Here is a 54,321-nt window from a genome sequence, read left to right on the forward strand (position 1 = left end):
TCAAAGGATAGGACGCTTGGTTGGGGATGCCAATGGATGGCTGGCTAGAATTGTCCGGCCCATTGTAAATATTAATTGCCGTATATGTACCACTTTCGGAATATGATAGATATCCCTTAATTGCACATCTCCATGCCGCCCCTGGAGGCTATCCTCTTGCAGAAGGTGGAAATGCTCCTGCATTTGTAAAAGATAACCTTGCACCTAGAGACAATTACCTTGAAATTTTTGCGAATATCGCAAGTGTTACAAATACAGCCCAATATTCTACAGCATTTTGACCTACTGCGAAATCTTTACAAACGTTGTACTGCAAAGGTACTCATTCCTGCATGTATGCAACGCTGACAAAAAGAGTGGCGGAACGTGTGAGCCGATAATCGAACATCTTTGAAATCCATTATTCTTGATAATCGTTTAAAAATGTTCTTCACTGCGTCAGGTGTTAAAGGTTCACTATTACGATTAGTAAAGATATTTTCATTAAGGTTCTCTTTACCGAAGTATTGTTCACAAAAAGTTTTGTATGCAGATAATTCCTTGACTACTTTTTCAGTTACTGGCATAGTTTCACGTTTTCGATTTTTCCAAAAACTGAGAGATTATGATTCAGAAAATCCACATCTGACCATTCTAGTGCTGTCATTTCGGACAATCTGATTCCAGTGCCAATTAAAATGACGATAATCGAATGATGCCGATAGGCATAAAATGCTTTCTCACGTTGTTTTATTCTTCTGTAATAGTTGAGCATTTGCTTAATGTGATAATCAGTGAAAACGTCAATTTTAATATCCTCTTTTGCCTTTTGAATCTTCTTAGCAGGATTATTAGTTATGACCTCACATTCAAGCATGTAATTAAAAAATGCTCTAATCCGTTGGAGTTTGGAATTAGTAGTTGTAGCGTTATTTCCTTTTTTCTGATAATGAAGGATAAATTTTTTAATGTGGTTAGGAGTTACATCTTCAACATTTACAACTTCATTTTCTGTTAGGAAGTCATGAAGTTGACCAATCATTAATCTGTAACTCTCTAAGGTGTTGGGGGTAACATTTTTAAACTCACGGTCATCTAAAAAATCTTGAACAGCAAACTTTAACAACACAAAAAGCCACCTCACATTTTTTTGTGAAGTGGCTTCAAGGTGTCGTAACAGATTTAGCAACGACCATAACATTTTCATGTTAGTATAAAGTTGGATAAACCCTTGATACGACTTAAAGGATGATTCCGACTGGGTTCGAACCAGCGACCTCTACCCTGTCAAGGTAGCGCTCTCCCAGCTGAGCTACGGAATCGAAAGGATGTTTGTCCTTTTCTGTGAGGACATTTATAAATATATAATGAAATGAATGCAATGTCAATATAATTTTTCACTCAATGATTCAAGCTGGCAAGAAACTTGGTTCAGCCCTACCCAGAAAAGTGCTAAAAACCTTATTTTTTTAATGTTCTTCGTTTCAACTTGATTCCTATGAACAGCACAAACGCAAGTCCTGAACCTGCTGCAATGATTTTATTCATGGTGGACATTTTTTTCTCATCTTCTATTTGATAAACAGGCTCCTTTGCTGCTGAATTGAGGAACTTTTGGTAAAAGGCTTTATCGGCGCCGTTCGCCACTCCCTCTCTTACCTGGATCATTCCGTTGGGGCCGCCAACTGGAACAAGGAAATCTGTTTCCGGGCTCCTTTGCAGGAACAACAGGAATTTTCCGTCTTCTTCCTGGGATTCAACTGCCCAGCTTACGTCAAAACGATCAATCCCTGCGATGATTGTTTCGTTTGCAGACCCCCTGAATACTTTTTCAACCTTGAACTCGTATCCGGCGAAAATCTCTTTGCTCTCCTCCAGCTTGCTTTTAAAATCATATTTGCCCAATACGATGATTTCTGCACGATTGCTGACTTCCTGTGGGTCCAGTTGAACCCAACTCGTTGCCAAAGCAGAACATGCAAAAAAACTGAGTGCGTAACTGAAGGCCGCCATCATGAAAAGGGATTTGTTCACTTGAATTCCTCCTTTTCAGATTTGACGGTACTTTCCTCGAATTGTTACGGAAGAGTGCAAATCGTTTTCCTTAAATTTTTTCCTCGAGATCCTGTTCCATTGCTTTTATTACCTTTTTGATATAAGCATCTTCATGTGGAACAAAATTGCCTTTGGACACGCTCATTGACCGATGTTCTTTTCTTCCGGCAGGACCTGTTTGGAATCCTTCCACGGTTATTTCCTCCCGTTCCCCAGTCCAAAGCTCGCCAAATTCCCCGATCTTTGCCCTGACTATACCTGAAACTTCTTCTTCCTGGAGATTGTATCTGTTTAGGGGGACATGCTGTTTATATAAATAAACATGGCATAGTTCACGATCTATGAAGTTTGGACTCACGAGCGTATCCTTGATTATCCCAAGGCGAGACAGGCTTTCGATTGGAAGATCGATCCCCAGCTCTTCCTGAACTTCACGCAATCCATCCAGAGCGCTTTCATCCGCCAGGAGATGGCCGGCTGCCGTGATGTCCAGCAAGGAAGGATAATCCTGCTTTTCTGCACTGCGAATTTGGAACAGGACGTAATTTTCGTGAGAATCCCTTTCAATGAACCAGCAATGAAAAGTCTCATGCCAATGGCCAGCCTGATGTACTTCAGAGCGGAATGCAGTTCCCATTTCTATTCCTTGATCATCAAAAATCTTCAGTAATTCACTCTCCATCTAACAGCCTCCTGACGTTCATGATTTAATGGCCTAACACTTTTGGAACATTCGTTCTTATTATATTGAATAAAGAACGAATGTTCGGGTATAATGAAAATATAAGAACAGGGGGTGAAGATCAGTGACAAATCTTCTTAAAAAGTCTCTTAACGAAAACATGCCTGTCGAAATGATCTACCTTGCAAATGACAGCCATATAACCCATCGAAGAATCGTGGTAAAAGAAATGCATGGCCGGTATTTTAAAGCCTTTTGCTTCCTGAGGAATGGCACGCGCCTCTTCAAGCTGGAAAACGTCCTTTCTGTCATGCCTGACAGACGTAAATACCTAAGGACAAGTTAAAAAGGAGCCTCCGGGAACCGAAGACTCCTTATCATTTAGCTGGCTGTATTTGAAATGGGCTTATCCTCCCGTTTGATCATAAGCTGCAAGGCGACGAGCAATACGAAAGATCCAAGTCCGATGATGTCTGTCATTTTTTCAGGATAAATCAGCAGCAAACCGCTGACAACCCCAATGATTCTCTCATACCAGAAAAGCCTTCTCAGCCAGTAGCCAATGATGCCGGCTCCAATCAGCAGCATGCCAGCAAGTGCGGTAAAGACAATCCAAATCAAGTAATACCATGTTGTATCAATCATCAGCAATTCCGGCGACAGGACGAACATGTATGGGATGATGAACGCCGCAATCGCCAATTTGGCTGAATTGACCCCGGTCCTGACAGGCTCGCCTCCGGATACACCGGCCGCCGCGAACGCTGCAAGCGCGACCGGAGGAGTGATATCCGCAATGATTCCAAAGTAGAAGACGAATAAATGTGCGGATAGGTCTGGCACTCCAAGCAAGATGATCGCTGGAGCAGCAATTGTCGATGTAATGACATAGTTGGCAGTCGTTGGGGATCCCATTCCAAGGATCAGCGCAGCGACCATCGTGAGCATCAATGTTGGAAGCAGCAACCCCCCGGATAAATCAAGCAGGCCATTTGCAAGCTTAAGGCCGAGGCCGGTCTTTGTGACTACACCGACAATGATACCCGCAGCTGCCGTAGCAGCAGCCACACCAAGCGCAGTCCGGGCTCCGTCCACGAGGGCGTTGATCATATCCTTGAAACCGATTCTCGTTTCCTTGCTGATCGCGCTTACGACAATGGTTGAAAGAATCGACCACAGGGCAGCCCTCATGATGCTCATCCCGCTTACCATCAGGATGATGACGATCAAGATTGGCAGCAACAAGTAAATCTTCTTAAGAACCTCTTTCCTGTCAGGCATCTCCTCATCAGTCAGTCCGCGCAGCCCTACACGCTTCGCCTCGAAGTGGGTCATGATCCAGATTCCTGTAAAATAAAGCAAAGCAGGGATTGCCGCGGATTTGGCGATATCCCAATAGGTGATGCCTCCGCCGATGAATTCAACCATCAAGAAAGCAGCAGCCCCCATGATCGGTGGCATCAGCTGTCCGCCTGTCGACGCGGCAGCCTCGACCGCGCCAGCGAATTCCTTGCGGTAACCAAGCTTTTTCATCATCGGAATGGTAAAAGATCCCGATGTCACCACGTTCGCAACCGAGCTTCCGCTGATCGTCCCTTGCAGGGCACTGGAAAAAATCGCCACTTTCGCTGGGCCGCCTGTCCTTTTCCCAGCTATTGACACAGCGAGATCGTTGAAATATTGCCCTACTCCCGTCTTGACCAGGAAGGCCCCGAAAAGCAGGAACAGGAAGATGAACGTTGAAGAAACCCCGAGCGGAGTACCAAGAATCCCTTCTGTTGTGAAGAACATGGTCTGGACAAGGCTTTCCAGATTGAGTCCGCGGTGTGCCAGGAAGCCAGGCATATACGGACCGTACAAAGCATATGCCATGAACAATGCAGCAATGATCGTGATTGGCAATCCAACCGTCCTTCTTGTTGCTTCAAGGACCAGGAGGATGGCCGCCAAGCCTACATAAAAATCCTGAGGTGTCAACCGGCCAACGCGGTTAACAAGCTCATCGATCATCACCGGCCAATATGCCCCGATGACTACGGCTGCAATGGCAAGAAGCAAATCATACCAGGCAACCGTCCTTTTCCTCAAATTCTTTTTTGCTGCCGGGAATAGCAGGAAGATTAGCGCGAGCGCGAATCCCAGGTGAATGGAACGCTGAAGCTGCGCTGTCAGAATGCCAAAGATTGATGTATACAGCTGGAAAACTGAAAAGGCCAGAAGCCCAAAGAAAACAATCCAGCCCATCACTCCATCCAGTTTTCTTGTTGCCGCTTCCGGATCATACTTTTCCAGAAGCTCTTGCTGTTTTTCCTGCGATAGTGTCTCCTCACTTTTCGTCAAGGATATTCACTCCTTCCATTTGTTGTAGAAGATTCATTTTTTTTATCAAGACCCTTACCCTTGTGCCTGGCTCAATCGCATTTGCCAAGGGATAGGATGAATTATCCAAAACAAGGGTGTGATTCGCCCTGACCTTGCCAACCCGAAGGTCAAATTGCTCAAACTCCCTGTTCATATTCTCTAAATAATACTTTCCATCCCTGGTTTCAAACTTCTCTCCCTCAGCTGGTTCGGAAGGCATGCCGATCGCAAAATCCTCGTACTCCAGTTCATATTGGCGGATATGGCCCTGCCCGGTCACTTCATAGCTTTCAAGGACATCCGAGAGGTGGATGGAATGCTTGTATTTTATTTTGAATCGTTCACCTGCTGCAATCGGAGCATAACAAAGTATCTTATTCTGTTCCGGCTGCAGAAATACAAGTGCTTGCTTATATGGAATGAGTAACGAAAGGATGATTGCCAAGAGAAGAATAGAAGGCAGCAGAATGGAAATCATGATCTTTTTCCTTATTTTTTTCATTTTTCCAGCCTCGCCTGTCCAAATTATACAGTAAAAAAAGACCGGCTGTCCCTTCGGTCTACTCCGCCCCGAGAATCGGGCGGTTGAAAGAATTGATTCAAAATATGAATTGACCGGGCACAATCCTTCTTCGGGACTGTGTCCGGTCATGGTCTATCGTTTACTCGGCTGCTTTGATCCCTTTTTCATCAAAGTATTTCTGTGCGCCAGGGTGTACATCGATGCCGACACCGTTCAGGGCATTTTCAGGTTTGATTTGCTTCGCTTTCGCATGCTGTACTTTGTCGAGGTTCTCAAAAATAGACTTTGTGATATCATAAACAACCTCGTCACTTAAATCTGATTTTACAACAAGCATCGCCTGGACGGCAACAGTTGGAACTGTTGAACCAAGCTTATATGTTCCGGATGGGACTTCATCCTTCGTGTAATAAGGGTATTTTTCAATCAACGCATCCGCTTTGTCTGCCTCTACAGGGACAATGAAAACCTTTTCGGTAGCAGAAAGCTCCTCAACTGCAGCAGTAGGCGCTCCAGCTGTTACGAAAGCAGCATCGATTGTTCCGTCTTTGATTCCGGTTACAGACTCATCGAAGCTTAGATCCTGCTTCTTGATGTCCTTAAGTTTCATGCCATGTACTTCAAGAATCTGCTCCGCATTTGCGGCTGTACCAGATCCTGGAGCCCCGATTGAGACTTTCTTGCCTTTCAGGTCTTCAACGGACTTAATGCCGGATTTTTCAGTTGTGACGATTTGGATTGTTTCCGGATACAGGGTGCCGATCGCCTTAATGTTGTCGATCGCATTGCCTTCAAACATCAATTTTCCTTCAGTGGCATAGGAAGCAATATCTGTTTGGGTGAAGGCGATTTCTCCTTTTTCATCTTTGATGCTCTGCATATTTTCAGCTGACGCTCCAGTTGTTTCGGCGTTGGTTTCGATTCCTGTAGCATCGGAGACGATTTTTGCGAAAGATCCGCCCAATGGGAAATAAGTACCGCCTGTCCCACCAGTGAGAATACTCATGAACTTTGGCTTTTCTCCGCCCTTCCCGCCATCACCTTTTCCGTCCTCTTCCTTTCCGCCGCATGCGGCAAGGACCATGGAAAGCGCTAACATAAGAATGGTCACGAGAAGAAAACTTTTTCTTTTCATTTAATTTCCCCCTTTAAATTCATAAAATGTTCTTTTCAATATTATCATAATTCTTCACACAATTGTCAAACATGTTACTAAATTCTTATTATCACTATTTTCCTCTTGTTTTTCAGGATAGGTGGGAAAAGCTTTTTCGATCTACATATGCTAAAATCATCTTGAAATTGCAACAAGACTGATGATTTGGAGGTTTTTACAATGGAATTCCCTATGGGCAAGATTCAGGAAATTACACTGCAGAGCAAGGCGCTTGGGGAAGAAGTCACCATGCTAGTCTATCTGCCGGCAACATTTTCTCCTCTATATAAGTATTCGCTGCTGATCGCGCAGGATGGGCGCGACTATTTCCAGCTCGGACGGATTGGGCGGGTGGCAGATGAACTATTAGGCAAAAAAGAAATTGAAAATCTCATCATTGTTGGCATTCCTTACGATTCTGTTGAAGACAGATGGAAAAAATACCACCCAAAAGGTGAGAAGCACCAAGCCTATATCCGCTTCCTGGCACATGAATTGGCACCGTACCTTGATGCCGAATTCCCTACTTATCAGATGGGGATGGGAAGGGCTTTGATCGGGGATTCCCTCGCAGCGACTGTTTCCCTGCTTGCCGCATTGCAGTATCCCCATACCTTTGGAAAAGTCCTGCTTCAATCACCTTACGTGAATGAGCAGGTCATTGAAGCTGTTGAGAGCTTCGGCCAGCCAGGATTATTGAATATTTACCATACTGTCGGAAAAAAAGAGACCAACGTGAAGACCTCATCCTCCAAGCAAAAGGACTTCCTTGCACCTAACAGGGAGCTTTCAAGCCTTCTCAAGAGCAAGGATTATCCCTACTTTTATGATGAATTTGACGGAGACCATACATGGACCCACTGGCAGCCGGACTTAAAGCGGGCGATCAGGATGATGTTTTCCTGAGGATGGGGGATATACTAAAAAAGCCTTAGGCCATTCGAACTTCACAGAAATTTCGAAATATACCCATATGCTTCTTTATATTATATATTTTGAAAATTTGTTATAATGAATCGTAAATCAAGGACTCAGGTAATTTTATTGTTTTGATATTGACTAATTTAATTGAAACGGGGGTATTTAGATGAAATTCGGAATCGTCATTTTTCCGTCAAAGAAAGTCCAGGACTACGCAAATTCCTTAAGAAGGCGCTACGACCCGCATTACGCGCTGATTCCGCCGCATTTGACTTTGAAAGATCCATTTGAAGCAACAGAAGAAGAAGTCAAGGATATCACAAAAAAGATTGCCACCATCGCAAAGAATTTCCACCCTATCGACATTAATATCAAGAAAATCGGTTCCTTCAAACCAGTCAATAATGTCATCTATTTGAAGGTCGACTCTCCAGAAGAACTGGAAAAACTCCACAATGAACTAAGCACTGCATTCGATGGAGAACAAGAATACAACTTTGTTCCGCATATTACCCTAGGGCAGAAAATGTCCGATGACGAGCATTCAGATGTATACAGTTCATTAAGGATGACAAAAGTCGACTTTGAGCAGACTGCTGACCGGATCCATCTGCTTTACCAGCTGGAAAACGGCTCATGGACCGTTTATGAAACATTTCACCTTGGAAAGGAATAGTCAATCGTGGAAGTAAGAATCGTTAGCACTGAACAAGAACGGGAAGATGCGTTCGATGTCCGGCGGATTGTCTTCATCGGCGAACAGGATGTGCCAGAGGAAGAAGAAATCGATGAATATGAAGATGACGCCGTCCACTTCGTCCTCTATGACGGTGAAAAGCCTGCCGGAGCAGGGCGCTTCCGCATTTTGGAGGGCATCGGGAAAGTCGAGCGGATATGTGTCTTGAAAAGTAACCGGAAATCGGGCGCGGGTGTTGCCATCATGAAAAAAATCGAGGACTACGCAAAAGAACAGGGAGTCTCGGTCCTTAAACTCAATGCCCAGACTCATGCCATTCCTTTTTACAGCAAACTTGGATATGAAACGGTTTCTGAAGAATTCCTCGATGCTGGCATCCCGCATAAAACGATGAAAAAATCGATTTGAACCATAAGGAAAGCTCCTTCCGACAACCAGGAAGGAGCTTATTCTATTTGCGCGGCTCTGCAGCCGTACCAAAGGCTGGGTGATTTGCGGGCTCATACCGCAGCCTTCATGCTAAAAAGCATTATCTTTCCTTATTCCAGAGTGTCCACCCTTTTCAACAATAAAAAAGCACTACAGCCATTTTAGATGGTCTCGCTGTAGTACTTTCCTTTTCCCGTGATTTCAGCATAAGCTTTGCTGACAACCAGCGGATTCACTTTTCTTTTATAAACACGGTGATCCCTGACTAAGCCAAAATCCTGCGCGGCCTTTTGCATCCGGGCAGCAGTTTGCTCCTGCTCCCTTTGTACAGGGTCTTCTTTGCGAATCCTTGAAATCCTGCCGATGTGGAAGGGATCGTAATCTGCTCCCACATCACGCTCGGCATATTGTATATATTGATAATTGGTTACCGGAAGAATATATCCCATTTTGCACTCCCCCAAGTACAGTAATAATAGGCGCTCTCATTAAAAACTTCTGATTCTTTTCCACTTTTATGTCCGTATCAAACCTATTTTTTTACCTTTTTTTAAAATTTTTATTCTGATATGATTAAGATTATGTAATTTTTGCTTTGAAATGAGGAAAACGGAAATGATGACGGCAAAATACCACAAACAGTTGATCAGCCTTCAACGATACAATCGTGAGGATTTCCAAAAGCTCTATGATGATGGAAAAAAAGGCATGCTTGCTTGCCCGGTATGCGGAGAGCATGTCCGCCTCTACCTTGGCATTATGGGCAAGCCTCATTTCTATCATCACTTATCAAACAAAGAAGACTGCAGTGGAAACACCGGTGACTCCCTTCAGCCTGCTACTCCAGAAGAAAAAGATGAATTCATTGAACGGAATGGGTTTCGGATTCCAAAGTCGAGGGCAATCACAGGAGAAAAGGAAAAAGAAGAGGGATTCATGGCACCGAAGGAAATAAGCATTCCTTTCCCTTTTTCCCCTGTTCCCCCCTCAAAGCCCGGGCTAACAGTCGATTACCTGAAACAGCTGAAAGAAGCAGGCATCCAGTTTGACGGGAACCAGGAGCAGGCGGTTGTCAGCACCGCAGGCCCGTTGCTGATCCTGGCAGGGGCAGGAAGCGGGAAAACTCGGGTGCTTACCGCCAGGACTGCCTTCATGCTGGAAGAAAAAAAGATAGCTCCTGACTCGATCATGCTCGTCACTTTCACGGCGAAAGCAGCGGCTGAAATGAAAAACCGGATCAGCCGGTATCCTGGTATGTCTGCCAGACGGACAAACCAGTTAGTTGCTGGTACATTCCACAGCATTTTTTATCGTATCCTGATTTTCCACGAACGTGAAAAGTGGTCATCGGACAGGCTTTTGAAAAAAGACTGGCAGCGGGAGCATATATTGAAGGAAGCAGGCAGGAAATTGCAGTTGGACGAGAAAGAGTTCGCTTATGACCTTGCCCTCCAGCAAATAGGTCTGTGGAAAAATACGATGGTATTGCCGGCTGGAGTCGAGCCTGCATCCCAGTGGGAAGAAAAAGTCGCATTGCTTTATAAAGATTATGAATCCACAAAGGAAAAACAGCGCCTGTTTGATTTCGATGATATGCTCCTTAGCTGCTATGAACTTTTCAAGGAACAACCCGCAATACTCGAAAACTACCAGAACCGCTTCCAATATTTCCTGATCGATGAATTCCAGGATGTCAATAAAGTACAATATGAAATCGTGAAGATGCTTTCAGAGCAAAACCGCAATGTCTGTGCTGTAGGAGATGACGACCAATCCATCTATTCCTTCCGGGGCAGTGATCCTTCCTACTTATTCAAGTTCAAGGAAGATTACAAGAATACGGAAGTGATCATCCTGAACCAAAACTATCGTTCACCGCATGAAATTGTCGAGACAGCAAACACAGTGATATCCGCTAATCTCATCCGCCATGATAAAGAGATGAAAGCCCAATTTTCCGGTGAATGCCCGCCGATCCTCTTCCACCCTTATGATGAAGAAGAGGAGGCAACCATGATTGTTACGGATATCCAGGAACGGATTGCCGCTGGAGCAAAACCAGGCGATTTCGCGATCCTGTTCCGGACCAATACGGCTAGCAGGGCTGTGTTCGAACGGCTTGCCAATTCCAGCCTTCCTTTTAGGCTGGACCAGGATGCCGATTCGTTTTATGAACGCTTCATGGTCAGAGGGATACTCGCTTTCCTGCGCTTGAGCCTCAACCAGGATGACACGGATGCGATCAGGAATATCCTGCCTTCGTTGTTTTTAAAACAAACCGTGTTCCGGGACCTTCAGGCGAACAGCATCCTTCAGGACTGCTCAATGCTCGAAGCCCTGGCATATGTACAGACTGGGTTTGCCTTCCAGGAGCAAAAGCTGAAAAGACTGGTTCCGGTCATCCGGTCTTTATCCTCTCTCTCCCCGGCAGCAGCAATCGAAACGATAGAGAAGGATCTTGGCTTCCAGGATTTCATTAAAAAGCGAGGAAATGAAGGAAATAAGCTTGAAAGAGGATCAGATGATCTCCGCGATTTGAAAGTGGCTGCAAGGAATTTCAAAACCGTAGCAGATTTCATCGAACATGCTGACCATATGGCCGCGATGAATAAAGAAATCAAGCGAAGCAGCAAGAATGCCTTGGATGCCATTACCCTAAGCACAATCCACCGTGCAAAAGGGCTGGAATACGAAAATGTCTACATACTGGGTACCGTAGACGGCAGCATTCCCCATGACTATGCTCTGGAATCCTCCCGCAATGGGGACCATTCGCAACTGGAAGAAGAGCGTAGGCTCCTTTATGTAGCCGTAACTCGCGCACAGCGTAATCTTTTTATTTCAATCCCGCAAAAAAGACGCGGAAGGAAGGCGAACCCTTCCCGTTTCCTTGCCAGATTGCAAAAGAAGATCACAAAGCAGGACCTGGAGTTTTAATCCAGGTCCTGACTGCGTTATTTCTTATTGATCATTTTAGAAATCTGGTTAAAATCAAGCTGTTTCCCATCTTTAATGATGGACTCGACAATTTTGTCTTCCATTTCTTTTTTCACAGGCTTATTCGCAAGTTTGGAAACGCGGCGAATCACGCCTCTTACAGTTTCTTCATCTTTGAAATTCGCATTCTGCAGGGAGTTCGCCAGTTCAAATACATCTTTCATGTTGACGCCCGTCTTTTTTTCTATGTTCTTGAAAAAGTTATTATCCATATCGGTCATCATGCCTCCTTGATAAACTACTCTATAGTATGTAGGAAGCTTGAAATGGTGAAAACTTAGGTGTTTCAACAAGAAAGAGCCCTTCCAGAATAGGAATGGCTCCTTGTTTGAAAAAACTTCTTCCTTAGTTGTAGAAGCTGGCTCCTACAATAATCAACAAAATGAACAGCACAACGATCAACACGAATGTTGAACCATAATAGCCGCCATAGCCATATCCATAGCCACCATAGCCCCAATAACCGAAGCCCATGCTCTTTCACCTCACTTTTATCGAGTCAATATCAATATATGTGAAGGCTTTGCGGATGTATGGGCGAGCTCCCTAAAAACTGAAACAAGTTAAAAACTTAATGAATTCGGGAAGATTTCGGTGCCTTAGCTTCTGGCCAAAAAAGGGTGCTTTCCACTTCTTTCCGACGTGATCATTAGCTGCTTTGATGCTGTTCACATTCCTGTCTAAGTAAGTCCTTGATTCTAGCGTTTTTTAAGTGTTATTTAGCGGAATTTCCTTTGATTTAGCGGAGATCGCAATTTTTCGGCGAACCCTAACGATATCTGACGAACCCGGAGTATTCAACCTTCTGGCTATGTTAAATTGATTGTTGATTTCCACTCCGGGCCTTCGACGGACAGGAAGTCCTAGTGCCGACTTTGCCGCAGGACGCGGCGGTTTTAGTCGGCCGCTTTCCACCTCGTGCCAAGGAACCTTCTTGGCGCTTTGCACCTCCGGGCTCCCTGCCCCGTACTCCCGCTGGACACTGGATGGGCTTCCTCGAGTTTGCCAACGCACGAAGGAAATGCGTTAGCATTTTTGAGGATTCTGCGTGCCTTCCGCTCCAACCAATAGGTATTCAAATTCAACACTGGTCTTTAACATAGCCAACGTTTTAAAAAATCAGCCTTTTGGCTTAAAAATAAGGGCTCCGATGAATCCGAAGATGACAGCAGCGGAAATGCCCGAACTGGTGATTTCGAACATCCCTGTCAACACCCCGACAAGCCCATGCTGCTCTGCTTCCTGCAAAGCGCCGTGAACAAGTGAGTTTCCAAAGCTTGTAATTGGAATCGTCGCGCCAGCACCGGCAAAATCAATCAGTGGTTCATACAGACCGAATCCATCAAGTACTGCTCCAATAACAACAAGCAAACTCATCGTATGTCCAGGAGTCAATTTAGCGATATCGAATAACAGCTGCCCTCCCACACAAATCAGCCCGCCAATGACAAATGCCCAGAAAAACATTGGAAGCATAGTGTGATCCCCCCTTTTTAATTCGTCTCAATCGATACAGCATGAGCTATGCATGGAATACTTTCTTTTTGCTGGAAAGACAACGGGGACAATAGCGCGCCAGTTGCGACGACAAGGATTTTTTTATAGACACCTTGCCGCATCTGGTTGAGCAAGTGTCCATATAGGACCGAGGCAGAACATCCCGCTCCGCTTCCTCCTGACTGCACAGGCTGGTCTTCTTTATAAATCATCAGCCCGCAATCCTGGAATTGTTCCCTTGTTACGTTCAAGCCTGTCTGTTGCAAAAGTTCGTAAGTTGTCTCCTGGCCGATCCGCCCGAGGTCCCCCGTCACAATCAAATCATAATAAGAAGGATCGATGCGCAGATCCCTGAAGTGGGCAGTGATTGTATCCGCTGCGGCGGGAGCCATCGCGCCGCCCATATTGAATGGGTCTGTCAAGCCCATGTCGATCACCTTCCCAATCGTCGCTGAAGTTGTCACTAGTTTTCCAGCCTTATCAGGATTGTCCGTCACCACGGCCACTCCTGCACCGGTTACCGTCCACTGAGCAGTCGGAGGCTTCTGCCCGCCATATTCCGTTGGATAGCGAAACTGTTTTTCGACCGCCGCATTGTGGCTTGAAGCGCCAGTCACCGTTTTCTTGGCTCCATTGTAATTGATGATGAAGGAAGCTAGCGCCAGTCCCTCCATAGATGTTGAACAGGCACCGAACAGGCCGAAATAAGGAATCTGCATCGTCCGTGCCGCAAAGCTGCTTGGTGTGATTTGGTTGACTAAATCCCCCGCAAGCATGAAATGTATATCTTCCTTAGTATAATTGGCCTTTTGGAGGGCAGCATCAATCGCTTCCTCCAGCAGCAGCTTATGTGCCTTTTCATAAGAATCCTGTCCCATCCAGAGATCGTCATGGAGAATATCAAAGTCGGCTGCCAGGTTCCCCCTTGCCTCAAAAGGGCCACCAGTAGCGGCTGAAGCCTCAATGACAGGCAAATTCGCGAATTTCCATGATTGATGGCCAACCAGCATTCACAGCACCCCCATCATTTGGAGCAAAGTTTTTACCAGCGCGACTACAAAAGCAGAGAACACTCCGAACAAGATGACCGTACCCGCTAGTTTGAACATATTTCCGCCTACTCCCAGCACAAAGCCCTCGGTCCTGTGTTCAATTGCCGCCGAAATCACAGAGTTTCCGAATCCGGTTACAGGCACAGCGCTTCCTGCCCCGGCAAATTGTCCGATACGATCGTAAATCCCAAAGCCAGTGAGCAGCATCGAAATGAAAATCATTGTCGCAACAGTTGGGTTCCCTGCAGTCTGCTCAGTAAAGTTAAAGAAATAGATATAAAAATAGGTGAGGGCCTGTCCGATTAAGCAAATGGTACCCCCAACAAAGAAAGCTTTGACACAATTCTTTACGACCGGACGCTTCAATTCATGCTTTTGCTCCAGCTGCTGGTATTGCTGCTGTTCGGGTGTCAGCTTTTGTTTATTATTCCCCATCTCGCTCATCCTTTCTTATGTCATTTCCTTTTTCAATTTAATGATACCTTGAAGTTTTTTCTCCGCTTTTTCTTCGGAATAGTCAGGATCCTTCATCATTTCCCGCAATTCGACTGCCTCGATGAAAATCTTGAAATCACTGGAGACAATGAAATTCTCACCCGGATAGTTTGTTTCCAGTTTCTTATTGACTTCTTTTTCGATCCGTTTCATTGCGAAACGCTTTAGATGCTTGACCTTGTATGCAACAAGGATATTTTTTTTGCCCGTTATGACAGCGACATCATAAATTTCATCGAATGACCGGATATCTCTTTTAACGTCTTCCGCTAGTTCTACATTCTTTTCGTCAAAATCATCCGTTGCCCCGGGTTTAGGATTGATAGACTGGATCATCGATGTCCCGCTCTCTGGAGAAGTCTTTCCAAACGAACAGCCGGAAACGACCAGAGACATTGCTGCCAATATGAGAATGTTAAAAACTGCACGTTTCTTATCCATTTTTCGATTCCTTTCCTGTGAAATGATAAAATTATTTTCCACGTTTCCATCCATGTTTATGAATTTTTTGTTATGTGATTATTTCCCAAAATAAAAAAACGTCTGCCAGACACTTGGCAAACGCGAAGGTTCTTATTTGTGTCCTTTAGACCAGTACTCATTTAATGGAGACAAAGAAGTCTTCTTTGCCACCTTTTGTCCTCTTGGTACTGGACTTTTAATACAAACTCATCCTCTTTTCTTACTGCATCCGCAGCCTCCCTTTCTTCTTCTCCGTTGCGGCCTATGCAAAGAATGAGCAGTGGTCTTTTTATTCGCTTCTGCTTCTTTTTTAAGTTTTTGGTTTTCCATGCTTGATCTTCCTTTCTTTCTTGTTTTATCCTCTCTCAATCAGGAATGTTTGAATGATTGAAGACATCCCTGCAATAGCGAAGATAGAAATAAACGGCATCATGATTTCCGGTATGAAATAATAGCCGCAATAAACCATCACCGAACACCAGAATCCTGTACACCAATGGCAGCTTAACAGCTCACCGATCCAGTACCTGATTCCCTCTCCCTTAATTTCAATATAGGCTTCTTCACTTCCATCCGGCAATGTCTCCACAAACGTTTCATGAAATGGCCGACGGATAAATTCGGTGATCTTATCAAAGACAATCAGGCGGGTCAAACGGAAACTTGCAAAAACAATCAGGATCAACTCGAGATAACTGTCCATCTTTTCCCCTTCTATCTTCATTAATTTTGATCCCTGACATTATATGCCTGTACAAGCGGTGGAGTATGGGCTGGCAACGCTTTATCCGTACTTTTTGTTTCTCCTTTGAAAATTAGACAATCACCCACACCAAACACTTCCTTTTTCATATTCTGTTAAAGACAATAGGTCAAAAATAAAAAAGGAGATGAATGTTTAATGTCATGTGGAAAACATAATGGCGGCGGCTCTTCATCTGATAACTGTGTTTGCGATGTACTAAGAGAAATTGCCCGCGTACAGGACATGGTGGAAGATGAGTGCTGTGTCACTAGCTGCGAGCGCTCAATCCAGGCGCTTTTAGGAGAGACAGCGAACAACAATCTTGATACAATCCCAATCATCCTTTACTGTAAATGCGATCCTTTCCTCGGTGTAGGAGTAGGCACTGCTACTACAGGAGGCAACACTACTTTTGATTGCATCGAATCCTTTGTATTCAGAGTATGTTCGGTCGATGATGACTGCTGTGCCGTATTGGAATTGCTGGATACCGGACATGATCCAAATCCATCCCAGGGACCTTGCTCTCAATTCCAAGGCAATGTTAAACTAACCGACCTTACACGTACAGGCGTTTGCATCACGGTTGACCTGTCTTGCTTCTGTGCAGTTACATGCCTTCCGGCTGTGACAGCCCACCAATAATAGACACAACAAACAAGGCTTACCGATTCGGTAAGCCTTGTTTCTTTTATAGACGTTTCAGGATAACATCCGTGATTTCTTCAACCGGGATCTTCAAATGCTTTTTCCCTCTCACAGGCTTGATGGTGACTTCCCCATCTTTGTTCGATACAAAGTACCCCTGGTAAACCTTCTTTTCTGTTACAAATAAATAAACGATTTTTACGATCCGCATCGGAAGCGCTCTGAGGCTTTCCAGCTTTTCTTCTATGCTTAATTTATGGAAGGGGACTTTGAATTGGGGCAGTCTTACCTTTTCATCGGTCCCCTGAAGTTCAATTTCTCCATTGATTTCCTTTGCTTCTTTCTCGCTTTCAGGTTCAGTCAGATGTTCCGTCTCTTCGACTTTGTTTTTGGAACGATATGTCCCTTGCATAGAGGTATTTTCCACTTTCCATTCAGGCTGATCGACAAAAATCAAGGGACCTTTCCTTTGGGTCCTTAAGGTGCTTCTTTTCTGTTTGCTCATCCGATTCCCTCCGCTTGTCGTGATTACATAAACCTCTTTCGCTTCTTTCCTTCTTTTTCACTCCTTTGCTCTTTTTTTCTTTATATGTATTTGTATGCACCGGATGAGTTTCTGTTGAAGAAACTGCATTTCATAAAAAAGACCTGATGGCACACGCCATTCAGGTCTTGGTCATTATAGGATATGGAACCCGGAATCCACGTGGATGTTTTCACCAGTGATTCCGCGTGAAAGATCACTGAACAGGAACAAAGCTGTATCGCCAACCTCCTCAGGAGTCGTGTTCCTGCGAAGCGGCGCTTTTTCCTCGATTTCCTTAAGAATTGAGTTAAAATCACTGACCCCTTTTGCCGACAAGGTCCTGATCGGTCCTGCTGAAATGGAATTGACACGGATATTGTATTTGCCAAGATCAGCGGCAAGGTAGCGGACACTGGCGTCAAGTGAGGCTTTCGCCACTCCCATTACGTTATAGTTCTGGATAGCTCGTTCTCCGCCAAGATAGGTAAGCGTCACGATGCTTCCCCCTTCAGCCATTAGTTCCCTCGCTTCCTTCGCGACAGCAGTCAAGGAGTATGAACTGATGTTGTGGGCCAGCAGGAAACCATCGCGTGTGACATTCAGATATTCACCTTGAAGCTCTTCTTTTTTGGCAAAAGCGATGCAGTGGGCAATACCATCGATTTTGCCTGCTGTTTCCTTGATTTCCCTGAAACATTTTGCAATATCCTCATCCACGGTTACATCGCAAGGCAGTACAGGATACTCTGGATTCAGAGACTCTGCAAGATCGCGGACGCTTTTTTCCAGGCGCTCTCCTGCATATGTAAAAATAAGATTGGCTCCCGCGTTATGGAGTGCTTGGGCAATCCCCCAGGCGATGCTCCTTTTATTGGCCACTCCCATGACAACATATGTTTTGCCGTTTAGAGAAAGAGTCATTTCTAAAATCCCCCTATTAATACATGTTATTAGTACCTAGTGCTAATTCTACACTATCCTAACACTTTTGCAAAGGAAAACCCGCCAAAAAGGCGGGTTAAAATATTCAGCACCAGTAGCAAAACTCCAGTTCGGCTTTCAATTCATCCACGTATTCCTTTGAGCCTGTGACAATCAAGCGGTCATTCAGGCGTAATTCGGTATCCCCGTGGGGAACGATGGACTCATTCTCACGGAGGATACGGACAAAAATGACATCGCCTGTAAAAGGAAAACGCCTGATGCTCATCCCATCGAAATGATCGTTCAACATCTTGATTTCGTGAAGCGCGTGTTCCTTGTTCGTCAAGATGCTCATGACCCCAGGTGACTCGATCATCGCGCGAAGCAAGGACTCAGTAGAGCGAAGGACAGAGAATACTTCTACTCCTTTTAGCTTCAGCGTCTCGACAAGCTCCGGGTTCTCGATCCGGGCGATGACCCGTTCCATGCCTTTGTCTTTGGCGTTTTCGGCGATTTCGGCATTCAATGCATCATCCCCTGTGGAAATGACAACGATATCAGCTTCGTACACCCCTTTTTCTTCAAGGGTTACCGTTTTGTAATCAGGCATTTCGACGATTTCGAAAACAGAGCTTGCTATTTTTTTGTCTGCCTTATCCTGTTTGGTATGGTATAAAATCGTCTCATATAATGAAGATTTCAAATCACGGGACACAGGAAGTGTCATCTGATTAGCCCCGATAAACGCAACATTGATTTTCTTCTCCTCGACAGCGGCCCTTGGGAACACCTTTTTAAAGAGGATAGGCGTCAGCACACTTGAAATGACCGCTACGAGAATCAAGGTTCCGCTCATTTCTGGAGTGATCATTTCCATTCTTTCCCCAATCGTGGCTGCCGCGATAACCAGCGATAACGTCGATGTCAATAAGAACCCTGAAGCAAGGACGGTTTTTGTGTCATACCATTTTTTTAGCAAGTACACCGGCACTACTTTCGAAATGAATAAGGCCAGCAGCAAAAGCGGGATGAGGAGAAGCAACTTCTTATCACTCAACAATGACCAGATATCGAGTTCAACCCCGACCATCACGAAAAATATCGGGATCAGGAACCCATAGCCGAACGAATCGAGTTTATGGACCAGCTCCTGGTCAGGTGCCAATAATGATACAAGGACCCCGGCGAGGAATGCTCCGAGGATATTTTCTGCGCCTACTGTTTCAGAAATCGCAACAAGCAAAATGATCAATGCGAAAACAGCCCTTGTTCCAATCTGGGTTGTCCCTGTTGAAAGGGCATTGACAAAGGCGCGATTCTGGAATACCCTGCCGAGGAAGTACAAAGCCACCCCTGCAGCAAACAGGACAAGGAGCAGCCAAGTGTTCCCTTCTCCTCCATCGTGGAGGGAAACGAATACAGCAAGCAGGATCATCGTTGCCAGATCAGCAATGACCGCTACCAATAGAATGATTTGGCCAATGTTCGTCTTCATCAAATAAGCATCTTTCAGGGTAGGGACAACGACTCCCAGGGAAATAGTCGAGATGATCAAGGTCATCAGGAATATATCTTCAATGAAGCCCGCGAGCACGAATAAATAGGAAAGGCCAAAAGAGACAATGAAAATCCCGATAAAGATCATCGTTGCGACCGAGAATGTATTTGGCTCGTTTTTGCCGTTAGGCATCCGTTTATTCTTTTTGCCCCTAGAAAAGGCAGTGAAGTCGATCTCAAGTCCGCTAAGGAACATCAGGAATAAAAAACCCAATGTCGACAGCGTGCTCAGCCAGGCATCCTCATGGACAATATCGAAGCCGGACTGGCCGATGATCAAGCCCATGATGATCTCAGCAACCACGACGGGCATGAAGTTCAATTTGAGGCGGTGAAGCAGAATTGGTGTAATGAATGCAACGAGGATGACGATCACGAGTGAAGTAATCGATGCATGCTGTTCCATACACATCCCTCCTTAACTTGTCAGATAGCTCATGAATGCCGTAGCAATTCCAAAGTAAATCAAAATACTGATGATATCATTGATCGTTGTGATAAAAGGTCCTGATGCAACCGCCGGATCAATATTCAAACGATGCATCAGCAGAGGGACTAATGAGCCTGCGAGTGTAGCAACGATCAAGGTGATGAAAATCGAAACCCCCACTAGAGCTCCCAGGAAAAAATCTCCCTGCCAAAAATAAACGATGAAGGTGACAAGGAAACCGCAAATCGCGCCTGTAATCATCCCTGTACCGGCTTCCCTCAGGATAATCGCCCATTTGCTTTCTTTTTCCAGGTCGCCAGTAGCAATCCCCCTGACCGCAACCGCAAGCGCCTGTGTTCCAGTATTGCCAGCCATGCCAGCAATCAGCGGGATGAAAACTGCAAGGATGGCCACTTGATTGAGTGTTTCCTCGAATCTGCCAATCAAGCTTGCTGTGAACATGCCGAGAAAAAGGAGGATGATCAGCCAAGGCAGCCTTTTTTTTGCAGCCGAGATAGGATTCTTGTCAACTTTATCGACATCAGCGATACCAGCAAGCTTTGAATAGTCATCAGAAGCTTCTTCTTCCATGACATCGATGATATCGTCGACCGTGATGATTCCGAGAAGATGGTTCTGGAAGTCAACAACGGGAAGTGCAAGAAAGTTGTAATCCCTCATTTTCCTGGCAACCTCCTCCTGGTCTTCGCCGACCGATACCGAAACAACACGTTCATTCATGATTTCTGAAATCATCGTATCATCATCCGACACGATCAAATCCCTGAGGGAAATCACACCCGCAAGGCGCTTTTCTTCATCCACGACGAATAAGTAGTAAATCGTTTCAGCTTCAGGCGCTTCTTTTTTCAGGATATACATCGCTGACCTGACCGTCTGGTTCGCTGAAATCGAAATGAATTCCGTTGTCATGATACTTCCGGCAGTGTATTCCTCATAATGGAGCAGATCTTTGATTTCCTGCGCCGCTTCTTCATCCATGATTGTCAGGTAGCTGACAACCTGGTCCTTATCGAGTTCATTCAGGACGTCAACCGCATCATCCGCATACATTTCAGAAAGCATGTCAGCTGCATAAGCCGGATTCATTTGTGCCAGTGCTTCTTTGAAATCTTCTTCGTCCGTTTCCAGGTTCTCGAAAATATCCGCCATCTCTTTCGGTGATAAATAAGAGTAAACCTTTGCCCTTAATTTATCATCCAGCCCGCTGAAAAATTCAGCCTGGTCATAGGGATGGAGTTCCATGAACTCCTCACGGAAATCGTCAATCTTTTCAGAGTAAAGTGCCTGCATCAGCAGCTCGGTGTTGATTTGCTGCTTTGCCAAGGATTCTTGCCATTCTTCAGCCATCCACTTTACCCCCTTTCATCAAACTGATCAATCTTTTCATTATACTAGCATGGATTAATTCCTTTGTCTTTTATGATCTTCCCTGTAACCGCTTCCTTTTAAATTTTCCTTAAACGCTGTATAAAAAAGTATAGCTATGCTATGAAAAATCATCAGTACCAGTCCCTCCCCCTGCGCAGCCATTAGGTTATTGGACAGGAGGCGGAAGGGCGTTTAGCAGCTGCCTGGGTTGTACATCCCTGCTGCGCCTTGTTACCGGCGCAACTATTAGGGAAAAGCGGCCTTGCATGTTTCTTGATGCGCTGTTTTATGCCATTGGGGCAGATGCTTCGCCTGGACATATGCGTAAGCGGATGTCCTTACGAGCTTATCCAGTAAAAAAGCAAACCATCTATTCGTGTGGTTTGCCTTTCCCAACTAGCTTCCCTATGTCTTCTGGAATATCTGCTTTGAAGTGTAAAACCTGGTTCAGGAATGGGTGGGTGAATTCGATTTCCCGGCAATGGAGTGCTTGCCTGCCTATTAAATCTTTCTTTCCGCCGTACAGGCTATCCCCTAGAAGCGGATGTCCGATATGTGACATGTGTACCCTGATCTGATGGGTCCTGCCTGTCAGCAGCCGAAGCTTGACGTGGGTGTATCCGTCATAGTGGTTCAGCACATGGAAGAGTGTGCAGGCATATTGGCCATGAGGATTGACCTCACGTTCGATGATGCTGTCACTTTTCCTGGCAATCGGCTTTTCGATCTTGCCTTCATCCATGCCGACAGGACCCGTGACAAGTGCTTCGTATGTACGGTGGATTCCGCCCTCCCGTTGCTGTTTGCTGAAAAGATGATGCACATGGCTGTGCTTGGCAACAAGGACGATTCCAGAAGTATCCCGATCAAGACGAGTGACGATGTGCGTGGTTGCAGCAATTCCCTTTTCTTTGTAATAGCTGATCAGTCCGCTTGCGAGGCTGCCATATGGGTGCTCCCTGGAAGGAATCGTGTTCATTGCTGGGGGCTTGTTGACAACAAGGATATATTCATCTTCATACATGATGGAAAGCGGAATCGGCTCTCCTCTCAATCCTGCTGATGGTTCTTCAGAGGGGAATGCTACCTTCACATTATCGCTGCTGCTCAACTGATACCTTACATTCACTTCAATGCCATTTACAGTTATCATTCCACCCTTGAACTTGATATCTGTAAGGGCAGACCTGGAGATTTCTTTTTCCTTCAGGAATTCGCGAAGCAGTTTGCCTTCGTCTGTACTGGCGGCTGTCCACTCAAGGCTGAATCGTTTTGCCATATTCGCTGCTCCAGTCCATTGGTAAATTTCCATCAGTCGCTGTCCGAGATGAAGGAATCATGCACTCTTTTCCAGAAAGGGAATGGCCGGAACCTGGCAAAGCGAATCTTTTCATCCGCCACCCTGAACTGGATTGACTTCACATCTTTGTGCAATAACGTCAAATGATCGACGGTTACTTGGAAGTCGGGCCGGTTAACCGGTTTGAGTGTGCATGTATGATGGTCGGGGAGGATCAATGGCGAACCGACCGTCCTGAACACCCTATTGTTGATGGATGCCATTTCAGCTACCTGGATAGCGCGCAGCGATGGATGGATGATTGCTCCTCCAAGTGCTTTGTTATAAGCTGTACTGCCTGAGGGAGTAGAAACACATAGGCCATCGCCACGGAAGCGTTCGAAATGCTGTCCCCTGATTTCCACGTCCATTACGAGCGTCCCCTCGACCGATTTAACCGTTGACTCATTCAATGCGAGGTAGCGGGTTTCCCTACCGCCATGCTGGTATCGGATAATGACCTCAAGCAGCGGATATTCTATTACCTGATAGGGAGTCTTTGCGATTGCGATAACAAGCTTTTCAATCTCCTCGGGCACCCAGTCCGCATAAAATCCAAGATGTCCAGTATGTACACCAATGAAAGCAGTCTTATCAAGCCTGTTGCTATAGCGGTGGAATGCGTATAGAAGCGTCCCATCCCCTCCTACTGATATGCAAAGGTCCGGCTGATCCTCATCATAGATGAGGTCGAAATCCATAAGATAGCTCTTCATCTTTTGCATCAGCGTATTTGACCGGGAATCTCCCTTTGAAGTGATCGCAAATTTCATGAGTCCACTTCCCCCTTAATACAATAATCAAGTTACTTCTTGCGGTCCTGCTGCATTTCTTTTTTTCGGGTGAAAAAAGCTTGCGCTTCCTGGATTTCCCCGCGGATTGAAGACATTTCTTCATCAAGGCGGAAAGCAGCCTCAGCAGCTCTCTGTAGCCTGATCCTGATATCCTCCGGGAAAAGCCCCTTATACTTATAGTTTAAAGAATGCTCTACTGTTGCCCAAAAATTCATCGCCAGTGTGCGTATTTGGATTTCAGCAAGAATCTTCTTTTCCCCCCTGATTGTCTGGACTGGATAGCGGATCACCACATGGTAGGAACGGTAACCGCTTGCTTTTTTATGGGAAATATAATCCCGCTCTTCGACAATCTCAAAATCGTTCCTTTTCCTCAGCAGTTCCACCACGATCCTGATATCATCAACAAACTGGCACATCATCCTCAAGCCTGCGATATCCTGCATTTCAGTATCCAGATTATCTAATGAAATTCCTTTATGATGTGCTTTGTCAAGTATACTTGCAATAGGTTTTACCCTTCCTGTGACAAATTCAATCGGGGAATGGTCGGAATTCAATTCGTACTGGCTCCTCATGCCCTTCAGTTTGACTTTAAGCTCTTCGACAGCCAGTTTGTACGGTTCTAAAAACTGATCCCAGTTTTTCAATATCAGTCACCTCATCCGAATCTATCTTTTAAGAAGCTTATGCGGAGGGTGCAGCAAAAATCTGTTCCACCTTTGCGACCATTTCCTCTCCGTAATTGCTGTTCCCTGTAATATTGGCTATCAGGTAATCCATTTCCTGCCGGAACCCTGGCAGTCGAAGCTTGTTTCTGCCTGATATAAGGCTTGCTTCAAGCCCTGCCTGTAATCCATCATGGATGATATCCCATATTCGTTCAGGAATCGAAAGATATTGATAGCCGCCTTCTTTTTCTACGATATAGATAAAGGATAACTGATCGGAATCAACCAGCATTTGGCCAGTTGCCGTCATTTCTTCAATCCCCGCCTCCAGATCGGCAGTGAGCAGCAGCTCGTTGTTTTTAATTGTCGCATCATTGATCTCTATTCTTTGGCTCATTCTATCCAACCTCCATAATCGATTATATTTTATCATATACAGTTAATTTCTACTAAGGATTGAAGCAGACGGGAATTAAAGAGATAATAGAGAAAGATTCCCGTGAAAGGAAGAAAATATGACCGAGAATATCGAAATTGAATTCAAGAATATGCTTACCGCCGAGGAATTCCGGCGGCTTCTGAACTTTTTCAATGTTACTGCTTCCGATTTTAAAAAACAGACCAACCATTATTTTGACACGAGGTCTTTTTCCTTGAAAGAGAACGGCTCGGCATTACGGATCCGCGAAAAAGAAAATGGCTTCGAGATGACCCTGAAACAGCCAGCGCCCCGTGGATTGCTGGAAACGAACCAATCCATATCAGCGGATGCTGCAAAAGACATGATCCATTCCGGAAAGCCGATCGAGGGTGCAGTGAAAGAGGCAGTCTCCAGGCTGATAGGCAATTTGGATTCTTTGCAGTATTTCGGCTCCCTAACAACAATCCGCGCCGAATTCGAGTACAAGGGGGGCCTGCTCGTACTGGACCATAGTTACTATTTAAATTTGGAAGATTATGAGATAGAATATGAAGTGGCGGATGAAGAGGAAGGTTCAAAGATTTTTTCAGCTTTGCTAGAAGGACTTAACATTCCAATAAGGCCGACCGATAATAAAATCAGAAGGTTTTATCTGGCGAAATACCATCAATTGAAAGAGTAAAGTGAGACAGGAGTTTCGATATATGAACATTGAACAACTAAAAGCCATGATTGAATTGCAGGCTCTCCAAAATTTCAGCAAGCCTGCAGGGCAATCGGGAAACGGCCTTTTTCAGGAAATGCTGTCTGGTATGCTTGATGGCAAAAATCAGGTTCTGGGAACAGTCGCAACCCTGGTGGATGATGTTCATCCAGCAGGCAATGTCAATCAGGATCGCATTTTCAACCTGGCACAGAACAGCATCCAGCAAATGCTCCCCCCTGTCCAGCTGACGAAACTGTCTTTAAAGAACAATGATTTTGATGAAATCGTCGAACAGGCTGCAGCTAAATACAATCTGCCTGTGAAATTAATAAAGTCTGTCATCCAAAAGGAATCGAATTTCAATCCGAACGCTGTCAGTCCAGCTGGCGCCTCAGGCTTGATGCAACTGATGCCGTCAACAGCAAGGGGACTTGGCGTTAAGAACATTTTTGATCCCGCTGAAAATATTTTCGCAGGAACGAAATACTTAAGGCAGATGATGGATAAATATGACGGCCGTCTTGAATTAGCACTGGCCGCATACAATGCCGGACCGGGAAACGTGGATAAATATGGAGGCATCCCGCCGTTCAGGGAAACACAGAATTACGTACAAAAGATCAGGAATATGTTCTATGGATGATATTTCCAACCGTCTGTCATTGGCAACAGACGGTTTTTTTGTGTACATTATTAAGACACATTGCGTCTTTAAGCTATTTATTTGAGATATAAATTTAGCATTGCTAAAATAAATAGCATAACTTGAATGCTGGAACCGTTTTTCCACTATAAAAATTCTTTTCAAAGGAGTTATAAATATGGTTGAGAATAAGAGCCTACCATTCGAAGCCATTGGCGAAGGAACACTTCACCGGCTGGTCGACGCTTTTTACCACCGTGTTGGAATGCATCCTGATCTTGCTCCTATTTTCCCGGATGATCTATCTGAAACCGCACGCAAACAAAAACAGTTCTTGACTCAATATTTAGGAGGACCTCCTTTATATACAAATGAACATGGCCATCCAATGCTCCGCGCAAGGCACCTGCCTTTCCGGGTGACACCGAAAAGAGCCAGGGCCTGGCTTGCCTGCATGGCCGAAGCAATGGATGAAGTTGGCCTGGACGGGCCTGTCAGGGACGATTTCTATGCACGCCTTAACCTGACGGCACAGCATATGATCAACACACCTGATGGTGAAGATGGTGAAAACACATGAGACTCAGCAGGGAAAATTTATTATGCTATGATCCTGCTGAGCTGTGCCACAGCATGGATAAAAAGCCGCTAGAGATATACATGTTCGTTGATCCGCTCTGCCCTGAGTGCTGGGCACTTGAGCCGATTACCAAGAAGCTGCAGATTGAATATGGGAAGTATTTCTCAATCCGCCATGTATTAAGCGGAAAACTGGCAACCTTGAATATGTGCAGAAAGAAACGGTATGAGACGATTGCCGAACTTTGGGAAAAGACAGCGAGCAGGACCGGGATGTCCTGTGACGGCAGCCTGTGGTTCGAAAACCCGGTTTCCTCTCCATATCTGGCTTCCATCGCCATCAAGTCAGCTGAGCTGCAGGGCAAAAAGAAAGGCATTCGTTTTTTGCGCAAGCTTCAGGAAGTTTTATTCCTTGAGAAACAAAATATATCAAATTTCGATGTGTTGAAAAGCTGCGCCCGAAATGTCGGCCTGGATGTTGAAGAGTTTGTCACCGATATCCACTCGGAAACGGCTGCCCGTGCATTCCAGGGAGATCTGAAAATCACGAACGAAATGGATGTGGAGGAAATCCCAACACTCGTATTCTTTAACGAGAATGTTGAAGATGAAGGAATTAAAATCACCGGATATTATCCTTATGAGGTATACGTCCAAATCCTAGAAGAAATGCTTCCTGAAAAACCGGAGCCTGCGAAGCCTCCTTCCATTGAGAACTTCATTAAGCATTATACAATGGTCGCAACGAAGGAAGTGGCAGTCGTATACGACATGACTTCTGCACAGGCGGAAAAGGAAATGAAAAAACTATTGCTCAAACAAAAAGTCGAGCAAGTACCGGCAAAATACGGAATGTTTTGGAGATCGATCGAGGAATGACCGTGCAGGCGCACGGTTTTTTTCTTCTGCATGTGGCATTCCCTGTGCATGACAAGCATGTCCTCTTTTTGCTAATCTTGTGCTCAATAAAATGACTCAGCTGATGCCAGCTTTTTTATACAGGAATATTTGCGAATACAATAATAGGGATGACATATCCAGCCAGAAAACACGAGAAAGGCCCTGCAGCTCTCCAACGGCAGGGCCTTTCTCTCTATAATACGAACAAAGGGGATGGGAGAAATTTTTCACGGTCAAACAAAGGGGTATATGTTTGCTTGTGATCAACTTCACGCTCTAAATATACCATGCTCTCAAAGCCATCACAATATGTTTGTGTGTTATTTCACATTATTGTCAAATCTATTCATTTTTTTGTTATTCCCGCATACACTAGGAGCAAATCAATGTTAGGCGTGGTGGTTTTCCTTGGAAAAATTCATCCTGTTCCTGCTATCCCTGTTCATCTTGCTTTCGTTCATCGTACATATATGCGGGTTGATGCATATCATCCCTTTGTATGTCACATCCCCGCTCATGTTCCTTTCGCTGTTCAGCCTGCTTGTCTATCTAAACAGCCGTAGGAGTTTCAGAGGATTTTAATAACCGGCCGGAAACAGTTTTCCCGGCCGGGCAAACAGTTTTATCAGCAATTCTGTCTTGGACCTTGAAATTCCCTTCGATCAGGACAAGCTATCCATCCTGAAGGTGAAAGGACAACCTTTCTGCCAGAGGACTATCGCTCTTTTTCAAGTTATGACAGCAGTCCTTCCATTTCGTTCAATTTTTCCTCGAATACCTTAAATGCTTCTTCAATCGGCTTAGGGCTTGTCATATCGACTCCTGCTTTTTTCAATACTTCGATTGGATAATCAGAACTTCCCGCCTTCAGGAAATCGACATAGCGTTTAACCGCGGGCTCCCCCTCCTCAAGGATCTGCTTGCTGAGAGCTGTTGCCGCGCTGAAACCAGTCGCATACTGATAGACATAGTAATTGTAGTAGAAATGAGGGATCCTTGACCATTCCAAACCGATTTCTTCATCAATATCTATGTCCTCGGAGCCAAAATACTTTTTGTTCAGCTCATAGTAATCGGTTGTCAGCGATTCGGCTGTCAATGCTTCGTTATTCTGTGCTTTCTGGTGGATCAAATGCTCGAATTCAGCAAACATCGTCTGCCTGAAGACCGTTCCGCGGAAACCTTCAAGATAATGATTCAATAGGTAGAGACGCTCTTGTTCATCTTCAGTCGTTTTCAACATATAGTCATTCAGTAAAGCTTCATTGCACGTTGAAGCTACCTCGGCAACAAAAATCGAATAGCTGCCATAAGGGTATGGCTGGGTCTTACGTGTATAATAGCTGTGGACGGAATGCCCGAACTCATGGGCTAAAGTGAACAAGTTATTGACATTATCCTGCCAATTCATCAGGATGTAAGGATTTGTCCCATAAGCACCGGAAGAATATGCACCGCTGCGTTTGCCTTTGTTTTCTTGTACATCCACCCAACGGTTTTGGAACCCTTCCTTCAGGATATTGATATATTCTTCCCCCAATGGCTCCAGCCCTTTCAGGATGATTTCTTTTGCCTCTTGATACGAGATTTCCATCTTGACATTTTTGACAAGAGGCGTATAGAGATCATACATGTGGAGCTTGTCAACGCCAAGCACCTTGCGGCGGAGCTTTACATAACGGTGGAGCAGGTGAAGGTTTTTATTCACCGTGTCCACAAGATTTTCGTATACACTTTCAGGAATGTTATTGGCCGAAAGCGCTGCGTGGCGGGCAGAATCATACTTTCGTACCCGCGCATTGAAATTATCCTTCTTCACATTTCCGCTCAGTGTGCTTGCGAATGTATTGCGGAAACTGCCATAAGTCTTATAGACTGCCTGGAACGCCTCCTTCCGTACCCGGCGGTCCTCACTCTCAAGGAAGCGGATATACCGGCCATGGGTGATTTCAACTTCCTCCCCGTTTTCATCCTTGATTGACGGGAATTCAAGGTCTGCGTTATTCAGCATTCCAAAAGTGTTGGAAGGAGAGCTCATTACTTCTGATGCTTGTGCAAGCAGTGCCTCTTCCGTAGCAGATAGTACATGCGGTCGCTGAAGATTGATTTCTTCTAGTGCATGTCCATATAATTTCAATTCTTCTTTTTCATCCAAAAAACGTTTGATGTCCGCCTCATCAACCGCAAGGATTTCCGGAACGATGAATGCGAAGGAACTTGCAGCATGTGTATACAAGTTTTTAATCCTGTCATCCATTCCTTGATAGAATGAGTTGGCCGTGTCCTGGTCATATCTCATATGAGCGTAAGTGTACAGCCGTCCCAAGCGTTCAAGGATCTGGTCCTGCAATTGAAGCGCATTGTAAAGCTGGTCAGCGCTTCCCCCTAATTTCCCTTGGAATTCCTGGATTCCAGGAAGCATTCCCTTTACTTCCTCGAATTCTTTTTCCCACGCCTCATCATTAGCATAAATGTCTTCAAGCCTCCAAGTATCTTCAACCGCTACTTCACTTCTTGAAGGTAATTTCTTTACAGTATTCTGGTTCGACATAATGATCCTCCTTGCGACATTTCGATTTTCGAAGAACTTTTCTCCCACATTAAGCATTCGCTAATGACTTTTCAATTCCTTCTAATATGTCCAATTATAACGTAAAAGTCCCCATTTTATCTTAACCATTCTTTCGTTATCATTTCCCCCTTTCACTTGCAAGCTTATAGACTTCGCGGAAAGTTTTTTCTATTTTTTGGTAAAATCTGTCAACCTGCCGCATTTGTTCTTCTACCGTCAGCTGAACTGTTCTCTCTTCAATCATTTTTAATCGTTGAGGATTTATTTTCCTCAGGATGGAGAGTTCGGTAAGAAGCAGCAAGTATTCATCCAGCACATCCCCTCCATTTCCTCCTTGATGATTTGGAAGCTTCCGAAACCGGATTTGCTGCCTGTTGATCCGCTTCAAAAAGGCCGCGCGAATATCACTGTACTCGACCGATTCGCCTTTTTTCAAATATCGGAATACGTCCAGATAAAGATATGCCTGCCAGATTAAGGATGGTGTCTCGATATAAATACCGGAAAATAAAGGAAGTCCGATTTCAGGAGGAAGACTGTGGATGTTGAGGCGGTGCTCGTATAGCTCGCGGAGAAAGGGATCGCCATAAGCAGATGGGTATTTCATATATCTTGCCTTGAATCTTTGCAGTTCAGCCTTCCATTGTTTTAGAAATGGCTTTGACGGGAATGTTGGCATGATGAGGTGTCTGATGGAGGATTTACTGAGTGAACTAACTACGGGCGTGGCAATTGCCCTGCGTGAGGAGACCGGCAGAAGAGAATGCAGGTGGATGAATTGTTCAGTAATGGGGCAAAAGGCAGGAAACGTCCATGATCCATCGGTCCGGCGCAAGAAAAGATATAAAAATGGGCTAAGGGAAAAAGTATGCGCACCTGCTCGCTTGATAAGGCTGCCGGCAGCAATCCAAATAGGGATGTACCCATTTTCAAGGTATCGCACTGTCCTTTTGATGAAAAGCTCTTCAGGAATAACAGAACATTGGTATTCGAGAGCATATTTCTTTCCGTTCCAGCTGAAAGCTATATCAGGCTTCTGCCTGACCAATGGATCGAACTTTTCAAGTTCTGCGTCGATTCCCTGCTTGACGAGCCATTCAAACAACTTCAGCTTTCCTGATAAATGGTAATCCGACTCCCGTTCGTACTGGCTCTCGCAGCTGCTCCCCGCTTGGTGGGAAAAATGCCAGATCCGTTTGCTGCCAAGCTTCAAAATCACTTCTTCATTGCATTCCGGACAATAGAACTTCTCCTTGTTCCTGATGGCAGATAATTCCTCTTTTTTCCACCTTTCTGCAAGCGAGAGCTTTTCTCCCGATTTTCGGTTTGCAATAAGCACAATAACATGCGCCTCCTTTCCATTTTGAATATTCGCCTGCCATCCTGAAAATCCTCTTTACGAAAATCGGAATTTTTCCAATCAGCACTGAACCAGAAACAATCCATCGAAAAAAACGCCCGGTCTGGGCGTTCTTCCATTACAGCATCGGCGACAGCAGCCTTGATGTTGATTCAAGGACCCGATAGCCAAAATGCCTTTTATTAAATTCATCAAGGAGGATTTCCTTTGAAGCGAGCAGATCATTTTCGAATTCCATCACCAGCTCTTCCGTACTTGCTGTCTTATACAGGAAGGCATTGACCTCGAAGTTCAGGTGGAAGCTCCTCATATCCATGTTCGAGGTACCGATGGAAGCGAGTTTTCCATCGACAATGACGATTTTGCTGTGCATGAACCCTTTTTCATATTCGTATATTTTTACCCCTGCTTCAAGCAATTCCGGGAAATAGGATCGTGAAGCAAAAAAAACGATCCTTTTATCCGGACGCTGGGGAACGAGCAGCCTGACATCAAGTCCGCTTAGCGCAGCAATCTTGATGGCAGAAAATATATCTTCATCTGGTATGAAATAAGGAGAGGCGATCCAGACCGAATGGTCCGCAGATGAAATCATCGAGAAAAAGATGTTCTTGATGACACTCCATTCATTGTCCGGGCCACCGGCAATCATCTGGACACCTCCATGCGTATTTTCGATCAGAGGAGGCGACAAATATTCCGATGTCAGGAAACTCTGGTTCGTCATATAAAACCAATCCTGCAAGAAGATAAGCTGGAGGCTCCTGACCGCTTCGCCCCTGACCATCAAATGGGTGTCCCGCCAAAATCCAAAGCTTTTGTCCCTTCCCAAATACTCGTCTCCAATATTCAAGCCTCCAACAAAACCTGTCGATCCATCGATGACAACGATTTTCCTATGATTCCTGAAATTGAATTTGCTATTCAAAAACGGAAATGTCACCGGCCCGAATTCAACCATTTCGACCCCGGCCTTCGTTAAATCGGACACATATTTTTTTGACAGCTGCCAGGATCCCACTGAATCATACAGGAATCGAACCTTTACACCTTCCAGGGCCTTTTTGATCAATACGTCTTTAATTTCTTCCCCGATCAGGTCATCCCGTACAATATAGTATTCCATGTGGATATGATGATTTGCTTTCTTTAAATGTTCAAGAATATGGCTAAAAGTCTCTTCCCCATTCGTCAAAATCTTTGTCGTAGTTGAGAAAGAAATTGGGCTGTTGCCTAGTTTTTGTGCGAGTGTAAACAATCTCCGGTGATCGGCTTCCATCTCAAGCATCCTTGACTCATTTGCTTTCTCCGCTTCCCCCTCGATTTTAAGGAAAGTCTGTTTATCGAGGAAATACTTCTTCCTGAACATTTTCTCTTTGCGGTAATTGCGCCCGAATAGCAGATAAAAAATAAAGCCGATAAGAGGGAATCCTCCGAGCACGACCAGCCAGGTTAATGTCTGGGCCGGATGGCGGTTCTCAAGGAAGATGACAAAGCTGATGAAAATCACTGACAAAGTCATCAGGATACTGATATACCCCAGAAACCCGTCCTGCAGCTTTTCATTTAAGATATAATAGATTCCAGCCAGCAAAATGATAAACAACAACACACGTACGGTATTTCTCAACAGTCTTCACCTGAATTCTCTCTCTTATTTCCCCGCTGTTGCGGATTCATTGTTAATTTATACGTTTCTATATATGAAAAGGATTCATATATCATCATAGCAAAAAAGCCGACTTCATTTCTGAAATCGGCTCGCTGTTAAGCAAAATGTTTCTTTAGGACACTGAAGACATCTTCTCCGATGATCTTAATGCCATATTCTTCGAGGCGGTGGATCGTAACATTCGACTCCGTACCAAACTCGAGAAGGATACTTAAGATGTTATCGATTTCTTCTTCATCCTCGAACTCCTGCTCAGGAAACTCTATATATAAATAATACTTTTCTGAGAAACTGTACAAACTGGTTTTGATTTTATCGATCCCCGGCCTCTTTGAAAGGGCGATGACATCTTCAAAATCGTTGAATTGCAGCAGGAACTCAAGATCGTCATCAAAAGCTGGATCATTTTCCTGTACTCCATTTGAATTGAACTGATGGTCAAGCAGCTCCTCGATTCTCTCATCGACTGGGAGATCCTTGGCTTTGTCACCAGGGATCGGAAGCTCGAATTTTGGTCCATCCTTGGATAAATGGGCTTTGGTTACCAGGATTTCCAGACCTTTTTCAAGCGCCTGTACCTGAATCCATAAAGGGCCTTCAACTGCAAACTCTTCTTCCTGGTGGACCTCATCCATCATTTCCCAGAAGAGTTCTTCGCTGCGGTCGCGGTTGTACCAGATTTCTTCCCGATCGAATCCGCGTTCCTCTATGTCCAAATAGGAAATATAAAACTTGACCGTATTTTCATTAATACGTTCGATTTCCATTCTCTTCTCTCCCTTCCAGGCAAAGATTTGAAGGGACAAAATACCCCCATGAAAGCTTCTTCATTTTTCATTTACCCTAAATGAATAACTCAGGATCCCTTTGTTTTTATTTAGGGAAGATGAATAAGACTAACGATCTTGTACTTTTATTTTATGTCATCTTAATCCTTTTGGGAAATAAAATGAATACCCATTTTCAGAAAAGGCTCGTACAAAGATACAATGCATGTATTTTATACATCTTATCAGAAATATACCGGGATTTCAATTTCCCGGGCACACAAAAAAACTCCCCATTATGAAAAACAGGGAGCTTTGAATCAGTTAACCAGTCTTTGTGCTTCTCTCAGCTGGAAAGTACGTACTTTCCTTGGCAGGAAACGGCGGATTTCATCTTCATTATAGCCAACCTGCAGACGCTTTTCATCAATGATAATGGGGCGGCGGAGCAGGCCAGGATTTTCTTTGATCAGCTCGAACAATTCCTGGAGGGGCATCGTTTCAAGATTGACATCAAGCTTTTGGAATGTCTTTGAACGGGTAGAAATGATTTCATCGGTCCCATCCTCTGTCATTCGAAGGATTTCCTTTATTTCATCGATCGATAGCGGCTCTGAGAAAATATTTCTTTCAGTGTATGGAATTTCATGTTCTTCAAGCCATGATTTTGCTTTTCTGCATGAAGTACAACTTGGTGAAGTGTATAAAGTGACCATTGGTTATTCACACTCCCTATAGATTTACTTATATATTATTTGCTCCGATCCTGACGGCTTTTTCTTAAATAATAATAAGTATAATTTTATAATTCATATTATTTATTATACACTAATCAAAAAAGAAAGGTAACCTTTTTTTTAGAAATATTCCTGGGATGTATGTAAGCTTTTTTTACTCTCACTTAATATAACGAACAAAATCCAAAAAAGTTTCATTGATTTAAGAATTTTTCATCGCCTTTCTTGCACTATCTTTATAAACATTCGTGTTATTATCTTTCATTTTGTCCGTTCACAAGCCCAAAATCCTAATTTAATTATATTTACCCGGCAGGAAACAGTTTAAAACCTTTTTTTTAAAAAAAACTTATTCTCATTTATGACATGAAAATGAAAACGCAATCATGCTACTATGCATGATTGCGTTTGATCTTTACAACTTCTCGAGTAAATCATCCCGTTCATCTTCTAATGTGAGAACTTCATCGACATGCTGGTATGACTCCCCGTAAAAGGTTTTATCTTTATATGTGTGGATCATCTCATATGTTTTTCTCATGGCATCATAAACCATTTCTTCTGAAGCATTTCCTGGGGCCCAATAGAGAATTTCCATTTCATTTATTTCTTTTGTGGCCAATGACCTCCTGCGATAACCGACTGTCCGCGCATGCTCAAATCCTTCACGTTTATAAAAACGAAGCCGTTTTTCGGTATCGGAGTCTTCATAGTTAACCGGTTCGACTTCCAGGATGATCGGCTTCCCCTTTGCTTTGAGCTTCTCGATCAGCTTATGGCCTAACCCCTGCCCTCTTGTCTCTTTTGCTACAAACAAATAATCGATGAAGACGAAGTCCTCCAATTCAACATACATTAACACATGGCCCGGCCCTTCATCTTTGTGGTAAATTTCTGGCCTTTCCTTCAGGAGGGTCTCCATATGTTCTCTAGATTTCATCTCCTCAATCGGGAAATACTGATTCAATTTTTCATACCAATGCATTGCTTATCTCCTTTTACTTTATTTCCAGCATGATAAGCACCCAACTTTTTCAATATAATCATGATCTGGGAGTGTTTCTCCTATATTTTCTTGATAAAGCCCTTTCAATACATCGACAATTCTTTTAGAATAAAGGAGAAGGGGATCATGAAATTATATTACACAACTCATTCAGTTGATTGTGAAAAAAGGTGGAGGTTTATCATGGGTGGTTACATAATGGATTTAACCTTGGTTGCTGGACTTATTATTGGAATTACCGCAACAATCGGTGTCTTGATGAACGGTGTTGGCATTAAATTCTTCGGTGGCAAAAACCGATCAGAATTTTCGGACCAATCAGCCAGGCTTCAGACAGGCTGGAAGAATGTTGGCGGCAAAAAATAATCCCACTTTTTATTTTACCTCATCTTGTTGCCAATAAACCACTAATTTGAAAACAGCCTGAAATGAATGAACTTCATTTCAGGCTGTTTCTTTCCATCTAGAAACGGCAGCTGTCATGTATAATTATGGGGTGTAATCAACATTCCGGGTATAGCGGTTGCTGGCATTCCACAAGAGAAATTCCTTTATTCCATTGTCATTAAGCGCTTTAATCTGGGCTTCCACTTCCTTTTTCCCATAAACGCGATAATTTCCACTACCAAGCCACGATGCCGTAAAATCCTGAAGCCAAGGCCGGGAGATTGGAGGAGTCTTTAGGTCATCCAGCTTTTTCTTTTCGAGTTTGGCATATTGCTCTACTAGCCTATATGGTTCCATATCAGGTTTGGCTATTCCGAAATAGGAGCCCCAGTGACTTGGATAAATCATGGAGGAGATCACATCCACATGTTCTGAGATCTTCGAAAAGTTCTGGCCTATACCTGGCGCTTCCGGCAATGTGGCAGTATACCCGAAAATATCGACTGATACCTTCACATCATAAGGTCTTAATTTTTCCCTAGCATATGCGACAAACTCCGTTACGGCCTTGACCCGTTTCTGGACATTATCCATTTTTACATCATGATATTCTCCTGTTGAATATGCCAAAGAGGCATCCCTGTTTTCAAATCCTTCGGGAAAGCGTACATAATCGAACTGGATTTCCTTGAATCCCATCTTTGCTGCTTCAATCGCAATTGAAACATTATAGTCCCACACATCCTTGACGAATGGATTGACGAAGGACTCCCCCCTGCCATTTTTCCAAACCTGGTTTCCGTCTTTGAATGACCATTCCGGCTTCTTCTTGGCAAGGGCTGAATCTTTAAAGACGACGACCCTGGCGATCGGATAGATTTTCTTTTCTTCGAGTGTTTTCAACATTTTCCGCGGATTCTTAATATGCGCCTTTCCTATGTCCCTGAAAGGTGAATCCTTATCCGGCATGTATGTAAGGTAGCCATGGTCCTCTTTTATATCGATGACCATCGAATTAAGCTCGGTCTCATCCACGAGCTTGACAAGACTGTTGAATTTTTCACCACCTGCTGAGTTTCCAGTTACGTAGATCCCTCTGACTGCATCGGGATATTCAAAGTTCAAACCTGAATTGAATTTAAACCTCGGTATTTCTGAAGGTACCTTCCGCACTAGTGATTCATGTGCCCGCTCTGGCATGGAATCTGCCGGCGATTGTTCTTCTGCTGCTGAAATCACAGGCAGCCAATTCATGAAAGATGTTGCCAAAATAGCTGCTGCTGCGATTTTTTTTATGTGTGCCAACCTATCTCTCCTTTCTGAAATCCTACCATCTTTTAGTATAAATGAAACAGTGGTTCGTATCTATGAAACTATTTTACCCACTTTCTTAGCTTTTAGTTGCCGAATAATGGTTTTCCTAATGGAATATATTCCCTGTTAAGGATTGTTTTGTTTGGCGGCTATGTTGATTGATGCGCACCTTCCCTTCCAAGTCACCTATTCTTCATAACATTCATCAGCTGTTTTATACCTATGTAAACTTTTTGGGGAATAAATAAAAAAAACGATCTCCAGTAAAGAGATCGTTGGGTTTATTTAGCAAGTTGCTGCTGGTATTGTTTCATTTCTTTCTCTGAGCAATAGACGAAATGGCCAGGCGCTACTTCACGCATTGTCACTTCTTCATTATCAGCATATCCATGCATGTTAGGATCATACGTTTTCCTCCGTCGAGTACGCTCAGATTCTGGATCCGGGAGCGGAATCGCTGATAATAGTGATTGAGTGTATGGATGAAGCGGGTTTTTATACAGATCATCAGCAGATGCCAGTTCTACTAGCTTGCCGAAATACATGACACCAATCCGATCACTTATATATTTTACCATTGAGAGGTCATGGGCAATAAACAAATATGTTAACCCTTTTTCACGCTGAAGCTTCTTCATCAGGTTGACAACCTGGGCCTGAATCGAAACATCAAGTGCTGAAATCGGTTCATCTGCAATAATAAATTCTGGCTGCACGGCAAGTGCGCGGGCAATCCCGATACGCTGCCTCTGTCCGCCAGAGAATTCGTGCGGATAGCGGTTGGCATGCTCTCTGTTTAAGCCAACTGTTTCAAGCAAATGATATACCCGTTCCATTCTTTCTTTGCTGTTCTTTGCAAGTCCATGGATATCGATTCCCTCTGCAATCACATCTGCCACCTTCATGCGGGGATTCAGGGAGGCATATGGGTCCTGGAAAATCATTTGCATGCTTCGATTGAATTTTTTTAATTCCTTCTTGCTCTTTTTGCCATGTACATTTTCGCCCTTGAAGTAGACTTCCCCATCTGTTGCATCATAAAGGCGAATGATCGTTCTCCCTGTTGTTGACTTCCCACAGCCAGATTCACCAACAAGTCCCAATGTCTCCCCTTTATATATATCGAAGGACACACCATCAATAGCCTTTACTTCATTCGGTTTTCCCATATTGAAGTATTGCTTCAAGTTTTTGATTTCGAGAAGCTTTTCTCTCTTTTCCATTAAAACAGTCCCCCCCATATTGGTTATTTCATTCCCTGGAACTTGCGCATTCTGCTCTTGACAGCTTCCGGCGGTTCAACCTTTGGTGCATCCGGATGCAAAAGCCAGGTAGCAGCGTAATGAGTATCAGAAACCTTGAACATTGGAGGCTGTTCTTCTAAATCGATTTGCATTGCATATTCGTTCCTTGGTGCGAAAGCATCTCCCTTGGGAGGATGCAATAAATTCGGCGGAGTTCCCGGAATCGCGTAAAGCTCTTCTTCTCTTGTATCCAGGCTCGGCATCGAACTGATCAATCCCCATGTATACGGGTGCTGTGGATTATAGAAAACTTCATCAACCGTGCCAATTTCAACGATTTTTCCACCGTACATGACTGCGACGCGGTCAGCTACGTTCGCCACCACACCGAGATCGTGCGTAATGAAAATGATTGAAGTATCGATTTTATTTTGCAAATCCTTCATCAATTCAAGAATTTGCGCCTGGATTGTCACGTCCAGTGCAGTTGTAGGCTCATCGGCAATCAAGATTTTCGGATTACACGCAAGCGCAATGGCAATGACAACCCTCTGCCTCATTCCACCAGAGAACTGATGAGGATATTGATTGATTCTTTGTTCCGGTTTAGGTATCCCAACCAGCTTGAGCAATTGCAAAGAACGTTCCTTAGCAGCGGACTTGCTCATGTTCTGGTGCTTGATCAGCGGCTCCATGATTTGTTTGCCAACTGTCATGGTCGGATTCAATGAAGTCATTGGATCCTGGAAAATCATCGAGATATCTTTCCCGCGGATTTTTTGCATTTGTCTGTCCGTCAGTTTCGTCAAATCCTTGCCATCAAAAAGGATATGCCCCTTCTTTATTTCCGAGTTGCCAGGAGGGAGCAATCTCATGATCGCTTTGGTAGTTACAGACTTTCCTGATCCAGATTCCCCAACAATAGCAAGAGTTTCCCCTTTTTTCAATTCGAAATCAACGCCTCGTATCGCTTGAACTTCCCCTGCGAAGGTATGGAAGGAGATGTTTAAATCTTTGACCTCTAATATATTTTCCATCGTATTCACCTGCCCTTAATCACGCATTTTCGGATCCAGCGCATCACGCAATCCGTCTGCCAGCATATTGAAAGTGATCATGATTAAACTGATGACAATCGCTGGTGCTATCATCTCATGTGGGTGTAACCTCAGGACTTTGAAGCCTTCATCGATCAAAGTACCCAAAGATGCCAATGGGTCCTGCAGCCCAAGGCCAATGAAACTTAGGAATGCTTCAAAGAAAATAGCATTCGGGATCGTAAACATCGTGTTGATGATAATGACACCCGCAAGGTTAGGAAGCAAATGCTTCGCAATGATTTTCATATTGGAATTGCCCAAAGTTTTTGAAGCAAGCACGAATTCCTGTTCTTTCAGCTTCAGGACCTGGGCACGAACAACACGGGCCATACCGACCCAGCCAGTTATCGTTAGCGCGACAGTTATTGATATGATCCCTGGCTTCAGAACAAGGATCATCAAAATCACTACAATCATTGTCGGGATACCGACCAGAACTTCTGTGATCCTTTGCATCACATTGTCCAGGCGACCGCCAAAATATCCAGAAATTGCCCCATAAGCAACACCAATAATCATATCGATGACTGCCGCAAGCAAAGCGATATATAAAGAGATTTGCGTACCTTTCCAAACGCGTGTGAACAAGTCACGTCCAAGCGCGTCTGTACCAAACCAATAATATTCATCAACTTTCTTCTGCTCATAAATATTGATTTCTTTTCCGGCCTTGTTTACCTTAGTGCCGTCAAATGGCAGCCAACTGATATTCTCGAGTCCCTGGACCCTTGGCGGAAGATTATTATGCCTTACGTTTTGTGTATCGAATTCCTTGCCGCTAATCAATGGGCCGACAAAAGCCATGATGACAATGAACCCCATCACAATCAAGCTTACTAACGCCCCTTTATTCTTGCGGACGCGCATCCAGGCGTCCTGCCAAAAGGTTAAGCTAGGCTTGTTGATTTCTTCGCTTTTAGCCGAATCGATGACTGCCGGCCTAAAACGATCCTTTGAAATTTTCGCTTCCATTTCAGCCATTACTTATTCCCTCCTGACAGCCTGATGCGTGGATCGATGATGCCATATAGAATGTCAACCACAAGGATGATGACAACAAATAAAAACGCAAATAGGATGGTTGTTCCCATGATTACAGGGTAATCATTTACCGTAATGGATTTTACGAATTGTTCACCAAGACCTGGAATCGCAAAAATTTTCTCAATAACAAGTGAACCGGTCATCAGTGAAATCGCAAGCGGTCCAAGCACTGTCACAAGGGGAATCAAGGCATTTCTCATTGCATGCTTGAAGGCAATTTCAAAGAAGCTTGCCCCCTTCGCCTTCGCAAGGAGTATATAATCGGAACTCAATACCTCGATCATTTCGGTCCTCATAAAACGGGCCGCAATTGCAATTGGGAACATCGATAATGCGATCGTAGGGAGAACTGTGTACTCCGGTCCTTTCCAGAATAATACCGGGAACCATCCTAGCTTGACACCTACGAAGTATTGCAGCAAACCTGCAAAAACGAAGTTCGGGATCGATTTTCCCAACACTGCAATGAATGTTGAACCATAATCCACCCAGGTATTCTGCCTTAAAGCCGCAAACACTCCGAGTACAAGTCCAATCAATGATCCCAGCACCATCGCCTGGGCACCAAGCTGGGCAGATGGACCCAAACGCTTGAACATCAATTCGCTAACAGGTGTGTTATTGAATTGGAAAGATATTCCCAGATCACCTTTAAGCAAGTTGCCAATATATTTAGCGTACTGCACTGGAACAGGCTGGTCCAGGCCGTATTTAGCCTTCATGATCGCTAATTGGGAAGGTGGCAATTTAGCTGCGCTGGCAAAAGGCGTACCCGGGATGATTTTCATTAAGAAAAAAGTCAGGGACGCGATGATGAAAAGGGTTAAAAACATATAAAGAAACCTTTTTAGCAGGTATTTTCCCATATGTGTGCACCTCCTATATTATTTCAATTTTCCCTATTGTTCGACAAATCCCATACAGGGAAAAAGAGAGTATACCTAAATATACTCTCTTTTCTCTCCTCAGAATCATGAAACTCTGAAATAAGAAACGTTAATAATCTATTATTCGCCTTCGATTGTTACCCACTGGAATGAATAGTCAGGTCCATAGTTATAGATCGCAAGACCTTTAACCTTAGGGTTAAGAAGGATATTAGCCGCGCGCTGGTAAACAGGTGCCAGACCGAAGTCCTCCTCAAGCATGATTCTTTCTGCTTCCTGCTGAGCTTCCCAGTTTGCTTTTTCGTCAGTAGCAAGTTCTCCTTGCGCTTTCTTGATCAGCTCATCATATTTTGGATTAGTATAACCCATTCTGTTGCTTCCGCCGTTTGTGATCCAAAGGTCCGTGAATGATAACGCGTTACCATAGTCTGGGCCCCAGCCGGCAAACTGCAGATCATAATCCATAGCGTTGTCACGCTCCAGGCGTACTGCGAAAGGAACACTTTCAAGCTTAACAGTCAAGCCAGGAAGGTTCTTTTCAAGCTGGTTCTTGATGTAAGCGTCTGTTTTCTTCGCTGCTTCAGTGTCGCCACCAAGGTAACGAATCTCAAGCTTATCTACACCAAGTTCCTTAAGTCCAGTTTCCCATGCTTTCTTCGCTGCATCAGCATCGAATTTGATCAGGTCACCGTTCTTTTCACGGAAATCTTCACCGTCGAGTTTAACGAAATCTTTTGGTACGAAATAGTTAGCAGCGACAGATCCATTGTTCAGGATGCTCGCAGCAAGGTCTTCTTTGTTGAAGCCCTGGGCGATAGCTGCACGGATGTTCTTATTGGCAAGCGCTTCGCTCTTCTGGTTCATCTTGATCCAGAATACAGTTGGCTCTAACCAGCTAACCATGCGGTCGTCACCTTCGTACTGAGGAACGATATCAGAAGAAAGCAATCCTGTCATATCAGTTTCATCAGCTTCGAATGCGTTGACAGCAGAGTTTGAATCTTTAACAACGTTAACAGTGATCTTTTCAAGTTTTACTTTATCAGCATTATAGTAGTTTTCGTTCTTTTCAAGGACCCACTCAGTCGCATCAGTGCCTTCCCACTTTGTCATCTTGAATGGTCCGTTGTAAAGTAAGTTTTCAGCACTGCTGGCGAAAGCATCGCCTTTTTCTTTATAGAACTTTTCGTTCTGCGGATAGAATGTTGGGAAAGCGAACAGGTCTTCCCAATATACAACCGGCTTTTCAAGAGTTACTTTGAGCGTTTTGTCGTCAACAGCTTCAACACCTAACTCATTTACATCGTAAGGCTTCTTGTCAGCTGCCGCCTGGGTGATTTTCTCAGCGTTCTTGATCTTTCCGCCCATCATGTAAGGGCCATATGGAGAAGCAGTTTCAGGATCGATTGCGCGCTTCCAGGCAAACACGAAGTCGTGCGCTGTTACAGGGTCACCGTTGGACCACTTGGAGTCACGAAGTTTGAAAGTATAGACAGTCTTGTCTTCGCTGATTTCAGGCTTGCCATCGGCGAGAGCAGGTACAGGCTTGTGGTCCTGGTCAAGACGATATAGGCCTTCACCCACGTTGTTTATGTAAGTGAAGCTTGTGGATCCTTCAGCTAGGACGGTGTCCATCGTTGGGATTTCAGAAGAATCAAGCATTCTTAATTCTTGTGGTACATCAGATTTTCCTTCATTGTCACCCTTAGCTCCATCCTTGTCTTTTCCTCCGTCCCCGCCGCTGCAAGCAGACAGGAAAAGAGAGAATACTAGAGTTAGAACTAAAAGCAATGAAAATTTTGACTTTTTCAATTGTTTGCCCCCTCTTTTTTGTTGTTTTCTGAAAACTTTTTACATTCACTATTATACATATTGGGAAAAAAAAGTTCAATATTTTTCGGATAAAAAATTAACATGTTTGAAACAATGGTAATAATTATCTTGCCCAAGTTGTGATATAATGATGACTTATAAGCATTTCTTCGCTTTTTAGCAACACTCTTTAATCGTAAAATGGAATGGAAGTGCTGCTTTGATTTTGAAGAAATAGCTTTCATAAAATAACTTTTCAAGGGTGAAAAGAAGACGATGGACAAAAGAAAATTAACAGTTTTTTACGGTTTCTTTGGGTCACAGCTTGCCGTTCTGGCACTCTCTTTGCTCTATTATGAAAAAATATCACTGCTTTCCTATGTAAATATTTCCTTTTACATTTCAAGTGCACTGATTTTCACCTACTTGCTCGTGATTACGGTGAACTCAGGATTTTTTGACGCGATGTCCTACTCTTTCCGTGCTGTTTTCACTGCTTCTGAAAAAAACGGGAAGAAAAAATCAATCCATGAAATGACCCCGCTTTCGGCAATGGTCACATTCAACCCGCACCCGATCGCCGTTATCGGTGCGGCAAACTTCTCGCTCATGCTAGCAGGGCTGTATTTCTATTATCTATAATATCCTGCAGGTTGCTTAATATGGGGAAATTCTTTATAATTTTGGTAATATGATCGTGATTAAAGGCTATGATGAAGAGTAGTACATTTGTTGATGGCTTTCCAGAGAGTTTGTGGGTGGTGGGAACAAACAGCCAGGCATTTGGAATGGACTTTTGAGCCCCTGTTTCGAACATCAGTAGATTCAGGCGTAACCCTGCGTTAAAGGAATCCATGCTTGATTGCATGGGCAGAGTGACTCTTCATTGAGTAATTAGGGTGGCAACACGGACCATTCGTCCCTACTTTTAGTTGGGATGGGTGGTCTTTTTTATATTTCTTAAGTTATAAGTTATAGGAGGCGTTTTTATGCAAACCATTTTTTCCGGCATCCAGCCAAGCGGAACCATCACGCTTGGGAATTATATTGGTGCAATGAGGCAGTTTACGGAACTGCAGGATGAATACAATTGCTATTTTTGCATCGTTGATCAGCATGCGATTACTGTCCCTCAGGACCGGCTTCAGCTGCGCAAAAACATCCAAAGCCTGGCAGCTTTATATATCGCGTCGGGCATTGACCCTGAAAAGGTAACATTGTTCATACAATCCGAAGTCCCTGCACACGCCCAGGCCGGATGGATGCTGCAATGTGTTGCTTATATCGGGGAGCTTGAACGGATGACTCAATTCAAAGACAAGTCTGCGGGCAAGGAGGGTGTTGTTGCCGGGCTCTTAACCTATCCACCATTGATGGCAGCGGATATCCTGCTGTACAGCACTGATCTTGTACCGGTTGGCGAAGATCAGAAGCAGCATTTGGAATTGACGAGGGACTTGGCAGAGCGCTTCAATAAAAAATACAATGATATATTCACCATACCTGATGTAAGGATCGCCAAAGTTGGCTCACGGATCATGTCACTCCAGGACCCATTGAAAAAGATGAGCAAATCTGATCCAAACAGCAAGGCTTTCATTTCCTTGCTTGATGAGCCTAAGCAAATCGAAAAGAAGATCAAAAGCGCTGTGACCGATTCTGAGGGCATCGTCAAATACGATAAAGAGAATAAGCCGGGGGTTTCAAACCTGCTTTCAATCTATTCAATTTTATCAGGCAAGTCGATTGCTGACATCGAGAAATTATATAATGGAAAAGGATATGGAGATTTTAAGAGTGACCTGGCACAGGTTGTCATTGATGTTATTTCGCCAATCCAGAAAAAATACCATGAGTTGGTCGATTCCCCTGAGCTGGACGAAATTCTTGATCACGGTGCTGAAAAAGCGAACCGTGTGGCCAGCAAGATGCTCGGAAAAATGGAAAATGCGATGGGGCTCGGGCGCAAACGCCGATAGCCACATAAAAAAGGAGCTGATGATGTCAGCTCCTTTAATTTACTTTTGGCCCATGTTCGATTTCCCACAGTTTTTCAAAGAACGCCTGGCCTTTTATCAAGTTTTCACAGAACTGCTCATGCTTTCTTGACCATCCGAATTTTGTCTCATCGAAAAGCTGGAGCCAAACCTGCTCAAAGCTAAGCTGCTGGATTTCTTCATACAATTCCGGCTTCCATTCCGTGAACCAATAGCGGACCTCTGCTGCATTTTTCGACGATCTCAGCTGGTCCATCGCCATGAACAGCAACTGCTTCAATTGCCTTTCCTTGCGCGTCAATCCTCTCATCAGGTCGGGCGATGGCGACAGGATATGGAAACCCTTCAGTCCGCTCTGATCATTGAATTTGTAGTGAATCACTTCCTGACTTTCCATCATCTCGTATACCAGCTGCTCCTGCCGGGGAATCAATCTGCTTTTTCGGATTGGAATATTATACCCGATTGTATCTACTGCGAGAATGCCGAATCCGTCCGAGACGACAAAGCAATAGTCAAGCTGGGTTCGTTCATGGTTCTTCCGCAAGTATGCCTTTCGGTAAATATCATCGAGAAGTTGCTGTGGCAGCTCCGCCAGATCGTTTTCGATATAATTGAATAGAAGATGGTCAATTTTCAGCAGTGGGACTTGATCCAAAAGTTCAACTCCGTCTTCTTTCCGCCATTCATGGAAGTGGCAAACATTATAACCATTCTCTTCACCCTCAAACCAATTCACCCAGACATCATGAAGATACAACATGAATTCTAACCCCTCACTTCAAGAAACTATTTGTCCATCAGTATGGGCAGTGGTTAGTAAAATTATTCCTGCATTGGAAGATCGATTCATTCTTTCTTTTGCGGAAAATAAATGCTGATCCAGATCAGTGCCAATCCACCAGGAAGGAGATAACATTCCATTTTCTTAGAGATGAACAGTAAATATTCCCTCGCCCCATAACCGGCAGTAATCATGTTTAAATATGCTATCATGCTGATTCCGCCAGAGACAGCCAGTCCAAAGCCAATAAGCAAGATGAACAGTCTAAAAATCATGAGAGCATCTCTTTTCTGTTCACGACGGTCACCTCGGCCTGTCCATTTATTAAATATATATGAAAGAAAGCGGTTAAAAAGTACAGGCAGCAAGGAAATTGGCTTTCTACTGAAACTGATGATCCTGATAGTTTCATGCTTATTAGCATGAAACATCCTAGCACTCTGAAAAAGTTTCCTTGGTCCCTTTGTTTGATCGTAACGGAGTTGGGAAATATTTAGGCTAGTTCCGTTCTTATTCTTTTGGAAAACTCTCCTGATAGGTTTGATCCTCAAATTTCTGTCATAAGTGTTTTGATCGCTCTTAAAAGAATCCTAAAGAAATAAAAAAAAAACCTACCTTTGTGTGGTAGATTTTTTAACGGCGTGACCTTGGGTTCAATGCGTCCTTCAATCCCTCACCTACGAAGTTGATCGAGAGGATTGTCAGGGTGATGGCAAGGGCAGGCGGAATCCAGATCCATGGTTTTCCTTGCAATACATCTGGTTCGTTCGCGAATGCCAGCATGTTGCCCCAGCTTGGAATCTCGGCCGGCACACCGAATCCAAGGAAACTCAATCCAGTTTCTGCGACAATCATCGATGCAAACAAGATTGTCGCCTGTACAATGATGGTCGAGAGTACGTTCGGCAACAAATGCTTGACGATGACCTTGATTGGGGAGCATCCGATTGAAATGGCAGCAAGGATGTACTCATTCTCCTTTTCAGCGAGGATTTTGCTTCGGACAATCCTCGCAACCCCGCCCCAGCTCAGGAGGCTGATCACCATGATGAGGATGACCAAACCGTTCACCCTTCCGTTGAAAATCGCAGACAAAACGATAACGAATACGAGGAATGGGAAGTTCAGGACAAAGTCAGTGAACCTCATCAACATGCTGTCAACGAATCCCCCGAAATAACCGGCAATCGAACCGACAATCGTTCCGAACAAAATGACGAAAAGTGTACAGCTCAATCCTACAAGCAAGGAGACCCTTCCTCCGTAAAGAAGTCTCGTGAATACGTCTCGACCGTTCTTATCCGTTCCCAGCCAATGGTCTGCTGAAGGCTTCAATGACATATCCATGATATTGATTTTAGTTATGTCTATTGTTGTGATATAGGGAGCCAGAAATGATAACAGGCTGACGAAGATCAAAAAGATCAAGCTTGTCATTGCCAATTTGTTCTTGAGGAACTTCCTGCGGGCGATGGCCCAAGGAGACAAGCCTTTTTCCGGCTTAAGGTTTATCTGTGTATTTTTTGCTGTCGAGATTTCCATAACCTTCCTCCTTAATCAAGCCTGATCCTTGGATCAACGATGCCGTATAGTACGTCAGCAACCAGGTTCCCGATAAGCGTCAGGAACGAGAACATCAACGTCAGTGTCATCAAGACAGGATAATCCCTTTGTGTAACTGAATTCAGGAACAGCTGGCCTATTCCCGGATAGGTAAAAATTGTTTCTGTAATGATTGCGCCGCTGATAAGGGCGACGATATCAAAGCCTAGAAATGTGATCAAAGGAATGATCGAATTCCGCAGAATATGCTTGTTGTAGATCTTGCTCTCTGGTGTCCCTTTTGCCCTTGCTGTCCGGACATAATCCTTGCGGCTGTTTTCTATAATGTCATTACGCAAAAATTGCGTATAGCTTGCAGTGCTCAATAAACCTAAAACCAGTGCTGGCAGGAAAACGTGGTGGATCCTGCTGAACCAGTAAGCGGCCGAACCTTCCTGGACGGAAATATCAACCGACCCGTTCGAAGGGAACCAGCCTAAGTTGAATGAGAAGAAATAAATGGCGAACACCCCTGCAACAAATGATGGCAGCGCAAGCCCTATATAGTTTGCTGTACCGATCACATTATCACCTAGTGTATATGGCTTCCTTCCTGCATATATCCCCATGATGAAAGCCATTACGTATGTTATCAAAATACTTGAGAACCCGAGGAAGAGAGTATTCGGTAATCTTTCAGCGATAATTTCGCTTGCCGGGATCCGGTAACGGGTTGATTTCCCGAAGTCTCCCTGGAGAAAATTCGTGATCCATGTAAAGTATTGTACGTGAACTGGGTCATTGTAACCAAGCTTCTCCCGCATCTCTTCTATGTATGTCGGGTCCGTATTGTTCGGATCGATTTCTCCGCTTAGTGAATCCCCTGGCATAAGCTTTGCCAGGGAAAACACTACAACAGAGATAAGGAAAAGCATAGGAATCATGCCGAGTATGCGTCGTAAACTGTATTTAAGCATATGCATTCTCCTTAACTGAATGGGTGGCGCCGTTTATTGCTTGATCCACCACTCATGAGGATAAATCTCTTGGGAAACATCTAGTTTAACACCTTGAACACGCTTGTTGATTGCCATGACCTCTTCCAATTCTGCGATAGGAAGTGCAGGGACTTCTTCGTTGAAGATCTTCTGCCAGTCAGCGTATAGCTGCTTGCGCTTTTCAACATCAGTACCTACCACATCGATATCAACAGCATCTTGCAAAAGCTTTTCAGCATCATCATTTACCCAGCGTGGATAGTTCCATACTGACTCAACACCCCATAGTGGAAGTGGGTCTGGATCTGTACCAGTTCCCCAGCCGCCATAGAAAACTTCAAGCGATGGGTCATCTTTTTCAAGCTGATCATAATATAGATTAACATCTGTCATCTGAAGCTCAGACTTCAAGCCAACTTCTTCCCAATATTGAGTCAGAGCTTTAGCACGCGCTTCGAAAGTTGGGTTTCCTGTAGCATAGTGAGAGAACTTGACAGTGAATTTCTTACCGTTTGGATCCTCGCGGAAGCCATCTCCATCTTTATCCTTATATCCTGCTTTATCAAGGATTTCCTTCGCTTTTTCAGGATCGTGTTCATACTGGACCGGCATGTCTTTGTTGTCTGCGGCAATCCAGTGTGATGTCGGGATCGGGCGGTTCAATGGCTTTCCTAGTCCACTGAAGAATGCCTTTACCCAAGCTTCGCGGTCGATTGCATACAGCATCGCCTGGCGAAGTTCTTTGTTTTGGTATTTCTCAATGTTCATAACGTTCTTCTTGCCATCGTATTTACCTAATTTGAATCCTACATAGTAGTATGATAGGCCAGGATACCTTACAACATCAACGTTATCCAAAGCTTCGATTTCCGGAAGGACTGTAGGGTGGAATGGAGTCATATCGACTGTTCCATTTTTTAATTCTCCAGTCGTCAACGAGCTGTCGATCACTTTAATAACAATCTTATCGAGGTGTGGTTTTCCTTTCCAGTAATCATCGTTCCTAACAAGTTCTACTGACTCGCCAGGTATAACCTTTGTTACCTTGAATGGGCCAGTTCCAACAGGCTTAGTGCGGACTTGCTCAGATGCAGCCATTTCTTTTGGATCGATTCCTTCGAATTCCTTACGGGAAAGAGGATATGCCCACACGTTTTCAAGGTTGTTTACACGCGCTTTATCAAACGTAATTTTCAATGTATAGTCATCAACGACTTCAAGGCCGGAAATCTTGTCCGCTTTCTTTTCGTTGAATTCCTTTACGCCCTGGATCGTATTGACATTGGACCAACGCTGGTGCTCGCCGCCAAGCTTCGCGATTGTTTCAATAGCGAATACCCAGTCATGGACAGTCAGTTCCTCGCCGTTGTGCCACTTAACACCTTTTTCAAACGTAAAGGTGAACACCTTGTTATCATCTGTTTTCCAGCTGGCGATATTTGGCTTTGCCTTCAGGTTCTCATCATAATCAATAAGTGAATCATCAAAAAACTGGATAATATCATCGTCACCATCTGCATCATAGAAATTCCAGTTCAATAGTCCCTTAAACTCGGAATCAAGAGCGTAGGTTAGCGTACCGCCGTCCTGCGGCTCTCCAGCAGCTGAGTCTTTTCCGTCACTTGAAGATTTCTTTGATTCGTTCCCGCTGCAGGCAGCAAGGAATGTTGATAAAACCAGTACAAGCATGGCAAGCCAAAGCAAAGGTTTCTTCATTTTTTTTCCCCCATTTTATTTGTATTTGCTTAAAAAATTTGCCCTAGTAAAGGTGGCAGGCAACCTGATGTCCCGGCTTCACCTCCTTTAAGGCAGGCTTTGTCTGTGAACATTCAGCCATCGCGGCCGGACAGCGCGGATGGAATGGGCATCCTGTTGGAGGATTCAATGGGCTTGGCACATCTCCCTCCAGGACGATCCTTTCTTTTTTCCTGCGCGGATCAGGCATTGGAATCGCTGAAATCAAAGCCTTGGTATATGGGTGGAGCGGCTCAGCATATATGCTGTTGCGATCCGCGATCTCAACGATATTGCCGAGGTACATAACACCAATCCGGTCACTCATATGCTTAACGACACTTAAGTCATGTGCAATGAATAAGAAGGTTAAGTCAAATTCTTTCTGAAGTTCTTTTAATAGATTGAGAACCTGTGACTGGACGGAAACATCCAGCGCTGAAACAGGCTCATCGGCGATGATCAGCTTCGGCCTCAGAGCTAGTGCCCGTGCGATGCCGATCCGCTGTCTCTGTCCACCGGAAAATTCATGCGCGTACTTATAGTAAGCATCTTCCGGAAGTCCGACTTTAGTAAGCAAGTCCATCACTTCATCTTTCAGGTCCTTGGTGTTCACCCTTTTAAAATTCCTGATTGGTTCGGAAACGATGTCCCCCACCATTTGCATCGGGTTCAATGAAGCATAAGGATCCTGGAAAACCATCTGGATGTCTTGGCGGATCGCCTGCAGGGTTTTGCCTTGAAGCTTTGTAATATCCTTTCCTTCAAAAAGGATTTCTCCGTCCGTTGCGTTCAGGAGACGGATGATGGTCCTTCCGGTTGTTGATTTCCCGCAGCCCGACTCGCCCACAAGTCCCAGTGTCTCCCCCTTCTTGATTTCGAAAGTGATATCATCGACCGCTTTGACATTCCCGATTGTCCGACGGAAAAATCCGCCTTTCACAGGATAGTAGGTTTTGAGATTCCTGATCTCCAGTAAATTCTCTGTATTTTTTAATGTTGAATTGCCCATTATGCCTTGACCCCTTCTTTTGGCATACTTGCTTCATATAGAAGGCACGCCACATCATGTCCATTTTCGACTTCGCCGAGAATCGGGGTGACTTTCATACACTCCGGCATCGCTTTTGGACAGCGATTGGCAAATCTGCAGCCGGTTGCCGGCATGTTCTTAAGCGAGGGTACAATCCCCTTGATCGAGCTTAGTTCTTCTTTCTCTTCATCCATCTTCGGAATGGCGCCCATCATCAATTTCGTATAGGGATGTTTCGGATTGTAGAAAAGCGTTTCGACGTCTGCCCGCTCCACAATCCTCCCCGCGTACATGACGATTACTTCATCGCACATCTCCGCCACTACTCCGAGGTCATGGGTGATCAGGATGATGGACATATCGTTCACTTCCTGGATGCTCTTGAGCAATTCAAGAATTTGCGCCTGAACCGTTACATCAAGTGCGGTTGTTGGTTCATCTGCGATCAGCAGCTTAGGCTGGTTGGCGATCGCCATTGCGATCATAACCCTTTGCCTCATTCCGCCAGACAACTGATGCGGGTATTCATCGACGATTTTTTCAGGACGTGAGATGCCGACGCTTTTCAATAAGGCAATGCTCTTTTGCCTGGCTTCGGCCTTAGAAATATCCGTATGGTTGAACAGTACCTCCTGAAGCTGGAATCCGATTGTGAATACCGGGTTCATCGATGTCATCGGTTCCTGGAAAATCATCGAAATATCCTTGCCGCGGATTTTGTTCATCTCTTTGTCAGTCATCTTCTCAAGATGAGCTCCTTCAAAAAGGATTTCACCAGCTCTCACCTTGCCGATACCTTTCGGAAGCAGTTGCATGACAGACAGGCTCATGACGGATTTACCGCAGCCGGATTCGCCAACAATCCCGACGATTTGCCTGGGAAAAACTTTGAAACTGACTTTATCAACAGCGTTATAGTATTCCCCATCAATCAAAAAAGCCGTTTCCAGGTTTTTCACTTCCAGTAAAGGTGAATCTTTATGTATAGAATAATTGTCCATTCATACACCTTCTTAATTGTAATTATTAAATATTCTGGGAATTCTTAATATTTTACTAAAATGTTATTACAAATTTATTACAATTGCAACACCTTTTTTTCAATTGGGAAATTTCTGAATAGGAAAATATAACAAAAAACCCTGGAAATCCGGGGTTTTTTATCAGTTAAAATTTCAGGTCTTTTATAAATTGTTCAGAAGGCATTTGAAACGAAGCTTTTTCAGAAAAATTTTCCTGCTGTTGATATTGGGTGATAATTTCATAGCCCATTGCATATCCTAATAGTTTGGGCCTTCCTCCTAAACCAAACAAAAGTCTGTCATGCAATGGATTTTCTCTTCTCATGGACAAATTCCCTGAAAAATACCTTTTCCAGTATCCGCCCAACTCCTTCTTCGTGAACCTTTTGCTCCATTCACCTGTATACGCTTCCCCGCAGTGCCGTGCAACAGCGTGTTCAGCCAACCCTTCGAGGATGATTGAATCAAGCAGCGTATAATCCTCCACTCTTTTTTTCTGGCCATTCATTCGGCAGACGTGATGGTATTCATGGACGAACAGCGCTTCCAATTTCTTCTCGTCGTCCATCGGTGTCAAGAATAGAAATAGCTTATCCTTGAAGGACACCCCTGACTTGCCTTTTCCCTCTTTCATTAACCCAATATTCGTATGATCCATCGGAAAAATGAAGATAGGTATTTTTGGCCCCTTCCACGCTTTTTTATATTTTTGATAGATTGCTTGTGTTTTCTCCCATATCCTCTGAGCCATCAATTCCTCAAAAATGCCTTTGCTAGTGGCTCCCGGCTTGTAAATCCCGAACTTTGATAAATAATGATAAATTTCAACAGGATTGTCTGTTCCTTCAAAATAAGCAAGGAGTCTTTTGGAAATTTGCCTTGGATTGCTTATATCTGCCTTAAGCCATTCATCTGTTCTGATTACCCCATCAGTTCCCCTCCTCCATCTCTCATATTTTATGAAACTTGAAGGAGATCGTTCATAGATTAAAAAAATTTACTAACAGCAAGTTTGTAATCGGTTTTCAATGCCTTAAAAGAAACAGCCTGCCTGATTTTTCAAGCAGACAAAAATTGAGAGCCTTTGAGGCTCTCAATTTTTTGTTAGTTCCCTATTCACATCAACGAAGTGTGCCCTAATGGGCGCTATCTAACCTCGTTCGTTCTCTTTTTGCCAGTCCAAAAACCCTTTTGGGCACGATTTGAAGTTAGACTAAAAAACGGACATGTAAAATTGGACACAGATCTGATCCAATTCGTTTCGTTTTCGCCCATGTTATTATACGATTTGTATATACAAGTTAAACGCCAGACTCCTCAGGGGAGCACGGTTGGGATCGAAAGGCGACTTTGCGGTACCTTTCGGCTCTCACGGGAGACGATTTGGGCACGAGAAGACCTCTTGCGGTACCTTTCGGCTCTCACGGGAACCCGTTTGGGATCGAAAGACGACTTTGCGGTACCTTTTGGCTCTCACGGTAGACGATTTGGGCACGAGAAGACCTCTTGCGTTACCTTTTGGCCCTCACGGGAACCCGATTGGGATCGAAAGACGACTTTGCGGTACCTTTCGGCCCTCACGATAGACGATTTGGGCACGAGAAGACCTCTTGCGTTACCTTTCGGCTTCCCAGGGAACCCGATTGGGATCGAAAGACGACTTTGCGGTACCTTTCGGCCCTCACGATAGACGATTTGGGCACGAGAAGACCTCTTGCGTTACCTTTT

At 44.3% G+C, this 54,321-nt stretch carries 57 protein-coding genes, 1 tRNA gene and 1 other annotated feature; of the genes, 14 read left to right on the forward strand and 44 right to left on the reverse strand.

Going from position 1 to position 54,321, the window contains the following annotated elements; all coding sequences use genetic code 11:
- Positions 1 to 296 precede the first annotated feature (296 nt).
- The 5 genes from JJQ88_RS21210 to JJQ88_RS04390 form a co-directional block, all read right to left on the reverse strand.
- Positions 297 to 566: a site-specific integrase gene (locus tag JJQ88_RS21210; RefSeq protein ID WP_246860935.1), complete on the reverse strand. Its 270-nt coding sequence runs from the start codon at positions 564 to 566 to the stop codon at positions 297 to 299.
- On the reverse strand, positions 557 to 1,105 hold the full coding sequence (locus tag JJQ88_RS04375) for a tyrosine-type recombinase/integrase (protein ID WP_246860936.1): 549 nt from the start codon (positions 1,103 to 1,105) through the stop codon (positions 557 to 559). The genes JJQ88_RS21210 and JJQ88_RS04375 overlap by 10 nt, the downstream gene beginning before the upstream one ends.
- Before the next feature lie 123 nt (positions 1,106 to 1,228).
- Positions 1,229 to 1,301: transfer RNA gene (locus JJQ88_RS04380), tRNA-Val, on the reverse strand.
- Positions 1,302 to 1,440: 139 nt separating this feature from the next.
- A complete protein-coding gene (locus JJQ88_RS04385; RefSeq protein WP_210364528.1) occupies positions 1,441 to 2,013 on the reverse strand; it encodes a hypothetical protein in 573 nt (190 codons plus the stop codon).
- 70 nt (positions 2,014 to 2,083) lie between these two features.
- Positions 2,084 to 2,716, reverse strand: coding sequence for an NUDIX hydrolase (locus JJQ88_RS04390; protein ID WP_210364529.1), 633 nt, complete (start codon positions 2,714 to 2,716; stop codon positions 2,084 to 2,086).
- 124 nt (positions 2,717 to 2,840) lie between these two features.
- Here JJQ88_RS04390 and JJQ88_RS04395 point away from each other — a divergent pair, with 124 nt between their 5' ends.
- On the forward strand, positions 2,841 to 3,062 hold the full coding sequence (locus JJQ88_RS04395) for a hypothetical protein (RefSeq protein WP_210364530.1): 222 nt from the start codon (positions 2,841 to 2,843) through the stop codon (positions 3,060 to 3,062).
- Positions 3,063 to 3,097: 35 nt separating this feature from the next.
- On the opposite strand, the gene JJQ88_RS04400 is transcribed toward JJQ88_RS04395, so the two are convergent.
- The 3 genes from JJQ88_RS04400 to JJQ88_RS04410 all read right to left on the reverse strand — a co-directional run bounded on the left by JJQ88_RS04400 (position 3,098) and on the right by JJQ88_RS04410 (position 6,735).
- Complete coding sequence (locus JJQ88_RS04400) at positions 3,098 to 5,056, reverse strand: TRAP transporter permease (protein ID WP_210364531.1); 1,959 nt, start codon at positions 5,054 to 5,056, stop codon at positions 3,098 to 3,100.
- Positions 5,043 to 5,579: a DUF1850 domain-containing protein gene (locus JJQ88_RS04405; protein WP_210364532.1), complete on the reverse strand. Its 537-nt coding sequence runs from the start codon at positions 5,577 to 5,579 to the stop codon at positions 5,043 to 5,045. The genes JJQ88_RS04400 and JJQ88_RS04405 overlap by 14 nt, the downstream gene beginning before the upstream one ends.
- Positions 5,580 to 5,739: 160 nt before the next feature.
- Positions 5,740 to 6,735, reverse strand: a complete 996-nt coding sequence (locus JJQ88_RS04410) for a TAXI family TRAP transporter solute-binding subunit (protein WP_210364533.1) — start codon at positions 6,733 to 6,735, stop codon at positions 5,740 to 5,742.
- Positions 6,736 to 6,936: 201 nt separating this feature from the next.
- Between JJQ88_RS04410 and JJQ88_RS04415 the strand changes: the two genes are divergently transcribed.
- From JJQ88_RS04415 to JJQ88_RS04425, 3 genes are all read left to right on the forward strand, one after another.
- Complete coding sequence (locus tag JJQ88_RS04415) at positions 6,937 to 7,662, forward strand: alpha/beta hydrolase (RefSeq protein ID WP_210364534.1); 726 nt, start codon at positions 6,937 to 6,939, stop codon at positions 7,660 to 7,662.
- 181 nt (positions 7,663 to 7,843) lie between these two features.
- Complete coding sequence (locus JJQ88_RS04420; protein WP_210364535.1) at positions 7,844 to 8,353, forward strand: YjcG family protein; 510 nt, start codon at positions 7,844 to 7,846, stop codon at positions 8,351 to 8,353.
- A 6-nt stretch (positions 8,354 to 8,359) separates the two neighbouring features.
- On the forward strand, positions 8,360 to 8,782 hold the full coding sequence (locus tag JJQ88_RS04425; protein WP_210364536.1) for a GNAT family N-acetyltransferase: 423 nt from the start codon (positions 8,360 to 8,362) through the stop codon (positions 8,780 to 8,782).
- A 182-nt stretch (positions 8,783 to 8,964) separates the two neighbouring features.
- Here the strand turns inward: JJQ88_RS04425 and JJQ88_RS04430 are convergent, their stop codons facing one another.
- Positions 8,965 to 9,252 carry a hypothetical protein gene (locus tag JJQ88_RS04430; RefSeq protein WP_210364537.1) on the reverse strand — a complete coding sequence of 96 codons (288 nt, stop codon included), beginning with the start codon at positions 9,250 to 9,252 and terminating at the stop codon, positions 8,965 to 8,967.
- A 166-nt stretch (positions 9,253 to 9,418) separates the two neighbouring features.
- Here JJQ88_RS04430 and JJQ88_RS04435 point away from each other — a divergent pair, with 166 nt between their 5' ends.
- A complete protein-coding gene (locus JJQ88_RS04435) occupies positions 9,419 to 11,740 on the forward strand; it encodes a UvrD-helicase domain-containing protein (RefSeq protein ID WP_210364538.1) in 2,322 nt (773 codons plus the stop codon).
- A 17-nt stretch (positions 11,741 to 11,757) separates the two neighbouring features.
- Here JJQ88_RS04435 and spoVIF read toward each other — a convergent pair whose 3' ends face one another.
- From spoVIF to JJQ88_RS04470, 7 genes are all read right to left on the reverse strand, one after another.
- On the reverse strand, positions 11,758 to 12,012 hold the full coding sequence (gene spoVIF, locus JJQ88_RS04440) for a sporulation-specific transcription regulator SpoVIF (protein WP_210364778.1): 255 nt from the start codon (positions 12,010 to 12,012) through the stop codon (positions 11,758 to 11,760).
- Between the two features lie 133 nt (positions 12,013 to 12,145).
- Positions 12,146 to 12,274, reverse strand: a complete 129-nt coding sequence (locus JJQ88_RS04445; protein ID WP_210364539.1) for a YjcZ family sporulation protein — start codon at positions 12,272 to 12,274, stop codon at positions 12,146 to 12,148.
- Positions 12,275 to 12,919: 645 nt separating this feature from the next.
- Entirely contained in the window at positions 12,920 to 13,276 is a 357-nt protein-coding gene (gene spoVAE / locus JJQ88_RS04450; protein WP_210364540.1) for a stage V sporulation protein AE, read from the reverse strand.
- A gap of 17 nt (positions 13,277 to 13,293) precedes the next feature.
- A complete protein-coding gene (gene spoVAD / locus JJQ88_RS04455) occupies positions 13,294 to 14,307 on the reverse strand; it encodes a stage V sporulation protein AD (RefSeq protein ID WP_210364541.1) in 1,014 nt (337 codons plus the stop codon).
- Positions 14,308 to 14,784 carry a stage V sporulation protein AC gene (gene spoVAC / locus JJQ88_RS04460; RefSeq protein ID WP_210364542.1) on the reverse strand — a complete coding sequence of 159 codons (477 nt, stop codon included), beginning with the start codon at positions 14,782 to 14,784 and terminating at the stop codon, positions 14,308 to 14,310.
- Positions 14,785 to 14,799: 15 nt separating this feature from the next.
- Positions 14,800 to 15,285, reverse strand: coding sequence for a YhcN/YlaJ family sporulation lipoprotein (locus JJQ88_RS04465; RefSeq protein ID WP_210364543.1), 486 nt, complete (start codon positions 15,283 to 15,285; stop codon positions 14,800 to 14,802).
- Positions 15,286 to 15,661: 376 nt separating this feature from the next.
- Positions 15,662 to 16,030, reverse strand: coding sequence for a DUF1360 domain-containing protein (locus tag JJQ88_RS04470; protein ID WP_481748280.1), 369 nt, complete (start codon positions 16,028 to 16,030; stop codon positions 15,662 to 15,664).
- A 177-nt stretch (positions 16,031 to 16,207) separates the two neighbouring features.
- On the opposite strand from JJQ88_RS04470, the gene JJQ88_RS04475 reads away from it, so the two are divergent.
- Positions 16,208 to 16,696 (forward strand): CotY/CotZ family spore coat protein, encoded by a 489-nt coding sequence (locus JJQ88_RS04475; RefSeq protein WP_210364544.1) that lies wholly within the window; start codon positions 16,208 to 16,210, stop codon positions 16,694 to 16,696.
- A 46-nt stretch (positions 16,697 to 16,742) separates the two neighbouring features.
- On the opposite strand, the gene JJQ88_RS04480 is transcribed toward JJQ88_RS04475, so the two are convergent.
- From JJQ88_RS04480 to JJQ88_RS04515, 8 genes are all read right to left on the reverse strand, one after another.
- A complete protein-coding gene (locus tag JJQ88_RS04480) occupies positions 16,743 to 17,204 on the reverse strand; it encodes a CotO family spore coat protein (RefSeq protein ID WP_210364545.1) in 462 nt (153 codons plus the stop codon).
- 174 nt (positions 17,205 to 17,378) lie between these two features.
- Entirely contained in the window at positions 17,379 to 18,146 is a 768-nt protein-coding gene (gene fabI / locus JJQ88_RS04485) for an enoyl-ACP reductase FabI (RefSeq protein WP_210364546.1), read from the reverse strand.
- Between the two features lie 106 nt (positions 18,147 to 18,252).
- Entirely contained in the window at positions 18,253 to 20,112 is a 1,860-nt protein-coding gene (locus JJQ88_RS04490) for a monovalent cation:proton antiporter family protein (RefSeq protein WP_210364547.1), read from the reverse strand.
- Positions 20,113 to 20,124: 12 nt separating this feature from the next.
- Positions 20,125 to 21,450: a magnesium transporter gene (gene mgtE, locus JJQ88_RS04495; protein ID WP_246860949.1), complete on the reverse strand. Its 1,326-nt coding sequence runs from the start codon at positions 21,448 to 21,450 to the stop codon at positions 20,125 to 20,127.
- A 448-nt stretch (positions 21,451 to 21,898) separates the two neighbouring features.
- Positions 21,899 to 22,807 carry an RluA family pseudouridine synthase gene (locus JJQ88_RS04500; protein WP_210364549.1) on the reverse strand — a complete coding sequence of 303 codons (909 nt, stop codon included), beginning with the start codon at positions 22,805 to 22,807 and terminating at the stop codon, positions 21,899 to 21,901.
- A 32-nt stretch (positions 22,808 to 22,839) separates the two neighbouring features.
- Positions 22,840 to 23,640 carry an NAD kinase gene (locus JJQ88_RS04505; protein WP_210364550.1) on the reverse strand — a complete coding sequence of 267 codons (801 nt, stop codon included), beginning with the start codon at positions 23,638 to 23,640 and terminating at the stop codon, positions 22,840 to 22,842.
- A 32-nt stretch (positions 23,641 to 23,672) separates the two neighbouring features.
- Positions 23,673 to 24,311 (reverse strand): GTP diphosphokinase, encoded by a 639-nt coding sequence (gene yjbM, locus JJQ88_RS04510; protein WP_282597662.1) that lies wholly within the window; start codon positions 24,309 to 24,311, stop codon positions 23,673 to 23,675.
- 37 nt (positions 24,312 to 24,348) lie between these two features.
- Entirely contained in the window at positions 24,349 to 24,729 is a 381-nt protein-coding gene (locus JJQ88_RS04515; RefSeq protein ID WP_246860937.1) for a UPF0738 family protein, read from the reverse strand.
- Between the two features lie 118 nt (positions 24,730 to 24,847).
- Between JJQ88_RS04515 and JJQ88_RS04520 the strand changes: the two genes are divergently transcribed.
- From JJQ88_RS04520 to JJQ88_RS04540, 5 genes are all read left to right on the forward strand, one after another.
- Complete coding sequence (locus tag JJQ88_RS04520) at positions 24,848 to 25,435, forward strand: CYTH domain-containing protein (protein WP_210364552.1); 588 nt, start codon at positions 24,848 to 24,850, stop codon at positions 25,433 to 25,435.
- A 22-nt stretch (positions 25,436 to 25,457) separates the two neighbouring features.
- Complete coding sequence (locus JJQ88_RS04525; RefSeq protein WP_210364553.1) at positions 25,458 to 26,102, forward strand: lytic transglycosylase domain-containing protein; 645 nt, start codon at positions 25,458 to 25,460, stop codon at positions 26,100 to 26,102.
- Between the two features lie 178 nt (positions 26,103 to 26,280).
- Entirely contained in the window at positions 26,281 to 26,682 is a 402-nt protein-coding gene (locus JJQ88_RS04530) for a globin domain-containing protein (protein WP_210364554.1), read from the forward strand.
- Positions 26,679 to 27,560, forward strand: a complete 882-nt coding sequence (locus JJQ88_RS04535; RefSeq protein WP_282597663.1) for a ClpXP adapter SpxH family protein — start codon at positions 26,679 to 26,681, stop codon at positions 27,558 to 27,560. The genes JJQ88_RS04530 and JJQ88_RS04535 overlap by 4 nt, the downstream gene beginning before the upstream one ends.
- 429 nt (positions 27,561 to 27,989) lie before the next feature.
- Entirely contained in the window at positions 27,990 to 28,163 is a 174-nt protein-coding gene (locus JJQ88_RS04540) for a hypothetical protein (protein WP_210364555.1), read from the forward strand.
- Positions 28,164 to 28,314: 151 nt separating this feature from the next.
- Here JJQ88_RS04540 and pepF read toward each other — a convergent pair whose 3' ends face one another.
- The 6 genes from pepF to JJQ88_RS04570 form a co-directional block, all read right to left on the reverse strand.
- On the reverse strand, positions 28,315 to 30,132 hold the full coding sequence (pepF, locus tag JJQ88_RS04545; protein ID WP_210364556.1) for an oligoendopeptidase F: 1,818 nt from the start codon (positions 30,130 to 30,132) through the stop codon (positions 28,315 to 28,317).
- A 139-nt stretch (positions 30,133 to 30,271) separates the two neighbouring features.
- On the reverse strand, positions 30,272 to 31,492 hold the full coding sequence (locus tag JJQ88_RS04550; protein WP_210364557.1) for a competence protein CoiA: 1,221 nt from the start codon (positions 31,490 to 31,492) through the stop codon (positions 30,272 to 30,274).
- A 139-nt stretch (positions 31,493 to 31,631) separates the two neighbouring features.
- Positions 31,632 to 33,143: a cardiolipin synthase gene (gene cls / locus JJQ88_RS04555; RefSeq protein WP_282597664.1), complete on the reverse strand. Its 1,512-nt coding sequence runs from the start codon at positions 33,141 to 33,143 to the stop codon at positions 31,632 to 31,634.
- Between the two features lie 137 nt (positions 33,144 to 33,280).
- Entirely contained in the window at positions 33,281 to 33,952 is a 672-nt protein-coding gene (gene mecA, locus JJQ88_RS04560) for an adaptor protein MecA (RefSeq protein ID WP_210364558.1), read from the reverse strand.
- Positions 33,953 to 34,272: 320 nt separating this feature from the next.
- Positions 34,273 to 34,668: a transcriptional regulator SpxA gene (gene spxA, locus JJQ88_RS04565; RefSeq protein ID WP_207498861.1), complete on the reverse strand. Its 396-nt coding sequence runs from the start codon at positions 34,666 to 34,668 to the stop codon at positions 34,273 to 34,275.
- Between the two features lie 436 nt (positions 34,669 to 35,104).
- Entirely contained in the window at positions 35,105 to 35,674 is a 570-nt protein-coding gene (locus JJQ88_RS04570; protein ID WP_210364559.1) for a GNAT family N-acetyltransferase, read from the reverse strand.
- Between the two features lie 204 nt (positions 35,675 to 35,878).
- On the opposite strand from JJQ88_RS04570, the gene JJQ88_RS04575 reads away from it, so the two are divergent.
- Positions 35,879 to 36,061, forward strand: a complete 183-nt coding sequence (locus JJQ88_RS04575) for a hypothetical protein (protein ID WP_210364560.1) — start codon at positions 35,879 to 35,881, stop codon at positions 36,059 to 36,061.
- Positions 36,062 to 36,184: 123 nt separating this feature from the next.
- On the opposite strand, the gene JJQ88_RS04580 is transcribed toward JJQ88_RS04575, so the two are convergent.
- From JJQ88_RS04580 to JJQ88_RS04605, 6 genes are all read right to left on the reverse strand, one after another.
- The gene (locus tag JJQ88_RS04580) at positions 36,185 to 37,336 is read right to left on the reverse strand and encodes a putative glycoside hydrolase (RefSeq protein WP_210364783.1); all 1,152 of its coding nucleotides are present in this window, start codon (positions 37,334 to 37,336) and stop codon (positions 36,185 to 36,187) included.
- Between the two features lie 341 nt (positions 37,337 to 37,677).
- Positions 37,678 to 38,619, reverse strand: a complete 942-nt coding sequence (locus JJQ88_RS04585) for an ABC transporter ATP-binding protein (RefSeq protein WP_210364561.1) — start codon at positions 38,617 to 38,619, stop codon at positions 37,678 to 37,680.
- 23 nt (positions 38,620 to 38,642) lie between these two features.
- Entirely contained in the window at positions 38,643 to 39,677 is a 1,035-nt protein-coding gene (locus JJQ88_RS04590; protein ID WP_210364562.1) for an ABC transporter ATP-binding protein, read from the reverse strand.
- A 15-nt stretch (positions 39,678 to 39,692) separates the two neighbouring features.
- Complete coding sequence (gene opp3C / locus JJQ88_RS04595) at positions 39,693 to 40,721, reverse strand: oligopeptide ABC transporter permease (protein ID WP_210364563.1); 1,029 nt, start codon at positions 40,719 to 40,721, stop codon at positions 39,693 to 39,695.
- Positions 40,721 to 41,650, reverse strand: a complete 930-nt coding sequence (opp3b, locus tag JJQ88_RS04600; protein ID WP_210364564.1) for an oligopeptide ABC transporter permease — start codon at positions 41,648 to 41,650, stop codon at positions 40,721 to 40,723. The genes opp3C and opp3b overlap by 1 nt, the downstream gene beginning before the upstream one ends.
- 141 nt (positions 41,651 to 41,791) lie before the next feature.
- A complete protein-coding gene (locus JJQ88_RS04605) occupies positions 41,792 to 43,483 on the reverse strand; it encodes a peptide ABC transporter substrate-binding protein (RefSeq protein WP_210364565.1) in 1,692 nt (563 codons plus the stop codon).
- Between the two features lie 276 nt (positions 43,484 to 43,759).
- Here JJQ88_RS04605 and JJQ88_RS04610 point away from each other — a divergent pair, with 276 nt between their 5' ends.
- Positions 43,760 to 44,125, forward strand: a complete 366-nt coding sequence (locus tag JJQ88_RS04610; RefSeq protein ID WP_210364566.1) for a DUF3899 domain-containing protein — start codon at positions 43,760 to 43,762, stop codon at positions 44,123 to 44,125.
- A gap of 59 nt (positions 44,126 to 44,184) precedes the next feature.
- Positions 44,185 to 44,410: a binding site (T-box leader), on the forward strand.
- A 62-nt stretch (positions 44,411 to 44,472) separates the two neighbouring features.
- Positions 44,473 to 45,462 (forward strand): tryptophan--tRNA ligase, encoded by a 990-nt coding sequence (gene trpS / locus JJQ88_RS04615; RefSeq protein WP_210364567.1) that lies wholly within the window; start codon positions 44,473 to 44,475, stop codon positions 45,460 to 45,462.
- 34 nt (positions 45,463 to 45,496) lie between these two features.
- Here trpS and JJQ88_RS04620 read toward each other — a convergent pair whose 3' ends face one another.
- The 8 genes from JJQ88_RS04620 to JJQ88_RS04655 all read right to left on the reverse strand — a co-directional run bounded on the left by JJQ88_RS04620 (position 45,497) and on the right by JJQ88_RS04655 (position 53,344).
- Positions 45,497 to 46,243 (reverse strand): YjbA family protein, encoded by a 747-nt coding sequence (locus JJQ88_RS04620; protein ID WP_210364568.1) that lies wholly within the window; start codon positions 46,241 to 46,243, stop codon positions 45,497 to 45,499.
- A gap of 86 nt (positions 46,244 to 46,329) precedes the next feature.
- Positions 46,330 to 46,539 carry a YuzI family membrane protein gene (locus JJQ88_RS04625; RefSeq protein ID WP_210364569.1) on the reverse strand — a complete coding sequence of 70 codons (210 nt, stop codon included), beginning with the start codon at positions 46,537 to 46,539 and terminating at the stop codon, positions 46,330 to 46,332.
- A gap of 358 nt (positions 46,540 to 46,897) precedes the next feature.
- Positions 46,898 to 47,806: an oligopeptide ABC transporter permease gene (gene opp4C, locus JJQ88_RS04630; protein ID WP_210364570.1), complete on the reverse strand. Its 909-nt coding sequence runs from the start codon at positions 47,804 to 47,806 to the stop codon at positions 46,898 to 46,900.
- Between the two features lie 11 nt (positions 47,807 to 47,817).
- A complete protein-coding gene (gene opp4B, locus JJQ88_RS04635; RefSeq protein ID WP_210364571.1) occupies positions 47,818 to 48,783 on the reverse strand; it encodes an oligopeptide ABC transporter permease in 966 nt (321 codons plus the stop codon).
- Positions 48,784 to 48,816: 33 nt separating this feature from the next.
- The gene (gene opp4A, locus JJQ88_RS04640) at positions 48,817 to 50,520 is read right to left on the reverse strand and encodes an oligopeptide ABC transporter substrate-binding protein (protein ID WP_210364572.1); all 1,704 of its coding nucleotides are present in this window, start codon (positions 50,518 to 50,520) and stop codon (positions 48,817 to 48,819) included.
- Between the two features lie 43 nt (positions 50,521 to 50,563).
- Entirely contained in the window at positions 50,564 to 51,550 is a 987-nt protein-coding gene (locus tag JJQ88_RS04645) for an ABC transporter ATP-binding protein (protein ID WP_210364573.1), read from the reverse strand.
- Entirely contained in the window at positions 51,550 to 52,572 is a 1,023-nt protein-coding gene (locus JJQ88_RS04650) for an ABC transporter ATP-binding protein (RefSeq protein ID WP_210364574.1), read from the reverse strand. Before JJQ88_RS04650 ends, JJQ88_RS04645 begins: the two co-directional genes overlap by 1 nt.
- 166 nt (positions 52,573 to 52,738) lie before the next feature.
- Positions 52,739 to 53,344: a DUF2268 domain-containing putative Zn-dependent protease gene (locus JJQ88_RS04655; RefSeq protein ID WP_210364575.1), complete on the reverse strand. Its 606-nt coding sequence runs from the start codon at positions 53,342 to 53,344 to the stop codon at positions 52,739 to 52,741.
- Positions 53,345 to 54,321: the final 977 nt, after the last annotated feature.

This window comes from Bacillus sp. REN3 (genome assembly GCF_017912555.1).
GTDB lineage: Bacteria > Bacillota > Bacilli > Bacillales > Cytobacillaceae > Mesobacillus.

What these genes read in the sequence shown, in the direction of transcription:
- JJQ88_RS04470 (WP_481748280.1), bottom strand. Translation starts at nt 16,030, where the DNA reads ATGAAGATAGAAGGGGAAAAGATGGACAGTTATCTCGAGTTGATCCTG.
- JJQ88_RS04575 (WP_210364560.1), top strand. Translation starts at nt 35,879, where the DNA reads ATGGGTGGTTACATAATGGATTTAACCTTGGTTGCTGGACTTATTATT.
- JJQ88_RS04645 (WP_210364573.1), bottom strand. Translation starts at nt 51,550, where the DNA reads ATGGGCAATTCAACATTAAAAAATACAGAGAATTTACTGGAGATCAGG.
- spoVAC (WP_210364542.1), bottom strand. Translation starts at nt 14,784, where the DNA reads ATGGGGAATAATAAACAAAAGCTGACACCCGAACAGCAGCAATACCAG.
- JJQ88_RS04585 (WP_210364561.1), bottom strand. Translation starts at nt 38,619, where the DNA reads ATGGAAAAGAGAGAAAAGCTTCTCGAAATCAAAAACTTGAAGCAATAC.
- opp3b (WP_210364564.1), bottom strand. Translation starts at nt 41,650, where the DNA reads ATGGGAAAATACCTGCTAAAAAGGTTTCTTTATATGTTTTTAACCCTT.
- pepF (WP_210364556.1), bottom strand. Translation starts at nt 30,132, where the DNA reads ATGTCGAACCAGAATACTGTAAAGAAATTACCTTCAAGAAGTGAAGTA.
- JJQ88_RS04445 (WP_210364539.1), bottom strand. Translation starts at nt 12,274, where the DNA reads ATGGGCTTCGGTTATTGGGGCTATGGTGGCTATGGATATGGCTATGGC.
- JJQ88_RS04570 (WP_210364559.1), bottom strand. Translation starts at nt 35,674, where the DNA reads ATGCATTGGTATGAAAAATTGAATCAGTATTTCCCGATTGAGGAGATG.
- spoVIF (WP_210364778.1), bottom strand. Translation starts at nt 12,012, where the DNA reads ATGGATAATAACTTTTTCAAGAACATAGAAAAAAAGACGGGCGTCAAC.
- trpS (WP_210364567.1), top strand. Translation starts at nt 44,473, where the DNA reads ATGCAAACCATTTTTTCCGGCATCCAGCCAAGCGGAACCATCACGCTT.
- JJQ88_RS04475 (WP_210364544.1), top strand. Translation starts at nt 16,208, where the DNA reads ATGTCATGTGGAAAACATAATGGCGGCGGCTCTTCATCTGATAACTGT.
- JJQ88_RS04610 (WP_210364566.1), top strand. Translation starts at nt 43,760, where the DNA reads ATGGACAAAAGAAAATTAACAGTTTTTTACGGTTTCTTTGGGTCACAG.
- spoVAD (WP_210364541.1), bottom strand. Translation starts at nt 14,307, where the DNA reads ATGCTGGTTGGCCATCAATCATGGAAATTCGCGAATTTGCCTGTCATT.
- JJQ88_RS04415 (WP_210364534.1), top strand. Translation starts at nt 6,937, where the DNA reads ATGGAATTCCCTATGGGCAAGATTCAGGAAATTACACTGCAGAGCAAG.
- JJQ88_RS04515 (WP_246860937.1), bottom strand. Translation starts at nt 24,729, where the DNA reads ATGAGCCAAAGAATAGAGATCAATGATGCGACAATTAAAAACAACGAG.
- mecA (WP_210364558.1), bottom strand. Translation starts at nt 33,952, where the DNA reads ATGGAAATCGAACGTATTAATGAAAATACGGTCAAGTTTTATATTTCC.
- JJQ88_RS04580 (WP_210364783.1), bottom strand. Translation starts at nt 37,336, where the DNA reads ATGAATTGGCTGCCTGTGATTTCAGCAGCAGAAGAACAATCGCCGGCA.
- opp4B (WP_210364571.1), bottom strand. Translation starts at nt 48,783, where the DNA reads ATGCTTAAATACAGTTTACGACGCATACTCGGCATGATTCCTATGCTT.
- JJQ88_RS04530 (WP_210364554.1), top strand. Translation starts at nt 26,281, where the DNA reads ATGGTTGAGAATAAGAGCCTACCATTCGAAGCCATTGGCGAAGGAACA.
- JJQ88_RS04420 (WP_210364535.1), top strand. Translation starts at nt 7,844, where the DNA reads ATGAAATTCGGAATCGTCATTTTTCCGTCAAAGAAAGTCCAGGACTAC.
- spoVAE (WP_210364540.1), bottom strand. Translation starts at nt 13,276, where the DNA reads ATGCTTCCAATGTTTTTCTGGGCATTTGTCATTGGCGGGCTGATTTGT.
- JJQ88_RS04650 (WP_210364574.1), bottom strand. Translation starts at nt 52,572, where the DNA reads ATGGACAATTATTCTATACATAAAGATTCACCTTTACTGGAAGTGAAA.
- JJQ88_RS21210 (WP_246860935.1), bottom strand. Translation starts at nt 566, where the DNA reads ATGCCAGTAACTGAAAAAGTAGTCAAGGAATTATCTGCATACAAAACT.
- JJQ88_RS04390 (WP_210364529.1), bottom strand. Translation starts at nt 2,716, where the DNA reads ATGGAGAGTGAATTACTGAAGATTTTTGATGATCAAGGAATAGAAATG.
- spxA (WP_207498861.1), bottom strand. Translation starts at nt 34,668, where the DNA reads ATGGTCACTTTATACACTTCACCAAGTTGTACTTCATGCAGAAAAGCA.
- JJQ88_RS04625 (WP_210364569.1), bottom strand. Translation starts at nt 46,539, where the DNA reads ATGATTTTTAGACTGTTCATCTTGCTTATTGGCTTTGGACTGGCTGTC.
- opp3C (WP_210364563.1), bottom strand. Translation starts at nt 40,721, where the DNA reads ATGGCTGAAATGGAAGCGAAAATTTCAAAGGATCGTTTTAGGCCGGCA.
- JJQ88_RS04435 (WP_210364538.1), top strand. Translation starts at nt 9,419, where the DNA reads ATGATGACGGCAAAATACCACAAACAGTTGATCAGCCTTCAACGATAC.
- JJQ88_RS04590 (WP_210364562.1), bottom strand. Translation starts at nt 39,677, where the DNA reads ATGGAAAATATATTAGAGGTCAAAGATTTAAACATCTCCTTCCATACC.
- opp4A (WP_210364572.1), bottom strand. Translation starts at nt 50,520, where the DNA reads ATGAAGAAACCTTTGCTTTGGCTTGCCATGCTTGTACTGGTTTTATCA.
- JJQ88_RS04535 (WP_282597663.1), top strand. Translation starts at nt 26,679, where the DNA reads ATGAGACTCAGCAGGGAAAATTTATTATGCTATGATCCTGCTGAGCTG.
- opp4C (WP_210364570.1), bottom strand. Translation starts at nt 47,806, where the DNA reads ATGGAAATCTCGACAGCAAAAAATACACAGATAAACCTTAAGCCGGAA.
- fabI (WP_210364546.1), bottom strand. Translation starts at nt 18,146, where the DNA reads ATGACTCTTTCTCTAAACGGCAAAACATATGTTGTCATGGGAGTGGCC.
- JJQ88_RS04525 (WP_210364553.1), top strand. Translation starts at nt 25,458, where the DNA reads ATGAACATTGAACAACTAAAAGCCATGATTGAATTGCAGGCTCTCCAA.
- JJQ88_RS04500 (WP_210364549.1), bottom strand. Translation starts at nt 22,807, where the DNA reads ATGGCAAAACGATTCAGCCTTGAGTGGACAGCCGCCAGTACAGACGAA.
- JJQ88_RS04490 (WP_210364547.1), bottom strand. Translation starts at nt 20,112, where the DNA reads ATGGAACAGCATGCATCGATTACTTCACTCGTGATCGTCATCCTCGTT.
- mgtE (WP_246860949.1), bottom strand. Translation starts at nt 21,450, where the DNA reads ATGCAGGCACTTTACTCTGAAAAGATTGACGATTTCCGTGAGGAGTTC.
- JJQ88_RS04655 (WP_210364575.1), bottom strand. Translation starts at nt 53,344, where the DNA reads ATGGCTCAGAGGATATGGGAGAAAACACAAGCAATCTATCAAAAATAT.
- JJQ88_RS04620 (WP_210364568.1), bottom strand. Translation starts at nt 46,243, where the DNA reads ATGTTGTATCTTCATGATGTCTGGGTGAATTGGTTTGAGGGTGAAGAG.
- JJQ88_RS04430 (WP_210364537.1), bottom strand. Translation starts at nt 9,252, where the DNA reads ATGGGATATATTCTTCCGGTAACCAATTATCAATATATACAATATGCC.
- JJQ88_RS04405 (WP_210364532.1), bottom strand. Translation starts at nt 5,579, where the DNA reads ATGAAAAAAATAAGGAAAAAGATCATGATTTCCATTCTGCTGCCTTCT.
- JJQ88_RS04465 (WP_210364543.1), bottom strand. Translation starts at nt 15,285, where the DNA reads ATGGATAAGAAACGTGCAGTTTTTAACATTCTCATATTGGCAGCAATG.
- JJQ88_RS04480 (WP_210364545.1), bottom strand. Translation starts at nt 17,204, where the DNA reads ATGAGCAAACAGAAAAGAAGCACCTTAAGGACCCAAAGGAAAGGTCCC.
- JJQ88_RS04505 (WP_210364550.1), bottom strand. Translation starts at nt 23,640, where the DNA reads ATGAAATTTGCGATCACTTCAAAGGGAGATTCCCGGTCAAATACGCTG.
- JJQ88_RS04410 (WP_210364533.1), bottom strand. Translation starts at nt 6,735, where the DNA reads ATGAAAAGAAAAAGTTTTCTTCTCGTGACCATTCTTATGTTAGCGCTT.
- JJQ88_RS04520 (WP_210364552.1), top strand. Translation starts at nt 24,848, where the DNA reads ATGACCGAGAATATCGAAATTGAATTCAAGAATATGCTTACCGCCGAG.